The sequence below is a fragment of the Streptomyces xylophagus genome, from assembly GCF_000716435.1.
Taxonomy (GTDB): Bacteria; Actinomycetota; Actinomycetes; order Streptomycetales; family Streptomycetaceae; genus Streptomyces; species Streptomyces xylophagus.
In genome coordinates, this window is the sequence record NZ_JNWO01000023.1 from 56,124 (window position 1) to 112,623 (window position 56,500).

Annotated in this window: 49 protein-coding genes, 1 pseudogene and 1 riboswitch (2 of these 51 only partly in view); of the genes and pseudogenes, 28 read left to right on the forward strand and 22 right to left on the reverse strand. The window is 69.6% G+C overall.

Annotated features, from left to right (window positions below):
• The 3 genes in view from nuoL to nuoN are tightly spaced (at most 5 nt apart) and all read left to right on the forward strand, a layout consistent with a single transcriptional unit that may run on beyond the window.
• Positions 1–1,341: the 3' portion of an NADH-quinone oxidoreductase subunit L gene (gene nuoL / locus OO70_RS38925; protein WP_043682582.1), read on the forward strand. 555 nt of this gene lie to the left of the window's left edge; the window shows 1,341 of its 1,896 coding nt (coding positions 556–1,896); the start codon falls outside the window, past its left edge; its stop codon occupies positions 1,339–1,341.
• Positions 1,342–1,346: 5 nt separating this feature from the next.
• Positions 1,347–2,918, forward strand: coding sequence for an NADH-quinone oxidoreductase subunit M (locus OO70_RS38930; RefSeq protein ID WP_043682585.1), 1,572 nt, complete (start codon positions 1,347–1,349; stop codon positions 2,916–2,918).
• Entirely contained in the window at positions 2,915–4,573 is a 1,659-nt protein-coding gene (gene nuoN / locus OO70_RS38935; protein ID WP_043682588.1) for an NADH-quinone oxidoreductase subunit NuoN, read from the forward strand. Before OO70_RS38930 ends, nuoN begins: the two co-directional genes overlap by 4 nt.
• Before the next feature lie 58 nt (positions 4,574–4,631).
• Here the strand turns inward: nuoN and OO70_RS38940 are convergent, their stop codons facing one another.
• On the reverse strand, positions 4,632–5,204 hold the full coding sequence (locus tag OO70_RS38940; RefSeq protein WP_043682591.1) for a hypothetical protein: 573 nt from the start codon (positions 5,202–5,204) through the stop codon (positions 4,632–4,634).
• 255 nt (positions 5,205–5,459) lie between these two features.
• Here OO70_RS38940 and recQ point away from each other — a divergent pair, with 255 nt between their 5' ends.
• Positions 5,460–7,514, forward strand: coding sequence for a DNA helicase RecQ (gene recQ / locus OO70_RS38945; protein WP_043682594.1), 2,055 nt, complete (start codon positions 5,460–5,462; stop codon positions 7,512–7,514).
• Positions 7,515–7,595: 81 nt separating this feature from the next.
• Here recQ and OO70_RS38950 read toward each other — a convergent pair whose 3' ends face one another.
• Both OO70_RS38950 and fahA read right to left on the reverse strand, forming a co-directional pair.
• Positions 7,596–8,534 (reverse strand): M56 family metallopeptidase, encoded by a 939-nt coding sequence (locus tag OO70_RS38950; protein ID WP_043682596.1) that lies wholly within the window; start codon positions 8,532–8,534, stop codon positions 7,596–7,598.
• A gap of 198 nt (positions 8,535–8,732) precedes the next feature.
• Positions 8,733–9,995, reverse strand: a complete 1,263-nt coding sequence (gene fahA / locus OO70_RS38955) for a fumarylacetoacetase (RefSeq protein WP_043682599.1) — start codon at positions 9,993–9,995, stop codon at positions 8,733–8,735.
• Between the two features lie 220 nt (positions 9,996–10,215).
• Here fahA and OO70_RS38960 point away from each other — a divergent pair, with 220 nt between their 5' ends.
• Both OO70_RS38960 and OO70_RS38965 read left to right on the forward strand, forming a co-directional pair.
• The gene (locus OO70_RS38960) at positions 10,216–11,478 is read left to right on the forward strand and encodes a carboxylate--amine ligase (protein ID WP_234337038.1); all 1,263 of its coding nucleotides are present in this window, start codon (positions 10,216–10,218) and stop codon (positions 11,476–11,478) included.
• A gap of 106 nt (positions 11,479–11,584) precedes the next feature.
• Positions 11,585–12,787 carry an FAD-dependent oxidoreductase gene (locus OO70_RS38965; protein ID WP_043682601.1) on the forward strand — a complete coding sequence of 401 codons (1,203 nt, stop codon included), beginning with the start codon at positions 11,585–11,587 and terminating at the stop codon, positions 12,785–12,787.
• A 54-nt stretch (positions 12,788–12,841) separates the two neighbouring features.
• Here the strand turns inward: OO70_RS38965 and OO70_RS38970 are convergent, their stop codons facing one another.
• Positions 12,842–13,528 (reverse strand): formylglycine-generating enzyme family protein, encoded by a 687-nt coding sequence (locus OO70_RS38970; protein ID WP_043682604.1) that lies wholly within the window; start codon positions 13,526–13,528, stop codon positions 12,842–12,844.
• An 896-nt stretch (positions 13,529–14,424) separates the two neighbouring features.
• On the opposite strand from OO70_RS38970, the gene OO70_RS38975 reads away from it, so the two are divergent.
• The gene (locus OO70_RS38975) at positions 14,425–14,697 is read left to right on the forward strand and encodes a hypothetical protein (protein WP_043682607.1); all 273 of its coding nucleotides are present in this window, start codon (positions 14,425–14,427) and stop codon (positions 14,695–14,697) included.
• 27 nt (positions 14,698–14,724) lie between these two features.
• Here OO70_RS38975 and OO70_RS38980 read toward each other — a convergent pair whose 3' ends face one another.
• From OO70_RS38980 to OO70_RS38995, 4 genes are all read right to left on the reverse strand, one after another.
• Positions 14,725–14,922: a DUF397 domain-containing protein gene (locus tag OO70_RS38980; protein WP_043682608.1), complete on the reverse strand. Its 198-nt coding sequence runs from the start codon at positions 14,920–14,922 to the stop codon at positions 14,725–14,727.
• Positions 14,919–15,773 carry a helix-turn-helix domain-containing protein gene (locus tag OO70_RS38985; RefSeq protein WP_043682610.1) on the reverse strand — a complete coding sequence of 285 codons (855 nt, stop codon included), beginning with the start codon at positions 15,771–15,773 and terminating at the stop codon, positions 14,919–14,921. The genes OO70_RS38980 and OO70_RS38985 overlap by 4 nt, the downstream gene beginning before the upstream one ends.
• 129 nt (positions 15,774–15,902) lie before the next feature.
• Positions 15,903–17,054, reverse strand: a complete 1,152-nt coding sequence (locus OO70_RS38990) for a glycoside hydrolase family 53 protein (protein WP_043682613.1) — start codon at positions 17,052–17,054, stop codon at positions 15,903–15,905.
• 80 nt (positions 17,055–17,134) lie between these two features.
• Entirely contained in the window at positions 17,135–19,135 is a 2,001-nt protein-coding gene (locus OO70_RS38995; protein ID WP_043682615.1) for a beta-galactosidase, read from the reverse strand.
• A 222-nt stretch (positions 19,136–19,357) separates the two neighbouring features.
• On the opposite strand from OO70_RS38995, the gene OO70_RS39000 reads away from it, so the two are divergent.
• From OO70_RS39000 to OO70_RS39020, 5 genes are all read left to right on the forward strand, one after another.
• Complete coding sequence (locus tag OO70_RS39000) at positions 19,358–20,692, forward strand: ABC transporter substrate-binding protein (RefSeq protein WP_043682617.1); 1,335 nt, start codon at positions 19,358–19,360, stop codon at positions 20,690–20,692.
• Positions 20,689–21,675, forward strand: coding sequence for a carbohydrate ABC transporter permease (locus tag OO70_RS39005; RefSeq protein ID WP_043682619.1), 987 nt, complete (start codon positions 20,689–20,691; stop codon positions 21,673–21,675). The genes OO70_RS39000 and OO70_RS39005 overlap by 4 nt, the downstream gene beginning before the upstream one ends.
• Positions 21,672–22,538: a carbohydrate ABC transporter permease gene (locus OO70_RS39010; RefSeq protein WP_043682621.1), complete on the forward strand. Its 867-nt coding sequence runs from the start codon at positions 21,672–21,674 to the stop codon at positions 22,536–22,538. Before OO70_RS39005 ends, OO70_RS39010 begins: the two co-directional genes overlap by 4 nt.
• Before the next feature lie 66 nt (positions 22,539–22,604).
• Positions 22,605–23,633, forward strand: a complete 1,029-nt coding sequence (locus OO70_RS39015) for a LacI family DNA-binding transcriptional regulator (RefSeq protein WP_043682628.1) — start codon at positions 22,605–22,607, stop codon at positions 23,631–23,633.
• 106 nt (positions 23,634–23,739) lie between these two features.
• Positions 23,740–24,546 (forward strand): Cof-type HAD-IIB family hydrolase, encoded by an 807-nt coding sequence (locus tag OO70_RS39020; RefSeq protein WP_043682631.1) that lies wholly within the window; start codon positions 23,740–23,742, stop codon positions 24,544–24,546.
• A gap of 94 nt (positions 24,547–24,640) precedes the next feature.
• On the opposite strand, the gene OO70_RS39025 is transcribed toward OO70_RS39020, so the two are convergent.
• From OO70_RS39025 to OO70_RS39040, 3 genes are all read right to left on the reverse strand, one after another.
• Positions 24,641–25,114, reverse strand: coding sequence for a transglycosylase SLT domain-containing protein (locus OO70_RS39025; RefSeq protein ID WP_043682632.1), 474 nt, complete (start codon positions 25,112–25,114; stop codon positions 24,641–24,643).
• A 3-nt stretch (positions 25,115–25,117) separates the two neighbouring features.
• A riboswitch (cyclic di-AMP (ydaO/yuaA leader) is annotated at positions 25,118–25,278 on the reverse strand.
• A gap of 276 nt (positions 25,279–25,554) precedes the next feature.
• Positions 25,555–27,549: a CocE/NonD family hydrolase gene (locus OO70_RS39035; RefSeq protein ID WP_043682636.1), complete on the reverse strand. Its 1,995-nt coding sequence runs from the start codon at positions 27,547–27,549 to the stop codon at positions 25,555–25,557.
• Positions 27,550–27,567: 18 nt separating this feature from the next.
• Positions 27,568–29,070: a peptide MFS transporter gene (locus tag OO70_RS39040; protein ID WP_043682639.1), complete on the reverse strand. Its 1,503-nt coding sequence runs from the start codon at positions 29,068–29,070 to the stop codon at positions 27,568–27,570.
• A gap of 209 nt (positions 29,071–29,279) precedes the next feature.
• Between OO70_RS39040 and OO70_RS39045 the strand changes: the two genes are divergently transcribed.
• Positions 29,280–30,290, forward strand: coding sequence for a polyprenyl synthetase family protein (locus tag OO70_RS39045; RefSeq protein WP_043682645.1), 1,011 nt, complete (start codon positions 29,280–29,282; stop codon positions 30,288–30,290).
• 6 nt (positions 30,291–30,296) lie between these two features.
• On the opposite strand, the gene OO70_RS39050 is transcribed toward OO70_RS39045, so the two are convergent.
• Positions 30,297–30,821 (reverse strand): COG4315 family predicted lipoprotein, encoded by a 525-nt coding sequence (locus tag OO70_RS39050; protein WP_051742024.1) that lies wholly within the window; start codon positions 30,819–30,821, stop codon positions 30,297–30,299.
• Between the two features lie 313 nt (positions 30,822–31,134).
• On the opposite strand from OO70_RS39050, the gene OO70_RS39055 reads away from it, so the two are divergent.
• Genes OO70_RS39055 through OO70_RS39065 form a run of 3 tightly spaced genes read left to right on the forward strand, consistent with a single transcriptional unit; the run spans position 31,135 to position 34,241 of the window.
• Positions 31,135–32,361 carry a LolA family protein gene (locus OO70_RS39055; protein WP_043682648.1) on the forward strand — a complete coding sequence of 409 codons (1,227 nt, stop codon included), beginning with the start codon at positions 31,135–31,137 and terminating at the stop codon, positions 32,359–32,361.
• 37 nt (positions 32,362–32,398) lie between these two features.
• The gene (locus tag OO70_RS39060) at positions 32,399–33,382 is read left to right on the forward strand and encodes an ABC transporter ATP-binding protein (RefSeq protein ID WP_043682651.1); all 984 of its coding nucleotides are present in this window, start codon (positions 32,399–32,401) and stop codon (positions 33,380–33,382) included.
• Positions 33,369–34,241 (forward strand): ABC transporter permease, encoded by an 873-nt coding sequence (locus OO70_RS39065; RefSeq protein ID WP_043682654.1) that lies wholly within the window; start codon positions 33,369–33,371, stop codon positions 34,239–34,241. Before OO70_RS39060 ends, OO70_RS39065 begins: the two co-directional genes overlap by 14 nt.
• A gap of 22 nt (positions 34,242–34,263) precedes the next feature.
• Here the strand turns inward: OO70_RS39065 and OO70_RS39070 are convergent, their stop codons facing one another.
• Both OO70_RS39070 and OO70_RS39075 read right to left on the reverse strand, forming a co-directional pair.
• Complete coding sequence (locus OO70_RS39070) at positions 34,264–34,851, reverse strand: flavodoxin family protein (protein ID WP_043682656.1); 588 nt, start codon at positions 34,849–34,851, stop codon at positions 34,264–34,266.
• Positions 34,852–34,969: 118 nt separating this feature from the next.
• Positions 34,970–35,500, reverse strand: a complete 531-nt coding sequence (locus tag OO70_RS39075; protein ID WP_043682659.1) for a DUF6668 family protein — start codon at positions 35,498–35,500, stop codon at positions 34,970–34,972.
• Between the two features lie 207 nt (positions 35,501–35,707).
• Between OO70_RS39075 and OO70_RS39080 the strand changes: the two genes are divergently transcribed.
• Positions 35,708–37,237: a hypothetical protein gene (locus OO70_RS39080; RefSeq protein WP_043682661.1), complete on the forward strand. Its 1,530-nt coding sequence runs from the start codon at positions 35,708–35,710 to the stop codon at positions 37,235–37,237.
• A 10-nt stretch (positions 37,238–37,247) separates the two neighbouring features.
• On the opposite strand, the gene OO70_RS39085 is transcribed toward OO70_RS39080, so the two are convergent.
• The 3 genes from OO70_RS39085 to OO70_RS39095 all read right to left on the reverse strand — a co-directional run bounded on the left by OO70_RS39085 (position 37,248) and on the right by OO70_RS39095 (position 39,745).
• The gene (locus OO70_RS39085) at positions 37,248–37,733 is read right to left on the reverse strand and encodes a VOC family protein (protein WP_043682666.1); all 486 of its coding nucleotides are present in this window, start codon (positions 37,731–37,733) and stop codon (positions 37,248–37,250) included.
• A 38-nt stretch (positions 37,734–37,771) separates the two neighbouring features.
• Positions 37,772–38,746, reverse strand: a complete 975-nt coding sequence (gene rarD / locus OO70_RS39090) for an EamA family transporter RarD (protein WP_043682668.1) — start codon at positions 38,744–38,746, stop codon at positions 37,772–37,774.
• Between the two features lie 144 nt (positions 38,747–38,890).
• Positions 38,891–39,745 carry an SDR family oxidoreductase gene (locus OO70_RS39095; protein ID WP_043682670.1) on the reverse strand — a complete coding sequence of 285 codons (855 nt, stop codon included), beginning with the start codon at positions 39,743–39,745 and terminating at the stop codon, positions 38,891–38,893.
• 89 nt (positions 39,746–39,834) lie between these two features.
• On the opposite strand from OO70_RS39095, the gene OO70_RS39100 reads away from it, so the two are divergent.
• From OO70_RS39100 to OO70_RS39110, 3 genes are all read left to right on the forward strand, one after another.
• Positions 39,835–40,242, forward strand: coding sequence for a winged helix-turn-helix transcriptional regulator (locus OO70_RS39100; protein WP_043682672.1), 408 nt, complete (start codon positions 39,835–39,837; stop codon positions 40,240–40,242).
• A gap of 228 nt (positions 40,243–40,470) precedes the next feature.
• Positions 40,471–41,031, forward strand: coding sequence for a DUF6082 family protein (locus OO70_RS39105; RefSeq protein WP_043682677.1), 561 nt, complete (start codon positions 40,471–40,473; stop codon positions 41,029–41,031).
• A gap of 309 nt (positions 41,032–41,340) precedes the next feature.
• A complete protein-coding gene (locus tag OO70_RS39110) occupies positions 41,341–41,577 on the forward strand; it encodes a hypothetical protein (RefSeq protein WP_043682868.1) in 237 nt (78 codons plus the stop codon).
• Positions 41,578–41,645: 68 nt separating this feature from the next.
• On the opposite strand, the gene OO70_RS39115 is transcribed toward OO70_RS39110, so the two are convergent.
• From OO70_RS39115 to OO70_RS39135, 5 genes are all read right to left on the reverse strand, one after another.
• Complete coding sequence (locus OO70_RS39115) at positions 41,646–42,725, reverse strand: 2-oxoacid:ferredoxin oxidoreductase subunit beta (protein ID WP_043682680.1); 1,080 nt, start codon at positions 42,723–42,725, stop codon at positions 41,646–41,648.
• The gene (locus tag OO70_RS39120; RefSeq protein ID WP_043682683.1) at positions 42,718–44,646 is read right to left on the reverse strand and encodes a 2-oxoacid:acceptor oxidoreductase subunit alpha; all 1,929 of its coding nucleotides are present in this window, start codon (positions 44,644–44,646) and stop codon (positions 42,718–42,720) included. Before OO70_RS39120 ends, OO70_RS39115 begins: the two co-directional genes overlap by 8 nt.
• A gap of 296 nt (positions 44,647–44,942) precedes the next feature.
• Positions 44,943–45,632: a response regulator transcription factor gene (locus tag OO70_RS39125; protein ID WP_324604898.1), complete on the reverse strand. Its 690-nt coding sequence runs from the start codon at positions 45,630–45,632 to the stop codon at positions 44,943–44,945.
• A 462-nt stretch (positions 45,633–46,094) separates the two neighbouring features.
• Positions 46,095–47,438: a sensor histidine kinase gene (locus OO70_RS39130; protein WP_043682686.1), complete on the reverse strand. Its 1,344-nt coding sequence runs from the start codon at positions 47,436–47,438 to the stop codon at positions 46,095–46,097.
• Positions 47,439–47,624: 186 nt separating this feature from the next.
• Positions 47,625–48,845, reverse strand: a complete 1,221-nt coding sequence (locus OO70_RS39135; RefSeq protein ID WP_043682689.1) for a sensor histidine kinase — start codon at positions 48,843–48,845, stop codon at positions 47,625–47,627.
• Between the two features lie 312 nt (positions 48,846–49,157).
• Here OO70_RS39135 and OO70_RS39140 point away from each other — a divergent pair, with 312 nt between their 5' ends.
• The 8 genes and pseudogenes from OO70_RS39140 to OO70_RS39170 form a co-directional block, all read left to right on the forward strand.
• Positions 49,158–49,553, forward strand: coding sequence for an NADH-quinone oxidoreductase subunit A (locus tag OO70_RS39140; RefSeq protein ID WP_043682871.1), 396 nt, complete (start codon positions 49,158–49,160; stop codon positions 49,551–49,553).
• Entirely contained in the window at positions 49,544–50,242 is a 699-nt protein-coding gene (locus OO70_RS39145; RefSeq protein ID WP_043682692.1) for an NADH-quinone oxidoreductase subunit B, read from the forward strand. Before OO70_RS39140 ends, OO70_RS39145 begins: the two co-directional genes overlap by 10 nt.
• Positions 50,239–51,921 carry an NADH-quinone oxidoreductase subunit C gene (locus OO70_RS53040; protein ID WP_078651728.1) on the forward strand — a complete coding sequence of 561 codons (1,683 nt, stop codon included), beginning with the start codon at positions 50,239–50,241 and terminating at the stop codon, positions 51,919–51,921. Before OO70_RS39145 ends, OO70_RS53040 begins: the two co-directional genes overlap by 4 nt.
• Positions 51,918–52,886, forward strand: a complete 969-nt coding sequence (locus tag OO70_RS39150) for a complex I subunit 1/NuoH family protein (RefSeq protein WP_043682694.1) — start codon at positions 51,918–51,920, stop codon at positions 52,884–52,886. Before OO70_RS53040 ends, OO70_RS39150 begins: the two co-directional genes overlap by 4 nt.
• Positions 52,886–53,527, forward strand: a pseudogene (locus tag OO70_RS56935) (NuoI/complex I 23 kDa subunit family protein); the annotation flags it as partial. The gene OO70_RS39150 and the pseudogene OO70_RS56935, both read left to right, overlap by 1 nt.
• A 278-nt stretch (positions 53,528–53,805) precedes the next feature.
• Positions 53,806–54,636: an NADH-quinone oxidoreductase subunit J family protein gene (locus OO70_RS39160; RefSeq protein WP_043682697.1), complete on the forward strand. Its 831-nt coding sequence runs from the start codon at positions 53,806–53,808 to the stop codon at positions 54,634–54,636.
• Positions 54,636–55,040, forward strand: a complete 405-nt coding sequence (gene nuoK / locus OO70_RS39165) for an NADH-quinone oxidoreductase subunit NuoK (protein WP_043682700.1) — start codon at positions 54,636–54,638, stop codon at positions 55,038–55,040. Before OO70_RS39160 ends, nuoK begins: the two co-directional genes overlap by 1 nt.
• Positions 55,037–56,500, forward strand: the 5' portion of a protein-coding gene (locus OO70_RS39170; RefSeq protein ID WP_043682702.1) for an NADH-quinone oxidoreductase subunit 5 family protein. 531 nt of this gene lie beyond the right edge of the window; the window shows 1,464 of its 1,995 coding nt (coding positions 1–1,464); it begins with the start codon at positions 55,037–55,039; its stop codon lies beyond the right edge, outside the window. Before nuoK ends, OO70_RS39170 begins: the two co-directional genes overlap by 4 nt.

Sequence of the window (56,500 nt, forward strand, 5' to 3'; positions counted from 1 at the left end):
GCCATCATGCTGATGTTCACGACGTTCGGGACCTTCGCCTTCGGCCCGGTCCTCAGCCACGTCGGTGACGCCTCCGAGGGCAAGCTCACGGGCATCGCCCTGATGCTGCTGCTCGCCGCCTGCGGCAAGTCCGCCCAGGTGCCGCTGCAGTCCTGGCTCGGCGACGCGATGGAGGGCCCGACCCCGGTCTCGGCCCTCATCCACGCGGCGACCATGGTGACCGCGGGCGTGTACCTGATCGTCCGCTCCGGAGCGATCTTCAACGCGGCGCCGGACGCGCAACTCGTCGTCACCGTCGTCGGTGCCGTCACGCTCCTCTTCGGTGCGATCGTCGGTTGCGCGAAGGACGACATCAAGAAGGCCCTCGCGGGCTCGACCATGTCGCAGATCGGCTACATGGTGCTCGCCGCGGGCCTCGGCCCCATCGGCTACGTCTTCGCGATCATGCACCTGGTGACGCACGGCTTCTTCAAGGCCGGGCTCTTCCTCGGCGCCGGCTCCGTCATGCACGGCATGAACGACGAGGTCGACATGAGGAAGTACGGCGGCCTCAGGAAGTACATGCCGGTCACCTTCATCACCTTCGGCCTCGGCTACCTCGCCATCATCGGCTTCCCGGGCCTGTCCGGCTTCTTCTCCAAGGACAAGATCATCGAGGCGGCCTTCGCCAAGGGCGGCACCGAGGGCTGGATCCTCGGCGGCGCGGCCCTGCTGGGCGCGGCCATCACGGCGTTCTACATGACGCGCGTGATGCTGATGACCTTCTTCGGCGAGAAGCGCTGGCAGCCCGACGAGAACGGCCACGAGCCGCACCCGCACGAGTCCCCGAGGACGATGACGATCCCGATGATCGTGCTGGCCTTCGGATCGGTCTTCGCCGGCGGCATCTTCGGCATCGGCGACCGCTTCCTGCACTGGCTGGAGCCCATCACCGGCCACGAGGAGGGCAACTCCCCGGTCAGCGCCCTGACGGTCACCCTGGCCACCATGGTGGTGCTCGTCGTCGGCGTCGGGATCGCCTGGGCGCAGTACGGCCGCCGCCCGGTCCCGGCCGTCGCCCCGCGCGGCTCACTGCTCACCCGGGCCGCCCGCCGCGACCTCCTCCAGGACGACTTCAACCACGTCGTCCTGGTGCGCGGCGGCGAGCACCTCACCCGCTCCCTGGTCTACGTCGACCACACCCTGGTCGACGGCGTCGTCAACGGCACGGCGGCCTCCATGGGCGGCCTCTCCGGAAGGCTGCGCAAGCTGCAGAACGGCTACGCGCGGTCGTACGCGGTCTCGATGTTCGGCGGTGCGGCCATCCTCGTCGCCGCGACCCTGCTGATGAGGGCGGTCTGATACCGATGTCCTTTCCCCTCCTGACAGCGACGGCGGCGCTCCCGGCCCTCGGGGCGGTCGCCACGGCCGCCGTCCCGGCCGCCCGGCGCACCGCCGCGAAATGGCTGGCGCTGTTCGTCTCGCTGGCGACGCTCGCGCTGGGCATCGTCGTCCTGGTGCGGTTCGACCCGGGCGGCGACCGCTATCAACTCACCGAGTCCCACGCCTGGATCGCCGACTTCGGGGTCCGCTACGAGCTGGGTGTGGACGGCATCGCGGTCGCGCTCATCGCGCTCACCGCCCTGCTGATCCCGTTCATCATCCTCGCGGGCTGGCACGACGCCGACCCCCTGGAGACGGGCAACAAGCGCTGGCGGCCCACCCAGGGCTTCTTCGCCCTCATCCTTGCGGTGGAGGCGATGGTGATCATCTCCTTCGAGGCCACCGACGTCTTCCTCTTCTACATCTTCTTCGAAGCCATGCTGATCCCGATGTACTTCCTCATCGGCGGCTTCGGGGACAGCGCGCACGAGCACGGCGACGAGGCGGCGGCCACCCAACGGTCGTACGCAGCCGTCAAGTTCCTGCTCTACAACCTGGTCGGCGGGCTCATCATGCTGGCGGCCGTGATCGGCCTCTACGTAGTGGCCGGGAACTTCTCGCTCGCGGAGATCGCGCAGGCACGGGCCAACGGTTCGCTGCACATGGCGACCAACACCGAACGCTGGCTGTTCCTGGGCTTCTTCTTCGCCTTCGCGGTGAAGGCGCCCCTGTGGCCGCTGCACACCTGGCTGCCCAACGCGATGGGCGAGGCGACCGCACCGGTCGCCGTGCTGATCACGGCGGTCGTCGACAAGGTGGGCACGTTCGCGATGCTCCGTTTCTGCCTCCAGCTGTTCCCGGAGGCGAGCAAGTGGGCGACGCCCGTCATCCTGGTCCTCGCCCTGATCAGCATCATCTACGGGGCGTTGCTCGCGGTCGGGCAGCGGGACATCAAGCGGTTGGTGGCGTACGCGTCGATCTCGCACTTCGGGTTCATCGTGCTGGGCATCTTCGCGATGACCAGCCAGGGCCAGTCCGGCGCGACGCTCTACATGGTCAACCACGGTATTTCCACGGCCGCGTTGATGCTGGTCGCCGGCTTCCTGATCTCGCGGCGCGGCTCGCGTCTGATCGCCGACTACGGAGGGGTGCAGAAAGTGGCCCCGGTGCTTGCGGGCACCTTCCTGATCGGCAGCCTCGCGACCCTGTCGCTGCCGGGGCTCGCGCCCTTCGTGAGTGAATTCCTGGTCCTGGTCGGCACGTTCACGCGCTACCCGGCCATCGGGATCATCGCCACCTTCGGCATCGTCCTGGCCGCGCTCTACACCCTCGTCCTCTACCAGCGGACGATGACCGGCCCGGTGAAGCCCGAGGTCGCCGCGATGCCGGACCTGCGACCGCGTGAACTCCTGGTCGTCGCCCCGCTGATCGTGCTGTTGATCTTCCTGGGCGTCTACCCGAAGCCTGTCACGGACATCGTGAACCCGGCGGTCAAACAGACCATGTCCGACGTACACAAGAAGGATCCCAAGCCCTCGGTGGAGGCGGCCAAGTGAGCGCAACAGCCGTCCACAGCCTGTGGACAACGGCGGCCGGTGCGGCCGACCCGATCGCGAAGATCCCCGCACCGAAGATCGAGTACGCGCAATTGTCGCCCACCTTGATCATCCTCGGTGCGGCGCTCATCGGGGTGCTGGTCGAGGCGTTCGTCCCGCGCAAGTCCCGTTACTACGCCCAGGTGTTCGTGTCCGCCGTAGCGCTCTGTGCCGCCTTCGCGGCGGTCGTGGCGCTCGCGGCGGACGGGTACGGCACCACCAAGGCGCACATCGCGGCGATGGGCGCGATCGCGGTCGACGGACCTGCCCTGTTCCTCCAGGGCGTGATCCTGCTGTCCGGACTGGTCGGCCTGTTCACCTTCGCGGAGCGGCGGCTCGACCCCGAGGCGCACGGCAACCGGGTCGACTCCTTCGCCGCGCAGGGCGCGTCCGTGCCGGGCAGCGACAGCGAGAAGGCCGCGGTCAAGGCCGGGTTCACCACCACGGAGGTGTTCCCGCTCCTGCTCTTCGCGGTCGCCGGCATGCTCGTCTTCCCGTCCGCCAACGACCTGTTGACCCTGTTCGTGGCCCTGGAAGTCTTCTCGCTCCCGCTCTACCTGCTGTGCGCCCTGGCCCGCCGCAAGCGGCTCCTGTCGCAGGAGGCCGCGGTCAAGTACTTCCTCCTGGGCGCCTTCGCCTCCGCGTTCACCCTGTTCGGCATCGCACTGCTCTACGGCTACTCGGGCTCGATGTCGTACGCCACGATCGCGCAGGTCGTCGACGGCTCGATCACCAACATCAACCCGGCCCTCGCCGACACCATGGGCAACGACGCGCTGCTGCTCATCGGCGGCGCGATGATCGTCATGGGCCTGCTCTTCAAGGTGGGCGCGGTCCCGTTCCACATGTGGACGCCCGACGTCTACCAGGGCGCGCCCACCCCGGTCACCGGCTTCATGGCCGCCGCGACCAAGGTGGCCGCCTTCGGAGCACTGCTCCGGCTGCTCTACGTGGTGCTGCCGGGCCTGCGCTGGGACTGGCGGCCCGTCATGTGGGGCGTGGCGATCATCACCATGCTGGGCGGCGCGATCGTCGCGATCACCCAGACCGACATCAAGCGGCTCCTGGCGTACTCGTCGATCGCGCACGCGGGCTTCATCCTCGCGGGTGTCATCGCGACCACCCGGGACGGCGTCTCGTCCGTCCTCTTCTACCTGGGCGCCTACTCGTTCGTGACGATCGGCGCCTTCGCGGTCGTCACCCTCGTACGGGACGCGGGCGGCGAGGCGACGCACCTGTCGAAGTGGGCGGGGCTCGGGCGGAGGTCGCCGCTGGTCGCGGCCGTGTTCGCGGTGTTCCTGCTGTCCTTCGCGGGCATTCCGCTGACGGCCGGCTTCGCGGGGAAGTTCGCCGTGTTCAAGGCGGCGGCGGCCGGCGGCGCGGCCCCGCTGGTCGTGGTCGGTGTGCTCTCCTCCGCCATCGCGGCGTTCTTCTACATCCGCGTGATCGTGCTCATGTTCTTCAGCGAGCCGAGGCCCGACGGCCCCACCGTCGCGGTCCCCTCCCCGCTGACCATGGCGACGATCGGGGTGGCCGTCGCGGCCACGCTCGTCCTCGGTGTGGCCCCGCAGTACTTCCTGGACCTGGCGAACCAGGCGGGAGTCTTCGTCCGCTGAGCGCAGCGCGAAGGCCCCGGTTCCCTCGAAGGGAGCCGGGGCCTTCACGTATGCGCGGTCAGACCGTCGGGCAGACGACCTCGGGGTTCCACGCAGCGAACAGGCCCGCGGAGTTGGGCTTGTAGATCCAGGCGTGAAGGGTGAAGTAGCCGGGCAGCTGGCCACTCTGGAAGGTCTGCCCGAACAGCGTCGGCGCGGCCTGGCCCGTGTCCTTCACCACCCACTCCACCGCGACCAGCTTGCGCCCGTCGGTGAACTCGGAACCGTCCGCGTAGTCGCTCTTGAACCCGTCCGCGTACAGCAGGGCCGCCGGTTTCGCCGGATCGAGTGAGTCGATGTTCGCCGGGTTGACGTAGTGGTAGCCCATGCCGCCCTCGGTCGGGTCGGCGACACAGACGTCGGTGCGTGCGTAGCCGCCGCCCGCCGCGAAGCCCTCGTACCCGTACTTCGAGGTGGCCTGGTACGTCTTGCTGAGCGTGGTCCACACGGACGGGTCGGGGTCGGACGCGGCGTGGGCCGGGGCGGCGGTCAGCGCGAAGGCCGCGGCCGTCGCCACCGCGACGGCGGCCTTGACGGCGCCCGGCAGGTGTCGGGAGGACGGGGGCCGAGGGGACAGTGGCCGAGGGGACATGGTGGGGCTCCTTGGACTTCGTGAGGCGTCCGCACACACGGCGCGCCGTCCGTTCGGTGGCGTGACGGACCTCCCCCGTCCCGCCCGAGCAGCATGTCCCGGCCGTATCGGTCGCGCCATGTGACGACAGCCATTCGACTGACCACACCCCGTCACCGTCACCAGCCTGTGGATAACTCCGACGCTGTCAGCGCGGAGCCCTATCGTGGACGCAGTGGTCGAGGGACGACGTACGGGGGACGAGCGATGCACGGGATGGGCGGGACGGTTGTGACGACCGAAGTACGGACGCCGACGGCACACGGCGAGAGCGAGGCACTGGCCACGCTCCACCGCGTCTTCGGCTACGACAGCTTCCGCGGCGCGCAGGAAGAGGTCATCGAGCATGTGGTGGCCGGCGGTGACGCCGTGGTCCTCATGCCGACCGGTGGCGGCAAGTCGTTGTGCTACCAGATTCCGTCCCTGGTCAGAGCGGGCACGGGAGTCGTCGTCTCGCCGCTGATCGCGCTCATGCAGGACCAGGTGGACGCGCTGCGGGCGCTCGGTGTGCGCGCCGGGTTCATGAACTCCACGCAGGACTTCGACGAGCGGCGCGTGGTCGAGGCGGAGTTCCTGGCCGGCGAGCTGGACCTGATCTATCTCGCGCCGGAGCGGCTGCGGCTCGAGTCCACCCTGGACCTGCTGTCGCGCGGCAAGATCTCGGTGTTCGCGATCGACGAGGCGCACTGTGTGTCCTCGTGGGGCCACGACTTCCGCCCCGACTACCTGTCCCTGTCCCTGCTGGGCGAGCGCTGGCCCGACGTCCCGCGGATCGCCCTCACGGCGACGGCCACGGACGCGACGCACCAGGAGATCACCCAGCGGCTGAAGATGCCGGACGCCCGGCACTTCGTGGCGAGCTTCGACCGGCCCAACATCCAGTACCGGATCGTGCCGAAGGCCGACCCCAAGAAGCAGCTGCTGAACTTCCTCCGCGAGGAGCACGCGGGCGACGCGGGCATCGTGTACTGCCTGTCGCGCAAGTCCGTGGAGGCGACCGCCGAGTTCCTGTCCCGCAACGGCATCGAGGCGGTGCCGTACCACGCGGGCCTCGACTCGGGCACGCGCGCGGCGCACCAGTCCAGGTTCCTGCGCGAGGACGGGCTGATCGTCGTCGCGACCATCGCCTTCGGCATGGGCATCGACAAGCCGGACGTACGGTTCGTCGCCCACCTCGACCTGCCCAAGTCGGTGGAGGGCTACTACCAGGAGACGGGGCGTGCGGGGCGTGACGGATCACCCTCCACGGCCTGGATGGCGTACGGCCTGAACGACGTCATACAGCAGCGCAAGATGATCCAGTCCAGCGAGGGCGACGAGGCGTTCCGCCGCCGGGCCGCCGCCCACCTGGAGGCCATGCTCGCGCTCTGCGAGACCGCGCAGTGCCGGCGCGGTCAACTGCTCGCCTACTTCGGCCAGGACCCGGACGCGGCGGCCTGCGGCAACTGCGACACCTGCCTGACCCCGCCGGAGACCTGGGACGGCACGGTCGCCGCGCAGAAGGTGCTGTCGACGGTGGTGCGGCTGCAGCGGGAGCGGGGCCAGAAGTTCGGCGCCGTGCAGATCGTCGACATCCTCATGGGGCGGCGCACGGCCAAGGTGATCCAGTTCGACCACGACCAGCTGTCCGTGTTCGGCATCGGCGAGGACCTCGCCGAGGGTGAATGGCGGGGCGTCGTACGGCAGTTGCTGGCACAGGGGCTGCTCGCGGTCGAGGGGGAGTACGGCACGCTGGTGCTCACCGAGGCGAGCGGCACCGTGCTGCGGCGCGAGCGGGAGGTACCGCTGCGCAAGGAGCCGAAGAAGCCGGCGGGTGCGCGGTCGGGATCGTCGTCCTCGGGCCGGGGCGAACGCAAGGCCAAGGCCGCGGCGGTCGAACTGCCCGAGGCGCTGCAGCCCGCCTTCGAGGCCCTGCGCGCGTGGCGTGCGGAACAGGCCCGTGAGCAGGGGGTTCCGGCGTACGTCATCTTCCATGACGCCACGCTTCGGGAGATTACGACGGTGTGGCCCACGTCGGTGGGGCAGTTGGGGGAGATCAGCGGGGTCGGCGAGAAGAAGCTGGCGACGTACGGGGAGGGCGTGATCGGGGTGCTGGCGGGGCTGGGCGAGGCTCCGGCCGTGGCGCCGGTGCCGGTGCCGGTGCCCGTGCCCGTGCCCGTGCAGGCGCAGGCGTCGGCACCCGCTCCTGGCCGGGCGGCGAAGGACGTTGACCCCGGCGCGGACTACTGGCCGGAGATGGATGCGGAGCCGGAGCCCGAGGACTGGATATAGGGGTCGGGACCGGGACTGCGAGTGGGACGGGGGCGCAGGGAGCCGGTATTGCCCTCGCCCAGGGCCGTCAGCCCCGGACCCTCAGCTCAGGGCCGTGAGCCCTGGCGCGAACACGATCAGCAGGGGCAGCAAGGGGACCAGTGCCGCCACCGTCGTCGTCAGGGCGCGGCGTCGGCGGCCCAGCCTCGGGCGGGGGTCCAGGAGGCGGTCGACGCGTTCGCCGAGGAGGCGGTGGCTGGAGGCGCAGGAGAGGACGCCTCGGTGGTTGTTCAGCTCGATCAGTGCCAACGCCGTGGTCAGGTGGCCGCATTGGCGGGAGGCGGTGTCGTCGGCGGCCAACTCGACCAGGCGGTGGGTCTGGTCGCAGAAGTGGGCGAACAGGGGGACGTGCGGGAAGCCGGAGGCCAGCGCCGTCGACAGGTGCAGCAGCCAGTCGTGGTGGGCGCGGGCGTGACCGCGTTCGTGGGTGAGGACCGCGTCGAGCTGGTGGCCGGTGAGGCGGTGCAGGGCGCCGGTCGTCACGACCAGTTGGGGTGGGTGGCCGGGCATCCACCAGGCGTCCGGGTACTCGTCCTCCAGGACGAGCAGGGGACCCCGTGCGGCGGGCAGGCCGGCGGGCAGGTCGGGGGCGCGCTCGCGCAGATGTGCGCGGGCCTGGCCGCGACGGCGGCGGACCTCGGCGAGTTCGCGGGCGAGCATCGCGGTGGTCCAGGCGGCGCCGCAGGCGAGTGACAGCGTGAGGGCGACCGCCCAGACGGGGGCGGCGGAGAGGTCGTAGGCCGCGGTGACGGCCGGGGGAGCGGGGGCGAAGACATGGTCACGGACGGTGTGGAAGACGGCGGCGGCGCCCAGCACGAGGGCGGCCAGACAGCACAGCAGGACGGTCGCGACCAGGCACTGCCACGCCCACAGGCCGACCACGGGTTCCCGCTCCGGCCACACGGCCCGGGTCAGCGCGCGCGGAGCCGGAACGGCGGCCGAGAGGGCGACGACGCTCAGCAGGAGCAGGCAGACAGTCATGCCACGGGCTCCGGATCCTGGTCAGCGGAACGAACAGAAGGAACGGGAAGAACGGGAGCAACAGAACGTGCGGGTGCGGCTGTACCCGCGGGCGGGGCCACGACGTGTGTGTCGCCCGCCGTCAGTATGACTGCACGGGCGGTCGGAGTCAGGTGTACGGCGAGCACCGGACCTGCCCCGCCCGCCGCACCCCTCACGTCAGTCCCGCGCCACGATCCGCCCGGTGACCTCACCGAGCCCCACTCGCGTGCCATCCGCCCCCGGCGCCCACGCCGACAGGGTCACGACATCCCCGTCCTCCAGGAACGTCCGCTTTCCGTCCGGGAGTTCGAGGGCGTCCCGGCCGTTCCAGGTCAGTTCCAGCAGCGAACCGCGCTCATGTTCGGCAGGCCCGCTGACCGTGCCCGAGCCGTACAGGTCGCCGGTGCGCAGGGAGGCGCCGTTGACGGTCATCTGGGCGAGTTGCTGCGCGGCCGTCCAGTACATGGTGGAGAACGGCGGCTCGGAGACCGTGTGGCCGTTGATCGCGACGGAGATGCGGAGGTCGTAGCCGCCGGGTTCCTCGGCCGAGTCGTCGAGGTAGGGAAGGAGTTCGTGCGTGCGCTCGGGCGGCGCCACCCGCGACTCCTCCAGCGCGTCCAGCGGAGTGATCCACGCCGACACCGACGTGGCGAAGGACTTGCCGAGGAACGGGCCGAGGGGGACGTACTCCCAGGCCTGGATGTCGCGTGCCGACCAGTCGTTCAGGAGGCACAGGCCGAAGACGTGCTCGCGGAAGTCGGCGAGCGCCACCGGCTCGCCCATCGTCGACGGCGTCCCGACCACGAAGCCGACCTCCGCCTCGATGTCCAGGCGGATCGACGGGCCGAAGACGGGCGCGGGGTCGGCGGGGGCCTTGTGCTGGCCGGACGGGCGTACGACATCCGTGCCCGAGACCACGATCGTGCCGGAGCGGCCGTGGTAACCGATGGGCAGGTGCTTCCAGTTGGGGGTCAGCGAGTCGGGGGCGTCGGGGCGGAAGATGCGGCCGACGTTCCGGGCGTGGTTCTCGGAGGCGTAGAAGTCGACGTAGTCCGCGACCTCGAAGGGGAGGTGCAGGGTCACCGCGGAGAGTGGGTGGAAGTAGGGCGCGATCGTCTCCTGGTGGGACGGCACCGTCACCCACGCGGTCAGCGCGCGCCGGACGTCCGACCAGGCCGTGTGGCCGGCGGCGAGCAGCGGGTTGAGGGTGGGGTGCGCGAGGAGGGAGACGTACGGCGAGCCGAGCGCGGCGGCGGCGGCGCCCGCGTCGAGCACGTGGTCGCCGAGCCGGACGCCGACGGTCCGCCGGTCCGAACCGGCCGGGGAACCGGTCGAGGAACCGGTCGAGGAACCGGTCGAGGAACCGGTCGGGGAGAAGACGCCGTACGGAAGGTTGTGCGGGCCGAAGGGGTCGCCCTCGGGAAGGTCGAAGGGGGGCATGGGTACTGCCTCACTCTCGTGCGTACTCGTGCGATCCGTATGTCAGGTGATGGCGTATCGCCGCGCCAAACGTTACGGGTGAGTTGCACGTCTCGGCAGTGTCTAAAGAGTTCGCAATGTCCGAATAGGTCTTGTCGGAAGCGGCAATTCCGGCTTAGCGTCCTTTGGGGGACACGGACGGGGTGGGTCCGGTCCGTAGGGGGGACACGTGGGGGGACCCGTGGCCAAAAGCACCGGCAGCGTGCCTTTCGAGGCCGACCGCCAAGTGCCGGGCCTGATCGTGAAGTTCGGCGACTATCCGCTGCATCACGGAGGCGTGGGCGCGATCCGCAGTCTGGGGCGCCTCGGCGTGCCGATGTATGCGATTACGGAGGACCGTTACACGCCCGCGGCCGCGTCCCGTTACCTGGAGCGCGCGTTCGTGTGGCCGACGACCGGCACGGAGGAACCCGGGCGACTCGTGGAGGGTCTGCTGCGCATCGGGCGCCGAATCGGCCGTCCCACGGTCCTCATACCCACGGACGAAGAGGCCGCCGTCCTGATCGCGGAGCACCAGGACGCGCTCGGCGACCGCTTCCTCTTCCCGCGCGTGGAGCGGGAGTTGCCGCGCCGGCTCGCGAGCAAGCAGGGACTGCACGAACTCTGTGTGGAACACGGCATACCCAGCCCCACTGCCGCCTTCCCGCAGTCGTACGACGACATCGTCGACTTCGCGGAGAAGGCCCGCTTCCCGATCGTGGCCAAGAACAGGGAGGCGTTCGTACGGCGCTCTCAGCCGGCGGTGAACGGTACGACGAAGATCACCACCCGCGAGGGGCTGCTCACGCTCGCCCGTGACTGGGGCGAGCACCCCGGCGTGATCCTCCAGGAGTACCTGCCGAGGGAGGACGCCGAGGACTGGATCGTGCACGCCTACTTCGACCAGGACTCCACCCCGCTCGCCATGTTCACCGGCGTCAAGGTGCGCTCCTGGCCGCCGCACGCGGGCATGACGGCAAATGCGTATGTCGTGGACAATCCGGAACTCGCGGACCTTGCCGCGCGTTTCATCAAACAGATCGGCTTCACCGGAATCATCGACCTCGACCTGCGCTTCGACCGGCGCGACGGTCAGTACAAACTGCTCGACTTCAACCCCCGTATGGGCGCCCAGTTCCGGCTCTTCGAGAACGAGTCGGGGGTGGACGTCGTCCGCGCCATGCACCTCGACCTGACCGGCCGCACCGTCCCGGAGGGGGAACAGCGCGCCGGACACCGGTACATCGTGGAGAACATCGACCTGCCCGCCCTCCTCGCCTACCGCCGCAGCGGCTATACGACGCCGCACGCGCCGGCGAGGGCGACCGGGACGGAGCTGGCCTGGCTCGCGGGTGACGACCTGCGGCCGTTCTTCACGATGCTCGCCCGCTTCGTGCGGCCGGGCGCTAGGCATCTTTACCAGCTGTGGCGTACCAATCGGCGTGGCAGCAGCACCAGTAGCTAGCGGCTAGTAGCTAGTGGCAAGTAGCTGGCAGTGGTCAGTGACCTCTGGCCGCAGTACCAGCAGCTTCAGCACGAAGTGACGAATTGACGTCCTGGGGAGGGACTTCGTGATTCAACCGGTAGCAGTCATCGGTGCCGGGCCGTTCGGCCTTTCCACCGCCGCGCATCTGAGGGCGCGCGGCATCCCGGTCCGTGTCTTCGGCGAGCCCATGGTCAGTTGGCGTGACCACATGCCCGCCGGGATGCTTCTGAAGTCGACCCCCGCCGCCTCCAACTTCGACGCCCCGCAGCCCGGCCACAACCTCGTCGACTACTGCGACGCGGCCGGCATCCCCCGCCTGGTCACCGACGAGGACATCATCCCGGTGGAGACCTTCATCGGCTACGGCGAGTGGTTCCAGCAGAAGCTGGTGCCCGAGCTGGAGCGGGTGCGGGTCGTGTCCGTCGACCGGAACAAGGGCGGTGGCTTCGAAATCAAGCTGGACTCGGGGGAGTTGTTCACGGCGCGGGCGGTGGTCGTGGCGACCGGACTCTCCGGCCTCGCCAACCTTCCGCCCGAGCTGGCGGCAGCGGCGGCCGACGGCCCGGTACCCACCGGTCCCGTCTCGCACAGTTCCCAGCACCATGACCTGAGCGGGTTCAAGGGCAAGGAGCTGATCGTCGTCGGCGCCGGGCAGTCCGCGCTGGAGACGGCGGCGCTCGCGGCGGAGGCGGGGGCGAGTGTGCGGATCGTCTCGCGCGGGCGGGGGCGGGTCGCCTTCGGTGCGGCGCCATGGGAGCAGCCGAAGCTGCGTCCCGAGTCGCCGTTCGGGCGGGCGTGGTCGCTGTGGGCGTTGAGTTACTACCCGCAGCCGTACCGCTATTTGCCCGAGCAGACCCGGCACTACCTGGTTCGCCGGGTGCTCGGTCCGCTGGGTGCGTGGTGGCTGCGTGAGCGGTTCGAGGGGAAGGTTCAGGTCAGCGAGGTCGATCGGATCGTACGGGCGGAAGTGGCCAACGGCAGCCCCGAGTTGACCGTCGCCACGCTCGGCGGCGGGACCCAGCGACTCGCCGCCGATCACGTCATCTCGGCGACGGGGTACCGGGTGGACATCGCGGCGATGGACTTCCTGGGGCATGAGTTGCGGACCCAACTCGCGGTGAGCCGGGGTACGCCGAAGCTCGGGGCCGGGTATGTGTCGTCCGTGCCGGGGGTGTACTTCACGGGGCTGCCGGCCGCGTCGTCGTACGGGCCGGTGATGCGGTTCGTGTGCGGGACGGAGTTCGCTTCGCCGCGGTTGGCGAAGCATCTGGCGGCGGCGCACGGGTAGTTGGGCCGGGCGGACGGTTCGGGCGGACGGTCTGGGCTGACGGTTCGGGCGGGCTCAGGTGATCATGGAACGGGCGACGCGGAAGCCCACGTCGTCCACGCGGAACGTCGGGTGGCTTCGGCGCCGTACCGAAGCGCGGCAGCTCCAGTGCTCGTCGAACCATCCGCCGCCGCGCAGTACCCGGTAGGTGCCGTAGACCTCCGGGTCGTAGAGGTCCCAGCACCATTCCCACACGTTGCCCATCATGTCGTGCAGGCCCCACGGGTTGGGCAGTCGGCCGCCCGGTTCGTGGGGGCGTTCCTCGGAGTTGCCGCGGTGCCAGGCGATGTCGTCGAGCGGTCCGTAGCGGGGGCCGCTCGTGCCGGCCCGGCACGCGTACTCCCACTCGGCCTCGGTGGGGAGGCGGTAGCCGTCGGCGGAGGGGTTCTGTCGTACGACGGCCTCGCCGTGGGCGTCGACGTCGTACGCGGGTGTCAACTTCTCTTGTTGTGAGAGGGAGTTGCAGAAGTGCACGGCGTCCTGCCACGACACGGTCTCCACGGGGAGGCGGTCGCTGCCCTGTGCGGTGCTGGGCCGCTCGCCGGTGACCTTGGCGTACTGCTCCTGTGTGACGGGGAAGGTGCCGAGGTGGAAGGGGGCGAGGTCGACTGTCCAACTGCGTTCTGTGCGGCGGTCGGAGAGGGTAACCTGGCCGGGCGGGACGGGGATGAGGTCGAGGTCGATGTGCGGGGTCGTGCCCATGCGTTACGTCAGCTCCGTAGCTCCGTGAGCATCGGCCGTAGGTGGGCCGCGAGTTGGGGATCCGAGTAGGTCGGCTCCGTTGCCGTGGCGAGGTTGGCTTGTGGGTTGCGGTGGTCGGCGGTCGGCCGTGGGTGGGTCGCCTGCGGTTTGGTGGTGGGTCGGGGCCGCGTCGGGGGGTGTCCGTCCTCGGAACGGCGCGGAATCGGTCTTCTACCAACTCGGCCGTGTTGACGCGCCAACCGCTGCGGGCGGACACCCCCCGACACGGCCCCTTCTCGCCGTACGCGGCCGACTGGCCGCTGGGGTGCCGAAGAGTCGTTGCCGTCCAACGCGTCGGCCACCTCGCCGCGCACGGCCGACACGATGTCCGTGTCCGACCAGCGGTCATCGTCGCCGTGCGTGGTGTCGGCCTGGTCTGTGGGGCAGGGCACGGTCCGCTCTAGGCGAGCCAACGGGCGCTGTGCCGGTGGCGTCCAGTCTCGATCTCGATGTCCGTCGCCAGTCCCGTTCGCACCAGATGCAGCTGACGTCTTGTCGTTTGACGAGCGCGCCGCTCCTCAATGTAGGCGAGAGCCGCCACCGTCCCTCCGCGCGTATTGCTGTGGGCGAAGGAGTACACGGCAACAGATCGTCGTACCTCCTGTGGCAACGGGCGCCACCCCTCCAGCGTGGCGGAGCGCAGGCGCTCGGAGCTATAGCGAAGCTCCCGCACCTGGACGGCTCTCCACGGGCTCCCGGGACGGAAAGCCGCCTGCGGAGATTGGGCAGCGTTGTGGCGAATGTGGTGGGCACTTCTGGCCATGACTCCACTCCTACCGGAGGGATCCACCGTGCCGCCATCGGGTTTTCCTCGATCGATACGGCAGCGGTCTGATCGCCGTGCATAGGGTTCGCCCGTGGATGACGAGATCACGGCCACGGTCGGCCACCAGTTGTACTCGTTCGACGGTCGGATACTGGAGATCTTCGGCAACTACCCCAAACGCTTCCATATCCGGCACATGCGCCTGAGCGTCACCGGCCCCGACCGGAAGGGGAGGCGGATCGTGGAGATCGACGCTGTGGGGACGCGCGTCACCATGACTTACACGGCCGTGGAGTGGGAGGCGCCCGGCCTGGCCGCGCTGCTGGAAACGGTGCAGGCGGCCATCGCGCAACTCTCCGAGTAGAGAAGCGCGTTGAGGTGAGCGGGTGGGTCAGGCTTCGGACGCGTACGTCACGAAGTTCGTCCAAGTGGTTGGCGTGACGGCGAACCGGGGGCCCTGGGCGTTGTTGTGCTTGGAGTCGCGGATGTGGATCGTGGCGGGGGTGGTGGCCACTTCGACGCAGGAGTCACCCTCGGAGCCACTGCTGTAGCTGCTCTTGAACCAGGCCAGTTCGGGCTCGCGGATCATGTTTCCCCCAGCAGTTGCTCGATGAAGGCTGTTGACTCACGCGGGGTGAGAGCCTGAGCCCGGATGATGCCATACCGCAGTTCCAGGATACGTAGTTGCCTGGGCTCCGAGACCGGTCGGCCGTTCGCCACGACCGGCGAGCGTCCCACCGCCGAGCCGTCGGCGAACTTCAGCACATCGATTCCGCCGTCGACTCCCGCGTGCTCCTCGCGGTCCATCGGCATTACCTGAAGCTCGACGTTCCTCAACTGGCCTGTCTCCAGGAGATGTTCCAGCTGTCGGCGCAGCAATGCCTTCCCTCCGAGCGGACGCCGGAGTGTCCACTCCTCCAAGACGAAGCCGAGTTCGGGTCCGGGGTCCCGCTTGAAGATCGCCTTGCGTGCCAGACGCGCAGCGATGTACCGCTCCACCTCGTCCCCGGTGTACGCGGGGCGCCTCATCAGAAGAAGGGTGCGTGCGTACTCCGGCGTCTGGAGCAATCCGTGGATGCTCAGGGGATCGTAGAGCTGAAGTTCGACCGCCTGTGCTTCCATCTTCGCCAGCGCCCGCACCTTCTTGGGGTACCGAACCTTGGCGGTGTCCTCCTTCATCGCCGAGATCAGCCCGTCCGCCCGCAACACCTCCTCGGACTTGTCCAGATACTCGGGCCGCGGGATCCGCTTCCCGCCCTCGATCTTGTAGACCAGGTCCTCGCCGTACCCCACCGCCACCGCGAAGTCCGGGACCCGCATCCCCACCGCCTCGCGCCGCAGCCTCAACTGCCGCCCGACCGTCGCGAGGACCGCCAACCCCCACTCGTCGTCCGGGTCGACCTCCCAACCCGGCTCGTCCACCTCGTTGTCCACGCTCATCCCGTGCTCCTCCGACGTACGGCCATGCCGCACACGCCCCTACCCGTACAGCACTTGCCGGCAGTCCGGACAGCACCGGACAAGCACTGGACAAGTCACCGTACGGGTTGGACTCGTCACGCGGAGGCGTTACGACCGGTAGCGGCCCAGCGTCCTCAACGCCGGCAGCGCCTTGTCCTCGAAGTCGAACAGCGCCAGGTTCTCCCACGCGTTCCCGGACGTCGGGTCGGTCGGGTCCCAGCCGTCGCCTTTGCGGTACGTCCACACGCCTTCCCAGTAGCAGTAGCCCAGCCCCTTACCCCCGGGCACATCCACCATCAGGTCCGCCACCGTCCGCAGCCACGCCGCCTGCCCCGCCGGGGTCGCCGGGTACCCCTCCGTGAGCTGCGAGGGGTCGTACATGATGTCGTTCGTCGCGTCCTCGCTCTCCAGCGTGAACGGGTACGCCGTCTCCGCGATCAGCACCGGCTTGTCGTAACGCGCCGCCAGATCCGCCAAGTTGGCCGCCGCTGCCGCCGGCGCGCCGTGCCAGAACGGGTAGTACGACTGGGCGATGATGTCGAAGTCGACCCCGTCGGCCACCACGTTGTCGTACCACCAGCGCGACGTGCCGTTGTCGCCGCCCGAGGCGATGTGGAGCATCGTGCGGATGCGGGGGGTGGTGTCGCGCGCCGCCGTCAGACCCGCCTTCAGGAAGGCCGTGAGGTTGCCCCAACCTCCCGCGTCGTCACCCCAGTTCTTGCCGGTGGGCCAGAGCAGGCCGCCGTTGATCTCGTTGCCGATCTGGACCAGGTCGGCCGGGGTGCCCTGGCGGCGCAACGCGCCCAGTACGTCGGCCGTGTGGTCGTAGACCGCCCTCGTCAGGCCCGCCACGTCCAGGTCGGCCCAGGCCGCCGGCTTCGTCTGGTGGGACGGGTCGGCCCACGTGTCGGAGTAGTGGAAGTCGACCCAGATGCCGATACCCGCCCGGCGCAACCGCTTCGCCAGCGGCAGGATGTGCTGCTTGTTGTTGTAGCCGTCGGCCGGGTTCACCCAGACCTTGAGGCGGGCGTGGGTGACGCCCGCGTCCGCCAGGATGCGGATGGGGTCGTCCCGGCGGCCGTTCGCGTGGCGGTACACCGCGCCGTACGCCTCGTCCTTGGGGAGCGACGAGATGTCCATTCCCCGGATCTCCAGACAGCGCCGGTCCGCGGCCGTCGCGGGCGCCGCACCCAACACCGGCACTGCAAGCGCGGCTGCACCGACCGCACCGGCCGCCGTAAGAACACTGCGTCTGCGCATAACGAAGTTCCCTTTCCATGACAGCAATTCAGAGCAATTGGCAGCGGTGGCGGAACTAAGCTGCCGTGCAACGGAGTTGGTCAGCGCGGGTCCCGGAAGACCTCCACCCCGCCCGCCGGTACCGCCGCCCACCCCCCGTCCGGCAGTACCACCTTCACCTCGCCCCCGGTGTGGTTCACCGCGAAGCGGAACGTCCCCGACTCGCCTTCCCGTACGACGAGTTCGACATCGCGGGGAAGATCGACCGGCGTGATGCCCGCGTCCGCGAGGGCGAGGTCCACCACGGCAGCCAGGTCGGCGCCGGTAAGCCGCGTCGCCAAGTACCAGGCCGCCCCCGACCCCACCGCATGCCGGGTCAGCGCCGCCCCTCCCGCCGTACGGCCGTCCGCGAAGACCGCGACCGTCTCGCAGCCCGCACCCGGAAGCACGACCTCCGACCACAGATCCGCCGTGTACGACGAACCGTCCGCACCCCGCACCGACACCGTCTCGCCCGGCAGCAACGGGTCGAACTCCTCGACGGTCAGGCCGAGTACGTCCCGCAGCGCTCCGGGATACGCGCCCGCGTGCAACGTGTCGTTCTCGTCGACGATCCCGGAGAAGAAGGAGACCAGCAGCGTGCCGCCCCGCGACACGTACCGCTCCAGATCCGCGCCCACCCCGACCGGCGCCGAGTACAACTGCGGTACCACCAGCAGTGGATATCGGGACGGGTCCAGGTCACCGAGTCCCGTCGGCGGCAGGAAGTCCACCGTCAAGTGCCGGTCGTACAGGGCCTCGTAGAACGCGTCCAACCGTTCCCGCGCGTCCAAGTCCTGGCTCGGCCGCCACTCCAGGCTCTGCGCCCACCACGAGTCCCACGACCACACCATCGCCACGTCACCCCGGGTCCGTGTGCCCCGTAGATCAGCGAGGCCCGCGATGCGTCGGCCGAGGTCCGTGACCTCGCGCCAACCCCGGTTCTCCGTACCCGAGTTCGCCAGCATCGCCGTATGGAACTTCTCCGCCCCCGACTGCGACTGGCGCCACTGGAAGAACATCGCGCCCTCGGAGCCGCGCGCCACGTGCCCGAGTGAGTTGCGGGCCATCTCGCCGGGGCGCTTCGCCGGGTTGTACGGCTGCCAGTTGACCCCGGACGTGGCGTGTTCCAGCAGTAGCCACGGGCCGCCGCCCGCCACCGAGCGCGTCAAGTCGGCTGCCAGCGCCAGGTTTACGTGCGTGCGGCGGCCGTCGGTCATCAGGTAGTGGTCGTTGGTGACGAGGTCGACCTCCTTGGCCCAGGCCCAGTAGTCGACGGTCTGGCCCTGGCTCGGCGCGACCATGAAGTTGGTGGTGACGGGGACGCCGGGGGAGAGGCGGTGCAGGATGTCGCGCTCGGCCACGAAGTTGGCGCGGGCCTGCGCGTCGGCGAAGCGGTGGTAGTCGAGTTGCTGGGTGGGGTTGCACACGGACGGGGTCGCTCGGGGCGGAGTGATCTCCTCCCAGTCGCCGTACTGCTGGCCCCAAAAGGCCGTTCCCCAGGCCTGGTTGAGGGCGTCGAGGGTGTCGTGGCGCTCGCGCAGCCAGTCGCGGAAAGCCGCCGCGCACACATCGCAGTAGCAGGCGAGCACCGGGGCGCCGTACTCGTTGTGGACGTGCCACAACACCACCGCCGGGTGGTTGCCGTAGCGCTCGGCCAGCACCCGCGTGATCGTCGTCGCCGCCGCACGGTAGTCGGGGTTCGAGTGGCAGATCGCGCCGCGCGAGCCGAAGGCCAGGCGGACGCCCTCGCGCGTCACCGGGAGCGCGTCGGGGTGTGCGCGGTAGAACCATGCCGGCGGCACCACCGTGGGCGTGCCGAGGTTCACCGAGATCCCGGCCGTGTGCAGCAGGCCGATCACCTTGTCCAGCCACTCCCAGTCGTACTCGCCGGGGCGCGGCTCGAGACGGGCCCAGGAGAAGACGCCCAGGGAGACCGCCGTGACACCGGCCTCCCGCATCAGCCGTACGTCCTCCTCCCAGACCTCCTGCGGCCACTGCTCGGGGTTGTAGTCACCTCCGAAGGCGAGCGGCAGACGGTCGTGCGGGGCGGGGGACGGCATGGGTTCACTCCCGGGGATCGGCGACCAAAAAGTAAGTGATTCTGTGATCGTGCACATGGATGGTTGCGGCGTCCATCCGTCAGCAACAAGTAGGTAACCCCACGGTTCATCCATTGACAAGGGTCCGAAACAATTCTCTACTGTGCACGGTCACAGAGCCGTGCAGAGCATGCGGGACCTCCGATGGGACATCGGGGACCGGCTCGCACTCAGTCAGGGGAGATGAAGATGTCGATCCACCGCCACCAGTTCAGCAGGCGCAGCATTCTTGCCGGGGCAGCAGCCGTAGGCCTCACGGGCACCCTCGCCGCCTGTGGCGGTTCCGACGACGACTCCGGCAAGAGCAGCGGGCCCGTCAAGCTGACCTACTGGACCTGGGCGCCGAACATGGAGAAGGTCGCCGCGATCTGGAACAAGAAGAACCCGGACATCACGGTCACCGTCTCGAAGCAGGCGGCCGGCAAGGACATCGTCTCCAAGCTGATCACCGCGAAGAAGGCGGGCAACGCCCCCGACCTCATCCAGGTCGAGTACCAGTCGCTGCCGACGCTGGTCTCGAACGACGTGCTCGCGGACATCTCGAAGTACGCGAAGTCCGCCAAGTCCCAGTTCGCCGAGGGCCTTTGGGGCATGGTCACGCTCGGCACCGACGCGGTCTACGCGATACCGCAGGACTCCGGGCCGCTGATGTTCTTCTACCGCGAGGACCTGTTCAAGCAGCACAACCTGACCGTCCCCGCCACCTGGGACGACTTCGCCAAGACCGCCCGCGCCGCCAAGAAGGCACTTCCGAACGCCTACTTGACGACGTTCTCGTCCAACGACCCCGGTCTGTTCGCCGGGTTGGCGCAGCAGGCCGGCGCCAAGTGGTGGACCGTGGGCGACGGCGGCAAGTGGACCGTGGGCATCGACGACGCGGCCACCAAGAAGGTCGCGGACTTCTGGGGCGGTCTGGTCCAGGAAGGCGTGATCGAGAACCAGCCGATGTACACGCCGGCCTGGAACAACGCCCTGAACAAGGGCACCAACATCGCCTGGGTCTCCGCCGTGTGGGCGCCCGGTGTGCTGGTCAGCTCGGCCCCCGACACCAAGGGCAAGTGGCGGATGGCGCCGCTGCCGCAGTGGAGCGCGGGCGAGAGCGTCACCGGCAGCTGGGGCGGCTCCTCCACCGGTGTCTCCACCGACTCCAAGCACGCCGAGGCCGCGGCCAAGTTCGCGAACTGGCTGAACACCGACCCGGAGGCGCTCGCCGCCCTGGTCAAGGAGGTCGCCATCTATCCGGCGGCCACGAAGGGCCAGTCCGGCTCGGTGCTCACGCCGCCCGCGTTCTTCCCGAACCAGACCGACTTCTACGACACGGCCGCGAAGATCGCCGCCACCACGGCCGCCTCCGCCTGGGGCCCGAACGTCCAGGTCGCCTACGACACCTTCAGCAACGCCTTCGGCACGGCCACCAAGGCGAAGAAGGCGGCGCAGTTCGACACCGCGCTCGCCACCATGCAGTCGGCGACCTTCACCGACATGAAGAAGCAGGGCTTCAAGGTGACCGAGGCATGACCAGCACTCCGCTCAAGGGCTCCGACCTGACGGCCGGGCCCTTGGCGGACGGCACCGCCACCTCCGTCCGCCCCCGCCGCATCCGCCGCCGTGGCCGCAGCGCGCCGTACTGGTTCCTCGTACCGGCCGTGCTCCTGTTCGCCGCCTTCACCGTCGTGCCCATCGGGTACGCGGTGTGGCTCAGTCTCCACAAGGTCCAGGTCAAGGGCCTCGGCCTCGGCAAGGGCGCCCGCGAGCAGGTGTGGAACGGCATCGGCAACTACACCGACGTCCTGAACGACTCCGAGTTCGGCCACAGCGTCCTGCGCGCCTTCGGCTACGGCCTGATCGTCATCCCCACGATGCTCGGTCTCGCCCTGGTCTTCGCGCTGATGCTGGACACCCCGCAGGCGCGCAGCGCCAAGTTCGCCCGCCTCGCGATCTTCCTGCCGTACGCGGTCCCCGGCATCATCGCCGCCCTGATGTGGGGCTTCCTCTACCTGCCGACGGTCAGCCCCTTCTACTACCTCCTGCGCGAGTTCAACCTCCCGCAGCCCGACCTGTTCGACGGCGGCAACCTGTACCTGTCCTTCGCGAACATCGCGGTGTGGGGCGGCACCGGCTTCAACATGATCGTCATCTACACCGCCCTGCGCGCGATCCCGCAGGAGATCTACGAGGCCGCGAAGATCGACGGCGCCTCCGACCTGAAGATCGCCCTGCGGATCAAGATCCCGATCGTGCTGCCCTCGCTGGTGCTCACGTTCTTCTTCTCGGTCATCGCCACGCTCCAGGTCTTCACCGAGCCCATGGCGCTCAAGCCGCTGACCAACGGCATCTCCGGTTCCTGGAGTCCGCTGATGGCCATCTACGACGCCGCCTTCCTCAGGTCGGACATCTACGGCGCCTCCGCCACCGCCGTGGTGCTGGCCTTCGCGACCTTCGCGCTCTCCTTCACGCTGCTGCGCATCTCCGACCGCTACACCCGGGAGGACCGGGCATGACCCCCCTCACCCTCACCGCCACCGACAGCCGGCCCAAGCGCACCGCGTGGGTCCCCACCCTGGTGCTGATCCTCGGCTCGCTGTACTGCCTGATCCCCGTGGCCTGGGTGGTCATCGCGGCGAGCAAGGGCCGCGGCGAACTGTTCTCCACGTTCACCTTCGCCCCCGGCTCCGGCTTCCTCGACAACCTGAAGGACCTGAGCTCCTACCGCGACGGCATCTACTGGCAGTGGATGGTCAACTCCCTCTTCTACGCGGGCGGCGGCGCCCTTCTCTCCGCCGCGGTCTCGGCCGCCGGCGGCTACGCGCTGGGCCGATTCGCCTTCAAGGGCCGGGAGTTCGTCTTCAAACTGATGCTGGCCGGCGTCCTGGTCCCGAGCATCGTGCTGACGGTCCCGCAGTACCTGCTCCTCTCGAAGCTGGGCCTGGCCGACTCGTACTGGTCGATGCTCCTGCCGTCGATCCTCTCCCCCTACGGCGTCTACCTCGTCCGTATCTACGCGGCGGCCTCCGTACCCAACGAACTCCTCGAAGCCGCCCGCATGGACGGCGCGAGCGAGTGGCGGATCTTCTCGCGGATCGCGGTGCCGATGATGATGCCAGGGCTCATCACGGTGTTCCTGTTCCAGTTCGTCGGCATCTGGAACAACTTCCTGCTGCCGTACGTGATGCTCGCGGACGACAACAAGTTCCCGCTCACGCTGGGCCTTTACACCCTGCTCAACCAAGGCGCCTCCCAACCCGCGCTCTACACCCTGGTCATCATGGGCTGCTTCCTCGCGATCCTGCCGCTGATCGCGCTCTTCCTGGTGATCCAGCGGTTCTGGTCCCTGGACCTGCTGAGCGGCTCGGTCAAGGCGTGAGAGGTAAGTCCTGAGGTGTAAGTACTGAGCTCCAACTCCCCCCACTGAACCGGCAGAACGAGGACCATGGCCACCAGTCCGAACGGACGCCGCAAACCGCCCACCATCCACGACGTGGCCCGGGAGGCAGGGGTCTCCCGGGGGACCGTCTCCCGGTTCCTGAACGGCGGCCACTACGTCTCGCCGGCCGCGCGCACCGCGGTGGAGACGGCGATCAGGAAGACGGGCTACGTCGTCAACCGGCACGCCCGCTCCCTGAGCACCGGACGGTCGGACTCGGTGGCGTTCCTCCTCACCGAGCCGCAGGAGAAGTTCTTCGAGGACCCCAACTTCAATGTCCTGCTGCGGGGTTGCACCGAACACCTGGCCCGCCACGACATCCCCCTGCTCCTGATGCTGGCCTCCTCCAAGGACGACCGCCGCCGCCTCACCCGGTACATCACCTCGGGTCACGTGGACGGCGTACTCCTCGTCTCCAACCACAGCGGCGACCCGGTCGCGGCCGAACTCCGCGACGCCGGCATCCCGTTGGTGGCCTGCGGCAAACCGCTCGGCACCGCTTCCAAGTACAGCTACGTGGCCGCAGCCGACCGGGACGGCGCCCAGGAGATGGTCCGCCACCTCATCTCCCGGGGCAGACGCCGCATCGGCATGGTCACCGGCCCGCTCGACGCCCCCGGCGGCCCCGACCGCCTGGCCGGCTACCGGGACGTCCTCACGGAGGCGGGCCTCCCGCACGACCCGGCGTTGGTGGTGGAGGGCGACTACCGCCGCACGGGAGGCGAGGAGGCAGCCCGCAGACTCCTCACGCAGGCCCCCGACATAGACGCGGTGTTCGTAGCCTCCGACCTCATGGCCCTCGGAGTCGTCAACACCCTCCAGCAATCAGGCCGTTCGGTCCCCGATGACATCGCTGTCGGAGGCTTCGACGACTCGGCGGCGGCCACGGCGATCACCCCTGCCCTCACGACCATGCGCCAGCCCTACGACCGCATCAGCGCCGAAATGGTGCGGATGCTGCTGGCCCAGATCGCCGGAGAGGACACGGCGGGCGTGATCCTGCCGACGGAACTGGTCGTCCGGGAGTCGGCATAAGTGCCGTAACCGTCAAGTCAACCGGAACACGGGTCAACGGATGTGAAGGCAGCAGCCGTCCGGTTCGCGTCGAGTCCGTGGGGCGTTCCATCCGTATTCTCTGATCATGGCCGCACCTCTCGCATATGCACTGATCGCCACCGACCTGGACGGAACGCTGCTGCGCGGCGACGACACGCTCTCCGACCGGTCCCTCGCCGCACTGCGGCGGGTGGCGGCGGCCGGTGCCCGGCACCTCGTCGTCACCGGCCGGCCCGCCCCGAGAGTGCGCCCGCTCCTCGAGGACCTCGGCAGCAGGGGGCTCGCGGTGTGCGGACAGGGCGCGCAGTTGTACGACGCCGGCGCGGACCGTCTGCTCTGGTCGGTCACCCTGGACCGGGAGTTGGCGGAGACCGCGCTCGGCAAGATCGAGGCGGAAGTGGGCCAGGTGTACGCGGCGGTGGACCAGGACGGCGTGGACGGCCTCACGCTCATCGAGCCCGGCTACTTGATGCCGCACCCCACGCTCCCCGCGGTACGGGTCGATCGACGGGACGACCTCTGGGCGGAACCCATCAGCAAGGTGTTGCTCCGTCACCCCGCCCTGGAGGACGACGAGTTGGCGTCCACGGCGCGCTCGGTGGTCGGTTCGCTGGCCTCGGTCACCATGTCGGGCCCCGGCACCGTCGAACTCCAGCCACTCGGCATCACCAAGGCAACGGGCCTCGCCCTGGCCGCCCGCCACTTGGGCCTGACCCCGTCCGACACCATCGCCTTCGGCGACATGCCGAACGACATCCCGATGTTCGACTGGGCAGCACACGGAGTGGCGATGGCCAACGCCCACCCCGAACTAAAGGCGGTGGCGGACGAGGTGACGAAGTCGAACGAGGACGACGGCATCGCCCTGGTACTGGAAAGACTCTTCAGCTGAAACGCCGTCTTTTTTTAGGGGCGCGGGGAACTGCGCGACCAGCCACGACGGCGCTGCAGACAAACAACAACCCGTCGTGACTGGTCCAACGTTTCTAGTAAGCCCCGTACACGTTGTCGATGGAGCCATACACGGCCGCCGCGTAATTGCAGGCCGCGGTGATGTTCGCAACCGGGTCATACGGGTCGTACGCAGTCCCGGAAACGTGATACGCGTTGAACGTCGGGTCGATCACCTGGAGAAGCCCCTTGGACGGCGTACCCGCCGCCGCGTTGGAGTCCCAGTTGTTGATCGCGTACGGGTTACCGGACGACTCACGGATCACGTTCCGGTAGATCCCGTTGTACGTACCCGGAATCCCCTTCTGCGCCATGATCGCGAGCGACTCCCGAATCCACCCGTCAAGGGTGTTGGGGTACCCGGCAAGCGTGGTCGAGGTGGAAGACGTGGTGGCCGCGGACGCGGTGGTCGCACCCACGACGGGCAGGGCGAGGATCGCGACACCGGTACCGGCGACAACGACACGGCGGACAAGGCGGGCGCGGCGGGACTGAGCGGTTGCAGGCATGACGAGGTTCCTCTCCGTCGCCTGCGAGGTGAGCTGTCGGGTTCGGGCTGGGAGGTGCCCGGCCAAGCCCTTGCGGACGTGACTTAACCCCAAGCCGTCCCGGTCGAGATGACCGGTCCGGCGACTTACCTGGTTCCCCCGCTCCTGCCGTGCGAGATGTGTTCGTGGCTGGGATGCCGGGCGGCGGCAGGATTCGGCGTTCCGCTCGACAGGCCGGGAAACTATGCGAGAGCACATGTCCGGAACAAGTGGCGGAATCACACCTAACCCCTATTGACCTTGGTCTGAGGCGTATGGGGCACTTGATCCTTTGCGCGAGCCAAGCTTCAACTGTCAAATGCCGTAAGGGAAAACACGGGCAGACCGGGACACAGGTCATCCACAGAAACGCGTGACCCAACTCACGGGAGGATTAACAACGGCAAATCGGGCATTCATCCTCAACTGGCAGTTCTCGGAATCCTTTTCTCCCAAGTTCGGTGGAAGATCACCTCGCCGCCCTCGGTGCAAATCACCTCGTTAGAGGTAAGAAAGTCCGTTTCGTCGCAAGTAATCTCCGACCGCGTCCGCACGGTCGTGTCCCACCCCAGCTCCGGCCGATGCAGCCGGATCGACCAGTCGGACCGCGTACGGGCCGACAACGGGTCCGACTCGTCGATCGTGTACGTCTCCAGCGCGTCCTCGGTGAACTCGAGCCCGTCCGGATACACGCGCGTGCCGCCGTACCGGGGGTCCACCTCGAGTCGCCACTCGCCCTTCGCCACATCCCGCACGACCAGCCGCTCGGGGCGCGGCTCGTCCAAGGTCGCCGGGAAGTTGACCCCGAGCGGTTCGGCCTCCTCGGGTTCCTCGAAACGAATGCCGGAGGTCAACTCCCGCTCCCGCACGGGGAGTTCGAGCGCGCTGCCCTCCGGGTCCAGCGTGAACCCCGCCGCCGACTCCGGCTGGGGCCAGATCCACGGCCAGTACGCCGACGACACCGCGAGCCGGATGCGATGCCCGGGTGGGAACGCGTGCCCGATGCTGTTCAGCTCGAAGGTCACGTCCTCGGTGGTACCCGGCGTCCACGGCACCGCCCGGTCCCGCCCGTGCCGCGCCGACAGGTTCAGCACACCCCGGGTGACCAGGGTCGAGGCGCCGTCGGGGGCCACATCACAGAGCCGGGCGATGACCTGCCCGCGCTCCACCTCACTCGTCAGCCGCAGCCGTACCCTCGGCCGCCCCAGCACCCACGTCTCGGCCGGCACCTCGAACTCGAAGCACGCCGACCGCGCGTCCTCGTCCCGCTGGTCAGGCGGCAGGTCGGCGTCGTTCCCGAAGGGGAAGAAACGGCCCGCGTCCACACCGGTGTGCATGGGGGAGCGGACCAGCACGGGGGCACCCCGGAGGCCGTACGTCGTCGTCTTCACGTGGGGCGAGGGCCACGCGGGCTCGCCTACCCAGCGGCCGGGCAGCGTGTCGTAGACCGTGGCCGGGGGGTGCGAGTCGCTGACGTAGGCGCGCAGAAGGGGGTCGGCCATCACTCCCGTGTCGATGCCCTTGAGGTGCTGGTCCCACCAGCGGAGCGTCTCCTGGAGGAAGCCGATCGCGGGGCCCGGCGGCAGGCCCCGGTCCGGGTACTGGTGCGACCACGGGCCGATCAAGCCGCGCACGCGGTCCGGCGGGAGGTGTTCGACGAGCCGTAGGACCGTGTCGCGGTACGGGTCGTGCCAGCCGCCCACCGCCAGGACGGCCGCGCTGATCGCGCCGTAGTCCTCGCAGACGCTGCCGTGGCGCCAGTAGTCGTCCCGGATCTGGTGGGCGAGCCAGGTGTGGATGAACGGGTCGATCTGTTCGAGGCGCTTGAGCCACATGTCGCGCCAGACCAGGCCCGCGTACTCGGGGTCCGGCGGGCGGGCGACGAAGGCGAGCATGGTGGCCGCCCAGGCGTGCAGGTCGACCGCGAGGGCGGAACCTCCCATGTAGTGCACGTCGTTGTCGTAGCGGTCGTCCGTCGAGCAGACCGTGACGATCGCCTTGAGCGGCTCGGGTGCGAGGGCCGCGATCTGGAGGGAGTTGAAGCCGCCCCAGGAGATGCCGAACATGCCGACCTTGCCGGTGCACCAGGGCTGCGCGGCAAGCCAGTTGACGACTTCCACGCCGTCCGCGAGTTCCTGTGCGTCGTACTCGTCGCCGGGGGCACCCTCACTGTTGCCGTGCCCGCGCACGTCGACCCGGACGGAGGCGTAGCCGTGGCCCGCGTACCAGGGGTGGCGCTGGGCGTCCCGGGGCGCGGTCCAGTCGGTCAGGCGGTACGGGAGGTATTCGAGGAGCGCCGGTACGGGCTCCTCGGTCAACGGGCGCCACACGCGCGCGTAGAGGCGTGTTCCGTCCGGGAGAGGGATACGGAGGTCCTCGTGAGCCGTCTCGTAGGGGAAGGACGTACGGATGTGCATGAGCGGGACCCCCTTGGTTCAGTGGACCGGATGCATGGTGCGGCGCAGCCACGGCGCGGCGGCCATCACCGCGAGGCCCGCGGCCACCGCGATCGCGCCGTTGACGCCGAAGTAGGCCGGCTTGGAGACGTCGTCGTAGAGCTTCACGGTCTGGGCCTGGATGCCGTTCGCGAGGGCGAGGGACAGGAACCAGAGGGACATGGTCTGGCTGGAGAAGGCGGCCGGGGCGAGCTTCGTGGTGGCGGACATGCCGGAGGTCTCCAGGAGGATGTCGCCGAGGCCGAGCAGGAAGTACGAACCGACGATCCACCAGGCCGACATCCGGTAGGCGTCGCCGCTGTGTCCGCTGGTCGGCAGGACCATCAGCAGGAAGGAGAGGCCGCCGAGGACGACGCCGATCGCGATCTTGTTGGAGGCGTGCGGCTGGCCGCGGCCCATGCGGACCCAGACCGCGGCGACCACGGGCGCGAGCCCGACCTCGAAGGCGCCGAGCGCGCTCGCGTACCAGCTCGCGGGGAAGTCGAAGCCGAGAATGGTCGTCTCGGCGTTCGACGCGGCCAGCAGCATCATCGTCGAATAGGCCTGGAAGAGAATGAAGTTGAAGACCGTGGAGGCCAGGAACAGCACGATGTACGGGCGCAGTCGGCCGCGTTCCTCGGGGGTCACGCGCGGGCTCGTGAACATCACCGTGAAGAAGACGACGGGCGCGATGACCGAGATGACCGTGAGCAGGTCGACGAAGCGGCCCATCGTGAGCCACCCGGCGAGGGCCAGGCCGGTCGCGAGCACGGCGGCCACCAGGATGCCTGCGACGATCAGCCGGACCGCGCGGCGCAGCGCGTCCGGTGCGAGTGCGAACTCCGCGGTGTTCCTGCGACCGGCGAGGTGACGGCGGCCGGCGACGTACTGGACGAGGCCGAAGGTCATGCCGACCGCGGCGGCCGAGAAACCCCAGTGCCAGCCCTTGTGGTCGCCGAGCCAGCCGGTGATCAGCGGGCCCGCGAAGGCGCCGATGTTGATGGCCATGTAGTAGAGCGCGAAACCGGCGTCACGGCGGTCGTCGTCGGTGCGGTACAGCTTGCCGACCATGGTGGCCACGTTGGGCTTGAGCAGGCCGGTGCCGGCGCTGATCAGGCCGAGGCCGACCCAGGTCATCGTGGAGGTCGGGACCGCCATCGCGTAGTGCCCGCAGGCGATGAGGATGCCGCCCCACAGCACCGCGCGGAACGAGCCGAGGATGCGGTCGGCGAGCCAGCCGCCCGCGACCGAGACGAGATAGACCAGCGTTCCGTAGGCTGCGGACACGGACGCGGCCGTTCCGGACGACATGCCCATGCCGCCGTGCGCGACCGAATCCGCGAAGTAGAGGACGAGGATGGCCTGCATGCCGAGGAACGAGAAGCGCTCCCAGACCTCCAGACCGGAGAGCGTGAGCAGGCCCTTGGGCTGGCCGAAGAAGGCGTGGTCGTCCGCGGGAGGCGGCTCGTTGTCGGGCTCGGCTTCCAGTGCGGTTCGGGACACGATCCACTACTTCCGCGTAAGTCGACAAATGTCCGTTCTTATCAGTTGATCAAAAACATACCGGTCGTGATCCGATACCGCCTGGCCTGGACTGGGGTGGGTGGCACCGGTGATCGAAAGCCGACCGGATACGCTGACTTGAGTGATGGCAGCGACCTATCGACAATCCGTGTGACCGCCCAGGGACACCAGCAGACAGGAGACCCCTCGTGACCGTCGTCGGGCCGTTCGGGCTGAGCGTGCGGGACCAGGCTCTGGAAGCCGATGTCCAGGCCGGAATGGCGGCCGTCGAGGAGGGTCTGCTCGAAGCCACCAAGAGCGAGGTCCCCTTCATCACGGAAGCCGCCCAGCACCTCGTGCGCGCGGGCGGGAAGCGCTTCAGGCCGCTCCTCGTCATGCTCGCCGCCCAGTTCGGCGATCCGTACGCGCCGGGTGTCGTGCCCTCGGCCGTCGTCGTCGAGCTGACCCACCTCGCCACGCTGTACCACGACGACGTGATGGACGAGGCGGCCGTGCGCCGGGGCGTGGACAGCGCCAACACCCGCTGGGGCAACTCGGTCGCGGTCCTCACCGGCGACTTTCTCTTCGCGCGCGCGTCGCACACTCTGGCCGACCTCGGCCCCGAAGCGGTGCGCGTGCAGGCAGAGGCGTTCGAACGGCTGGTCACCGGCCAGATCCTGGAGACGGCCGGCCCGTCCGACGGGCGCGACCCGGTCGAGCACTACCTCGACGTGCTCGGCGGCAAGACCGGCTCCCTGGTCGCGGTGGCGTGCCGCTTCGGCTCGATGATGGCCGGCTGCGACGACACGGTCGTGGACGTCCTCACCCAGTACGGCGAGCGGCTCGGCGTCGCCTTCCAACTCGCCGACGACGTCCTGGACATCGCCTCCGACGGCCACGAGTCCGGCAAGACCCCGGGCACGGACCTGCGCGAGGGCATCCCCACGCTGCCGGTGCTGCGGCTGAGGGAGCGGGCGGAGCGTCTCGGCCTCGCCGAGGACATCGCCCTGTGCGAGCTCCTCGACTCCGACCTCACGGACGACGCCCGCCTCGCCGAGGCCCTCTCCCGCCTCCGCACCCACCCCGCCCTGGAACAGGCCCGCCGCGACACCGTCCGCTACGCGGAGGACGCCCGCGCGGCCCTGGCCCCCCTCCCCGAGTGCGACGCGAAGGTCGCCCTCCTGGAGATGTGCGACGCGGTGGTGCACCGCGCGGGCTGAGGCCGGTCAGTAGCCGCTGCCTCCGGTGCTGGAGGCAGCGGCGGTCGCGGCCTTCGCTCCGGTGGGCGTCACCGCCCACCAGGTGCCGTCCACGCCCTGGCCGTAGGCCTCCTTGGGCTCGTCGTCCTTGGCGTACCGGTAGAGGGGCCAGCCGGCCAGGGTGAGCTGGGAGGCCCCGTCGGAGCGCTTCACCGTCGAGACGAGGCTCTTGTCGATGCCCTTGACGGTGACGGAGCCCTTGGCGGTCGCGGCGGGCCAGACCACCGCACAGGTGCCGTAGCAGCTGACCTTCGTCGGATGCGCGGAGTCCGCGTCGAAGCGGTAGAGGACGTACCCCTTGCTGTCGGTGACGACGGTGCCCACCTTGTCGACCTTGGCGGTCATGAGGGTCGTCGACGTGGTGACGGCGGCCGGTGTGCCGGCCGAGCCGTCACTTCCACCGCTGCCGCTGCTTCCGCATCCGGCGAGGGTGAGTGTCAGGATCGCGGCGCCCGTTGCCGCGTATCCGGTGAGGTGCTGGGTGGCGTGCATGGCGACCCCTTCGGTCGATGCGGTGTGCTGCCACCCATATGTACGGATTCGAGACGGTTTCTACTCGATGCCGGTCAACTGCCTTGTGCGGGCGCCCCCTTCCCCTAGGGGTTCGGGGAGGCGCCGCCTCCGTGTGTCATACCCCAGGTGTACGCGGAGTTGGCTCCCGGGTCTGACGCTTATCCCTCGCCGATTTGGTCAGATGGAGAACACGGAAATCACCACTCCTCACCGATTCGGGTGAGAATGGCGGCACAGGGTGGGACGTGCAGAGGACGGACTGGCCGCCGCCGACGACGGAGGTAAGGCAGACATGGCACCGTACGAAACCGACGACAGCACGGACACCGGAGAGCGCGACGAGCTCCGGGCCGGGCGGCGCAGGGCGGCGCGGTACATCGTCCCGGTCACCGTGGTGGGGGTGGCGGCGGCGACCATCGGACTGGTCCCCGCGCTCGCCGACTCCGGCGACCCGAATCTCCCGAAGATCACCGCACAGCAGCTCATCGACAAGGTCGCCAAGTCGGACGTCCAGCAGCTGTCCGGCACCGTGAAGATCAGCACCGACCTGGGCCTGCCCGACCTCGGCGGCCTGGAGAGCAGCATGCTGTCCGGCGCCACGAAGTCCGGCGACGGCTCCTCGGCCGACCCCACCGCCAAGCTCACCGAGCTGGCCACCGGCACCCACACCCTGCGCGTCGCGGCCGACGGCCCCGACAAGCAGAAGGTCTCCCTCCTGGAGAACGCGGCGGAGTACAGCCTCATCCACAACGGCAAGGACGTGTGGGGCTACGACAGCCAGTCGAACGAGGTCTACCACGGCACCACCGCCGCCGACTCCTCGAAGAGCGACGAGACCAGGGCCACGCCCAAGGGCCTCACCGACGAGGCGCTGAAGTCGGTCGACGACACCACCTCGGTCACCGTCGACGGCACCGAGCACGTGGCCGGCCGCGACGCCTACAAGCTGCTGATCAAGCCCAAGCAGTCCGGTACGACGGTCGGCGCGATCAGCATCGCGGTGGACGCGAAGACCGGCCTGCCGCTCAAGTTCACGCTCACCCCGGCGAGCGGCGGCGCGGCCGTCGTCGACGTCGGCTTCACCCAGCTCAGCCTCGCCAAGCCGGCCGCCTCGACGTTCGACTTCAAGGTGCCCAAGGGCGCGAAGGTCACCACGGAGGACAGCGCGAAGAAGGCCACTCCGGACCACTCCGCCCCGTTCGGCAAGAACGACAAGACGGATAAGACGGACAAGGGTCTCGGCAAGGGCGCCGACGATCCCACGGTCCTCGGCAAGGGCTGGAACTCCATCGCCGTCCTCGAGACCGGCGGCCAGGGCATCCCGTCCGGCTCCTCGTCCGGCGGCGGAGACCTCGGCGGCTTCCTCAGCTCGCTCGGCGACCAGGTGAAGGGCTCGTTCGGCTCGGGCACGGTCTACTCGACCCGGCTGATCAACGCCCTGGTCACCGACGACGGCAAGGTGTACGTCGGCGCGGTCACCAAGAGCGCGCTGGTGAAGGCGGCCGACGCCGCGAAGTAGACAAGTACCGTACGGAGACCGGGAATTGAGGGAGCCGATGGACGAACTGTCCGCCACGGAGCCGGAACCACGGCAGGTGGTGGACGCGGGTGACGGCGTCATCGCCACCCGCGGACTCACCAAGCGCTTCCGCGGCGGACAGCTCGCCGTGGACGGTCTCGACCTGACCGTCCCGGCGGACAGCGTCTTCGGCTTCCTCGGCCCGAACGGCTCCGGCAAGACCACCACCATCCGCATGCTGATGGGCCTCATCGAACCCACCTCCGGCACGGCCCGCGTCCTGGGCCGCCCCATGCCGAGATCCGTCCGCACGGTCCTCCCGCACGTCGGCGCCCTGATCGAGGGCCCCGCCCTGTACGGCTTCCTCTCCGGCCGCGACAACCTCCTGCGCTACGACGCCGCCGACCCGACCGCCGACCCACGCACCCGGCGGACCCGCGTCGCCGCCGCCCTCGACCGGGTGGGTCTGACGGCGGCCGCCGGCAAGAAGGCCAAGGCGTACTCCCTGGGCATGAAGCAGCGGCTGGGCCTCGCCTCCGCACTGCTCCAGCCCCGCGACCTGCTCGTCCTGGACGAGCCGACGAACGGCCTCGACCCGCAGGGCATGCGCGAAATCCGTTCCCTGATCCGGGAGTTGGCGTCCGACGGCACGACGGTCTTCCTCTCCTCCCACCTCCTCGACGAGATCGAGCAGGTCTGCACCCACGCGGCGGTGATGGCCCAGGGCAAGCTGATCACCCAGGGTTCGGTCGCCGAGCTGGCGGCGGGCACGAGAGGCCGGCTGTTCGTGACGACGCCCGACACGGGGGACGCGGCACGGGTACTGAAGGAACAGGGGCTGGCCGACGTGGTCGTAGCCGAGGAACGGGTGACGGCCGAGCCGCCGGACCGTGAACTGGCCGAGCTGAACGCGGCGTTGGTGACCGCCGGAGTCCGCGTCCGCGGCTTCGGGGTCGAACGGGCCTCGCTGGAGGACGCGTTCGTGGCGCTCACGGGGGAGGGCTTCGATGTCGCAGGCTGAAGTACTCCGCAGAGTCAGCCCGTTGTGGACCTTCGGACTGCTGCGCAGCGAGCTGGTGACCACCTTCCGCCGCTGGCGCACGCTCGCGCTGCTCGGTGTGCTGGCCGCCGTGCCGATCCTGGTCGGTATCGCGGTCAAGCTGGAGACGCAGGACGGGGCGGGGCCCGGGCGCGGGGACGGCGGCGGAGGACCGGCGTTCATCGCGCAGATCACCAACAACGGCCTGTTCCTGGTGTTCACGGCACTCGCCGCGACCCTCCCCTTCTTCCTCCCCATGGCCATCGGCGTCGTCGCGGGCGACGCGATCGCGGGCGAGGCGAGCGGCGGCACCCTGCGCTACCTCCTGGTGGCCCCGGCCGGCCGCACCCGCCTGCTGCTCACCAAGTACGCGACGGTGATGACGTTCTGCGTGGTGGCGACCCTGGTCGTGGCGCTCTCGGCGCTGACGGTCGGGGCGTTGCTGTTCCCCCTGGGTGACCTGACGACGATCTCCGGCACCCAGATCAGCTTCACGGAAGGCCTGGGCCGGGCGCTGCTGATCGCGCTGGTGGTGGCCGCGTCACTGACCGGCATAGCGGCCCTGGGCCTGTTCATCTCGACGATGACGAGCAGCGGCATCGCGGCGATGGCGACGACCGTGGGCCTGCTGATCACCGTCCAGATCCTCGACCAGATCCCCCAACTGCACGCGCTCCAGCCGTACTTCTTCTCCCACTACTGGCTGTCCTTCGCCGACCTCATGCGCGAACCGGTCTACTGGGACGACCTGGTGAAGAACCTCGGTTTGCAGGCCCTGTACGTGGCGGTGTTCGGGTCGGCGGCATGGGCGAGGTTCACGGCGAAGGACATCACGGCGTAGGACAGCACGGCGTAGGGATCGCTCAGTTTCCGGGCTCGTGCGGGAAGCGGGCGAGAGCGGGTTCCTGCGCGAAGAACGTCTTCGCGCGGGACAGCGCCCGCGAGTCCTTCAGTACGTCGCCGCGTGCGCTGCCGTTGCCGAGCAGGACCCCGCCGAAGCGCATCTTCATGTACGCGGCCGAGTTGTTGAGCGAGCCGATCACCGGGTCGGCGACCGCCTCTTCCTCTTCGGCGAGGACGGAGACGCCCCAGAGGGTGCGGTCGGCCAGCGTCGCCTTGAAGTCGGCGCCGGGGACGCGCAGCCAGTCGGACCAGTAGTCCAGGTAGCGCTTGGTGAGGCCGGAGAGCGAGTACCAGTAGACCGGCGAGGCGATCACGATGTCCGTCGCGGCCAGGGTGGCGTCGAGGAGCTGCTGGACGTTCTCGTTCATGGGCGCCCGGACGGGACCGTCGTGCCGGATGTCCACGAAGTCGGGGAGCGGGTGGTCGGCGAGGCGTATCCACTGCTGCTCGACGTCCGAGGGGAGCTGTTCGGCGGCCCGGCGGGCGAGGAGCTCGGTGTTGCCCTCGGTGCGGGCGCTGCCCAGCACGAAGAGGAAACGGCGGGTCATGGGTCCCCCAGGTTCAGTCAGGTTTGATCGGCGCGCGGTGATTACAAGCATCTGCATTATATGCGCGCGCAATCATCTGTCCATGGGGTGCCTGGTCAGGGGATCTGTGCGTGGGGCGTCAGCGAGAGTGCCGGGCCGCGCCCGTGAGCCTGGCCAGCGTCTCCGTCTCGCGGGGCGGCTCGCCGGTCAGGTCGCCGATGCGCCAGGCCGGTACCCACGGCACCCGGTACACGTCGATCACCGACTCGACGGCCTTGACGTGCGCGGCGAGCTGCCGAGGCAGGCGCCCCGGCGCGTCCGCGACCAGCACGACCGCGTCGAGGTCGAGCCCCGCCGGTGCCGCACCGCGCCGGAAGATCTCCAGGGCGCGGGAGACGGAGGCCAGCCCGGCCGCGTGCGTGCGGGCGACGAGCAGCACCGACGGCGGGTCCTCGGGGCCGGGCCAGTCGCGTCCGCAGTCCTGGCCGCCGTAGACGGAGGTGAGGGTGGTGACGCCGGCGCCGCCGTGGGTGGCGACCCAGGAGAAACGGCGCGGGCCGGCGGGGATACTGGAGGGGCGCCCGGGCGCCTGCGGTGTCCCGGTGTGTGGACCGTCGTCCACCGGTCCACGGAGCCAGATCTCCGGCCCCTGCCGTCCACCTGTCTGCATGACCGAGCTCCTCCCTCGTGGCCCCGCCGCATCCTCACGGCATCCGAAAGGGCGCGCGACGGAACAGGGAACTCCTGGGACGAGGCTGTGACGTCGCGGTGACCTGAGAACCTGAAGGGAACGGCGAGACTCAACAGTACGCGTACGAACGGATCTTGACGCGGGGAGCGCCGGCCGACTCCCCGACGCATGCGAGTGAGGGAACCGATGACTCGACTCAGCCGCGAGCAGAAGCGGGAACAGAAGCGAGCCGCACGCTCGGCACCCGCGGCGTCACCCTTCGAGGTACGGGTACCCGTGGACGGCCCGGGCGCGGGCGGCGCGTCGATCGGCGGCGTGCCGGTCGCGGTGCCTCCCGGCGAGGAGATCCAGCACGTGGTCCTGAGCCACCTCCACCGCATCGCCACGGCCACCGGCCACCCCGTCCACGCCACGATCCACGACGACCGCATCGGGTACGTCGTGCCGCTGCAGATCGACCCGGACGGCTCCAGCCACTTCTCGGCGGAGCCGGTGGCGATGGGGGCGGTGACGACGGAGGCGGTGGCGATGGAGGCGGCGACCGGTTTTCCGCCGCCGCCCGCGCTGCCGCCCGCGGCGCCCGCAGCGGTCGTGGACGTCGCCGGCGTAGAGGTCGCAGGGGTCGCAGAGGTCGTAGAAGCGGAACGGCGTCCCGAGTCGCAGCCGGAACCCGAGGAGGACCGGCGTCCGAGTGGTGACCCCGTGACGCATCGGCTGCGGGCGGTCGCGGAGTCGGCGGGGGAGGTGGTTCCGACCTTCCCGTTGCGGGCGGTGCCCGAGGCGGCGGGGGAGTCGGTACCGACGTTCCCGCTGCACGCCGTGCCGGAATCGGCGCAGGGCGGTGTGCCGCTCGGCTCGGTGCAGCCGCCGACGGGGGCGTTCGGGCCGCCGCCGAGCATGGACGGGTCGCCGGTCGCGGACGCGAGGCCGGTCGCGGATGTACCGCCGGTCGTGGACACGAGGTCGGCGGCGACGGACGTAGCGGAGACCGCGTACGCGCCCGGGACGCCGTACGGCCCGGAGGCTACGCTCGCCCCGGACTCGGGGCGCTTCCAGCCCGCGCCCCCGGCTCCCCTCCGGGACGGGTACGGACCGGCGGCCCCGCCGCCCGCCGCCCCCCGCCCCGCACCTCTCCCCATCCCCGACCTCGCCCTCACCGCACCGGAGCCGGATCCCAAGCCGACGCCCGCCCGTGGGTTCGACGCCGTGGCCGAGGCCGTGCTCGGGGACGAACCGATGGCGACCGACGGGGAGGGCACCGCGTTTCTCGTGGAGCCGATGGGACGGATCAACGAGGCCGTGAAGGCGGGGCGGATCGAGGAGGCGGCGGGGCTCGCGGAGCGGACCGTGGACGAGGCGGCGGGCGGGCTCGGGCCCGAGCACCCCGAAGTGCTGCGGCTGCGTGAACTCACCGCCTACATCGCCTACTTGGCCGGTGACCCGCTGCGCTCCTTCCACCTCTCCCTCGACCTCGCCGGCATCCGCCACCGCGCCCGCGACGCGGAGGCCGCCTACGGCAACGTGCAGAGCGCGGCCACCGCCTGGCGTGCCGTACGCGACCCGGAACAGGGCCTGGCCCTCGGCCGTGCCCTGATCGACCTGTGGACCGAACTCGCCACCGAGGAAGGCCCCGCGGCCGAGGACATAGAGCAACTGGAGTCCGCCCGCGCCCGCATGGGCCGCCTGACCGAACGCGCCCGCAGGTCCACCGGCTGAGCCCTGTCGGCTACGCCACGCAGAACTCGTTGCCCTCGGGGTCCGCCATCACCACCCACGCGCCGGCGGGCTCCGACACCCGGCGCAGCACGCTCGCCCCCAGCGCGGTCAGCCGTTCCACCTCGGCGTCCCGCCGTCCCTCGCCCGGGTGCAGATCGAGGTGCAGCCGGTTCTTGACGGTCTTCGCCTCCGGCACCCGCTGGAACAGCACCCGCCGTCCCAGCCCGGTGCCGCGTTCCTTGTCGTAGGGGTCGTCGGGATGCCGTACGGCGATCAGGTCACGGAAGGCCGGGCGGCCGTGGAAGTCGACGGTCGCGGCGGCGGGCAACGCGCCCAGTTCCAGGAGCTGTTGGACGAGCGCGCTGTTGTCCTCGGCCTCGTAGTGGAGCGCGGCGGCCCAGAAGTCGGCCTGCGCGTGCGGGTCGGCGGCGTCGATGACGAGCTTCCAGTGGAGGGGGGTGGGAGTGCCGCCTTTCGGCGCGGGTGTCTGTGTCATGGCACTCACTCTGGCACCGGTGCGACGCGGTCGCGGGGCTATGCCTCGACCGGGTCGACAGGGTTCGTACGCGCAGTCGCGGTCTTGTCGAGCAGGACCGCCGCTGCCGCTGCCGCCCTGCCCCTGCGTGCCGTGCGCCACGCGTCCGTCGTCAGGAGGACGAGCGCGAGCCACACCAGGGCGAAGCCCGCCCATCGTGCGGGCGGCATCGACTCGTGGAAGTAGAAGATGCCGAGCAGGAACTGGAAGACCGGCGCCATGTACTGCAACAGCCCCAGCGTCGACAACGGCACCCGTATCGCGGCCGCGCCGAAGCAGACGAGGGGGAGGGCGGTGACGATGCCGGTGGAGGCGAGGAGCGTGGCGTGTCCGGCGCCCTCGGTCGCGAAGGTCAGGTCGCCGTGGGAGTTCAGCCACAGCAGGTAGCCGAGCGCGGGCAGGAACTGGACCGCGGTCTCGGCGGCCAGCGACTCGATACCGCCGAGGTTGACCTTCTTCTTCACCAGGCCGTAGGTCGCGAAGGAGAAGGCGAGGCAGAGGGAGATCCACGGCGGCTGTCCGTAGCCGACGGTCAGGACGAGCACGGCGGCGAGGCCGACGCCGACCGCGGCCCACTGCGCCGGGCGCAGCCGTTCCTTCAGGAGCAGGACGCCCATCGCGATGGTGACGAGGGGGTTGATGAAGTAGCCGAGGGAGGCCTCGACGACGTGGCCGCTGTTCACGGCCCAGATGTAGACGCCCCAGTTGACGGTGATGAAGGCCGCGGCGATCGTCACGAGCGCCAACTTGCGTGGCTGGCGCAGCAGTTCACCGGCCCAGGCCCAGCGCCGGACCACGAGGAGCGCGACGGCGACGAAGGCGAGCGACCACACCATCCGGTGGGCGAGGATCTCGGTGGCGCTCGCGGGCTTGAGCAGCGGCCAGAAGAGTGGGACCAGGCCCCACATGCCGTATGCCGCGAAGCCGTTCAGCAGACCTGTCCGGTGCTGTTCGCCCTTCGGCTTCCCGCTCACGGGCCCCTCCTTCACACGCGCGCCCGACTGCGTCCGCGCAGCCAGCACGAAGGTAGCGCCGGGTGCCCCCGCGTGTCATGCCCGTATCGCCATACGGTCATGACGCGCGGGGATGGGAGACGTCCCCGGGCTTTTTTTGGGGTATCAGCCCTTGAGTGCGAGGGCGATCGACTCGGAGATCGGCGTCGTGGGGCGGCCGGCCAGGCGGGAGAGGTCGCCGGTGGAGACGATCAGCTCGCCCTTCTCGATGGAGGCGTCGACGCCGACGAGGATCGCGGCGAACGGCTCGGGCAGTCCGGCGCCGGTGAGGATGCCGAGGAGAGCCTCGCCGGGAACGTTGTTGTAGGCGATCTCCTTGCCGGTCTGCCGGCTCAGCTCGGCCGCGTACTCGGCCAGGCTCCACGCCTCGTCGCCGCCCAGCTCGTACGTCTGGTTCTCGTGGCCCTCGCCGGTCAGTACGCCGACGGCGGCAGCGGCGTAGTCGGCGCGGGTGGCGGAGGAGATCCGGCCGTCACCGGCGGCGGCCACGACGGCGTTGTGCTCCAGGACCGGGGCCAGGTTCTCGGTGTAGTTCTCGTTGTACCAGCCGTTACGGAGCAGGGTGTACGGCAGTCCGGAGGCCAGCAGGGCCTCCTCGGTGCCGCGGTGGTCGTCGGCCAGGGCGGCGGTGAGGGTGCCGGGGGCGCTGGTGTAGGCGAGGAGCGCCACACCGGCGGCCTTGGCGGCCGCGAAGACGACCTTGTGCTGCTCGACCCGGCCCTTGTCGAACTCGTTGCCGGAGATCAGCAGCACCTTGTCGCCGGCGGCGAAGACGGTGTCGAAGGTCTCCGGGGTGTTGTAGTCCGCGACCACGATCTTCACCCCGCGGTCCGCGAAGTCGGCGGCCTTCTCCGGGGTGCGGACGACGGCGGTGATCTGGTCGGCCGGAACCTTCTCCAGCAACTGCTCCACTACGTGACGGCCGAGGTGTCCGGTGGCTCCGGTGACGACGATGCTCATGGTGACAACTCCTTGTGGGGTGCGATGGCACTAACCCTAGGGGGTGCGCTAACTCCAGGAAAGTACCCACTTTGAAGTAAGGTACTGTCATGGCAGTAAGCAGCGAGGTGGCGAGCAAGAGTGACGCGCGCGAGGTGATGTGCCCGTACCGCCAGGTCCTGGAACACGTCACATCCCGCTGGGGCGTCCTGGTCCTGATCGAACTCCTCGACCACCCGCACCGCTTCAGCGAACTCCGCCGGGCGGTCGGCCAGGTGCGGCAGGTGAGCGAGAAGATGCTGGCCCAGACACTCCAGACCCTGGAACGAGACGGCTTCGTCCACCGCGACGCCAAGCCGGTGATCCCGCCCCGGGTGGACTACTCCCTGACCGACCTGGGCCGCGAGGCGGCGGAACAGGTGCGGGGGCTGGCTCTGTGGTCGGAGGCGCGGATGGGGGAGGTGGAGAAGGCGCGGGAGGTTTATGACGCGGGGAAGAGGGGCTCTGAGCAGGAGTGATGCATTGCGTGGTGGGTGACTGAAGGCATGTACACGGCGCCAGGGGGCACACATATGTCAGGGCGTTGGTCGACATGCGAGACACGTCCATCCATGCGCCCCCTCTCCGCCTCCCGCGCCGACTTGAGTCGCCGGGCACGCTGGATGCGGAGTGCCACGCCCACCGTGCGCCGACCCGCGATGCCACCGTGTGGCGCATGGTCACCTGATCCAGGGGGACACCTTGACATGGCCACACAGAATCAGGCCGGCCGCGGTAGGAGTATCGGTTCTGCTGTCGCGACGGGACTCGGCCTGATGCGAGCCCGCTTGGCCCGGGGCTCCCGTCGTCGGCGTCAGGAGGACATCCTGCTGGAACTGCTCGGCCAGCTGACCCTGATGACCGAGGAGATACACAGGGCGAACCTGATCCAGCAGTACCGGTTGACCCTGGATCAGATGGACCGGGCCATCGACGATCCGGCGCTGGCCGACGCGGGGAGCACGCTGACGGGGATCCCGGTGGCCAAGCGTCGGCAGATGATCTTCGTAAACCGGGAGTACGGAAATCTGCTGATGGCTCATCGGGTCGGGGTGTGCGACTGGGACGAACTGCTCGGTCATCTGCGGGTGTTGTGCCGCAACAAGCTGTTCGCCGAGTACTGGGACCGCACGATCGAGCATCGCCGATCCCTGCCCGCGGACTCGACGGAGGCGAGGGTCGGTGCGGTCGTCGACGTGATGATCGAGGAGTTGGGCGATGATCCGGAGGAGTGGTGGATCGTGGGTCCCGGTGACACCCCTCGGTGACACCCTGTGTGATATCGACTTGCAGACAGGGCCAGAAGTGAGTGGATTTGCCGACATAGTTACGCGCCGTTACGAATTCTCGCGCTCTTGTGGCAATGTGTTACTGGTCTGCCAGGCCGGGGTGTGACGCCCGCGCCTGACGCGGAAGGACCCCTCATGTCTGCCGACACTTCGTCAGATTCAGTGGTCCTTCTCCGCTGCGTGCTGATCCTGCTCTGTCGCTCGGCGGCCACGTTCGTGTGCCGCCGCGTCGACACGTCCGGGACGCCCGGGTGAGAAGGGGGTGACAGAGGGAGCCCGCAGGTGTCATTGAGCATCGTCCGTCGTCTCGGAGATCCGCCCAAGCTGCGAGGCAGCCAAACGATGGAGACCTGTCCGGACATCTTCGAACTGAGTGACGGCACCTTCGCCGTCATGGGTACCGAAGCCACCGCGGACCTGGACTCCCTCCTCCCCCCGGACGCTGCCCGTGCCGACTACGAGCGCATCGTGATCATCAGCCGCGAGACCCTTCTCCGTGCCAAGCGGGACATCCCCGACGCCTGACGTGGACAGACAAGAAGGCCTGGGCATCGCGCCCAGGCCCTCCGTGTGAACGGAACCTTCCGGACCCGTCACCCCACAACAGTCCAGGTATCCCCACCCGCCAACAACGCAGCCAGGTCACCCTTCCCGTTCTGCACGATCGCCGTGTCCAGCTGGTCGGCCATCTGTGTGTCGTACACAGCCCGTTCCACGGACCGCAGCACCCCGATCGGGGTGTGGTGCAGGGTGTCCGGGTCGGCCAGCCGGGACAGGGCGAAGGCTGTCGTCGGAGACGTCGCGTGGGCGTCGTGCACCAAGACCTGCGCCTCGTTCTCCGGGGTCACGTCGACCACCTTCAGGTCGCCCGTCGTCGCATCCCGCACCACACCCCGCGCACCCTCCGCCCCGAAACGGATCGGCTGCCCGTGTTCGAGGCGGATCACCGCCTCCTCGGCCTGCTGGCGGTCCTTCAGCGCGTCGAAGGCGCCGTCGTTGAAGATGTTGCAGTTCTGGTAGATCTCGACGAGGGCGGTGCCGGGGTGGGCGGCCGCCTCGCGCAGGACCTGGGTGAGGTGTTTGCGGTCCGAGTCGATCGTGCGGGCCACGAAGGACGCCTCGGCGCCGATCGCGAGGGACACAGGGTTGAAGGGGGCGTCCAGCGAACCCATCGGCGTCGACTTCGTGATCTTCCCGATCTCGGAGGTCGGTGAGTACTGGCCCTTCGTCAGGCCGTAGATCCGGTTGTTGAAGAGGAGGATCTTGAGGTTGACGTTGCGGCGCAGGGCGTGGATCAGGTGGTTGCCGCCGATCGACAGGGCGTCGCCGTCTCCCGTGACCACCCAGACGCTCAAGTCCCGCCTGGACGAGGCGAGTCCGGTCGCGATCGCGGGGGCCCGGCCGTGGATCGAGTGCATGCCGTACGTGTTCATGTAGTACGGGAAGCGGGAGGAGCAGCCGATGCCGGAGACGAAGACGATGTTCTCCTTGGCGAGGCCCAGTTCCGGCATGAAACCCTGTACCGCCGCGAGGATCGCGTAGTCACCGCAGCCGGGGCACCAGCGCACTTCCTGATCGGACTTGAAGTCCTTCATGGACTGCACTGCCTCGGCCTTGGGGACGAGTGAAAGCGCCTCGATCGTGCCCGTGCCTTCCGTGGACGTCTCAGCCATCGATGGCCTCCTTGAGAGCCGTGGCGAGCTGCTCAGCCTTGAACGGCATGCCGTTCACCTGGTTGTACGAGTGCGCGTCCACCAGGTACTTCGCCCGGACCAGCGTGGCGAGCTGACCGAGGTTCATCTCGGGGATCACCACCCTGTCGTAGCGCTTCAGGACCGCGCCGAGATTCCGCGGGAAGGGGTTCAGGTGGCGGAGGTGGGCCTGGGCGATGGACTCGCCGGACCCGCGCAGGCGGCGGACCGCCGCCGTGATCGGGCCGAACGTCGAGCCCCAGCCCAGGACCAGCGTCCGCGCCTCGTGCGGGTCGTCGACCTCCAGATCCGGTACGTCGATGCCGTCGATCTTGGCCTGGCGGGTGCGGACCATGAAGTCGTGGTTGGCGGGGTCGTAGGAGATGTTGCCCGTGCCGTCCTGCTTCTCGATGCCGCCGATGCGGTGTTCGAGTCCGGGGGTGCCGGGGATCGCCCAGGGGCGGGCGAGGGTCTGCGGGTCGCGTTTGTAGGGCCAGAAGACTTCCGTGCCGTCGTCCAGCGTGTGGTTCGGGCCCTGTGCGAACTGGACGGTGAGGTCCGGGAGTTCGTCGATGTCGGGGATGCGCCAGGGCTCGGAACCGTTGGCCAGGTAGCCGTCCGAGAGGAGCATCACCGGCGTGCGGTACGTCAGCGCGATCCGCGCCGCCTCGAGCGCCGCGTCGAAGCAGTCCGCCGGTGTGCACGGGGCGACGATCGGGACCGGCGCCTCACCGTTGCGCCCGAACATCGCCTGGAGGAGGTCCGCCTGTTCGGTCTTGGTGGGGAGGCCGGTGGAGGGGCCGCCGCGCTGGATGTCCAGGATGAGGAGGGGGAGTTCCATCGACACCGCGAGGCCGATGGTCTCCGACTTCAGCGCCACACCGGGGCCGCTGGTCGTCGTCACCGCGAGCGAGCCGCCGAAGGCCGCCCCCAGCGCCGCGCCGATGCCCGCGATCTCGTCCTCGGCCTGGAAGGTCCGTACGCCGAAGTTCTTGTGCCTGCTCAGTTCGTGCAGGATGTCGGACGCCGGCGTGATCGGGTACGAGCCGAGGAAGAGGGGGAGGTCCGCCTGTTGGGACGCGGCGACCAAGCCGTAGGACAGGGCGAGGTTCCCGGAGATGTTGCGGTAGGTCCCGGTCGGGAACGCGGTGGCGGCCGGCGCGACCTCGTAGGAGACCGCGAAGTCCTCCGTCGTCTCGCCGAAGTTCCAACCCGCCCTGAACGCCGCGATGTTGGCCGCCGCGATCTCGGGTTTCTTCGCGAACTTCGACTTGAGGAACTTCTCCGTGCCCTCGGTCGGCCGGTGGTACATCCACGACAACAGGCCCAGCGCGAACATGTTCTTGCTGCGCTCGGCCTCCTTGCGGGTCAGGCCGAAGTCCTTCAACGCCTCGACGGTGAGGGTCGTGAGGGGGACGGGGTGCAGGCTGTAGCCGTCCAGCGAGCCGTCGTCGAGGGGCGAGGCGGGGTAACCCACCTTCTGCAGCGCGCGTTTGGTGAACTCGTCCGTGTTGACGATGATCTCCGCGCCGCGCGGCACATCGGCGATGTTCGCCTTCAGGGCGGCCGGGTTCATCGCGACCAGCACGTTGGGCGCGTCGCCCGGGGTCAGGATGTCGTGGTCGGCGAAATGCAGCTGGAACGACGAAACCCCCGGCAGGGTGCCTGCGGGGGCGCGGATCTCGGCCGGGAAGTTCGGCAGGGTGGAGAGGTCGTTCCCGAAGGACGCCGTCTCCGAGGTGAAGCGGTCACCGGTGAGCTGCATACCGTCACCCGAGTCACCGGCGAACCGGATGATCACCCGGTCCAGGCGTTGGACCTCCTTCACCCCCGCCGGTTTGCGTTGTTCCCCGACGACGGCTCCGTCGGCCTGCTCCGCTGGGCTACTGACCTGGCTGGTCACTGAACTGGACCTCCTCTTCGAGGACGCTGTCCGGGCATGGTCGTCACGCCGACCCTCCCAGGATCAACCCTACGTCTGTAAGGGTCGCCTTCCTTCGGCTGTTCGCATGATGGACGCTGTTTTGAGACGGTTCGACGCCCTGACTTGTCATGATTTCTCGCCCCCCGACGCTTCCCTTGAAGACGCTCCTGTGCATTGTCCGGTTCTCGAACTCGGCTGACGGCCGGCTGACAGTGAACTGACGGCGGTGAACAACCGCCGGTCGGCGACCGGGCAGCTGACACAGTGTCAGTTTGTCAGGAGTTGAGGTAGGTGAGCACGGCCAGAACACGCCGGTGATCCCCGTCACTCGGCGAAAGTCCCAGCTTCAGGAAGATGTTGCTGACGTGCTTCTCGACCGCGCCGTCGCTCACCACCAGCTGCCGGGCTATCGCGGAGTTCGTCCGCCCCTCGGCCATCAGCCCCAGCACCTCGCGCTCCCGCGGGGTGAGTCGCACCAGCACGTCCTGCTTACGGCTGCGCCCGAGCAGCTGCGCGACCACCTCCGGGTCGAGCGCCGTACCCCCCGAGGCCACGCGCACCACCGCGTCGACGAACTCGCGCACCTCGGCCACCCGGTCCTTCAGCAGATAGCCGACGCCGTGGGTGGAACCGGCCAGCAGTTCGGTGGCGTAGCGCTCCTCCACGTACTGCGACAGCACGAGCACGCCGAGACCGGGATGCGCCTTGCGCAGCTCCACCGCCGCGCGGACACCTTCGTCGGTGTGGGTCGGCGGCATGCGCACATCGGCCACGACCACGTCCGGCAGTGCGCCCTGGTCGGCCAGCTCGGTGATGGTCTTGACCAGCGCGTCCCCGTCGCCCACCCCGGCCACCACGTCGTGCCCGCGGTCGGTCAACAACCGGGTCAGGCCCTCCCTGAGCAGCACTGAATCCTCGGCGATGACCACCCGCACCCTGTCCTCCACGATGTTCGGCCCCCCCATAGCCTGCCCTGCCGTTCCGCGCCGGCCGCGCCCTGTTCGCGTCCGTCCGCACGACAAGCCCAGCATTCCAGTATTCGGACCGCGGTGCGTCCGGGCGACTGGAATAGGGGGGTGGTGGGGTGGGTTCAGGCCAGCGAAATCCGGCCTGTGCGGTGTTTGGTTCTCAGGGGGGTGGGGTGGGGTGGAGGTGCGGTGGGTCTGGGCTGTCGGGCGGTCGCTTTTCAGCGTTCGCTTTTGAGTGCGGGCCGGCATCAACCAGCCCGTCCGGCGGTCGTTCTTCAGCGCGGGCCGGCATCAACCAGCCTGTCGGGGCGTTCGCTTTTCAGCGCGGGCCGGATACATCCAGCCCGTCCGGCGTTTGAGGACGAGGCCCCTTCAGGGCCGAAGGGGGGTCTGGGGGCGCAGCCCCCAGGGGGCCGGGCAGGGGGCTCAACTCCTCAACCCCGCACCCCTTCACCCCCCTCACCCCCGCCACGGCAGCTCCGCCGTGATCCGGGTAGGCCCCCCCGCCGGCGAGTCGACCACCAGAATCCCATCCACCGCATCGAGCCGCCCGGCAAGACCGGCCAACCCCGAACCGCCGGAGGCATCCGCGCCGCCCACCCCGTTGTCCACGACCTGAAGCATCAGCCGGTTCTCCACCCGCCACACATCCACCGCGGCCCACGTCGCCTTGGCGTGCTTGCTGATGTTCTGCAGCAGCTCGGAGACGGTGAAGTACGCGATCCCCTCGATCGCGGCCGCCGGCCGCGCCGGCAGATCCACGTCCACCTGCACCGGCACCGTGCAGCGCGAGGCGACGGAGGACAGGGCGGCGTCGAGCCCCCGGTCCGTCAGCACCGCCGGATGGATCCCGCGCGCCAGATCCCGCAGCTCCTGCAACGCCGTCTTCACCTCGCCGTGCGCCTCGCCCACCATCCGCGCCGCGGCCTGCGGGTCCTCGGTCAGCTTTTCCTTGGCCAGCCCCAGATCCATTGCCAGAGCTACGAGGCGAGCCTGCGCCCCGTCGTGCAGATCGCGCTCGATCCGTCGTAGATCCGCCGCCGCCGTGTCGACCACGACACCCCGGTCCGACTCCAGCTCCACGACCCGTGTCGCCAGCGTCGACGGTCCGAGCAGCCCGTGTACCAGAAGCCGGTCCACCAGCGTCAGCGCTCGCACGATCCACGGCGTGGCCAGGGTGAACAACAGTCCGATCAGCGCGGTCACGGTGATCTCGAAGGGGTTGTCCAGATAGATCCGGTGGTGCTCGTCGCCGTAGAGCTGAAGGCCGCCCCCACCGCCGTACATCGGGAAGAGCCAGAACCACAGCGGGTACGTCAGGAGGGCCCAGCCGTACGCCCAGAAGTTGAGGGCGACGACGAAGGAGAAGACCGCCCAGGGGAAGTGCAGCACCGCGTACAGCAGGTGGCGCCAGGACGTGCCGCTCTTGAGGACGGCGCCCATCCAGGCCATCGGGCCGTTCTTCTTCATCCGCAGCGGCTCCGGGTCGGCGATGTCCAGGTCGAGCAGCCGGCGGGCCCGGGCCCGCTCCAGCGCGCCGAAGCCGCGGCAGCCGGCCAGGGCGCAGGCCAGGACCGGAACGCCGAGGAACGTGATGAGCAGGCCCGCTCCCAGCGACACCATCGTGACCGCGTAGGTGAAGAGCAGGATGCTGATCGGCAGGCTCAGCAGGACGTAGCCGAACTCGCGCCAGTGGCGCGCCTCCAGGGGGGCGCGCAGCGCGGTCGGCAGCCGACGCCGGCGCCGTTCGTCGAGGTCGAACGTGCCGTGCGGTCCGTACCCCTGCCCGTACTCCGTGGCCATTGACGTCGTCCTGTTCTAGTCGTTTCCGCAGCCGTGCTGTCGTATCTCCAGACTGCTCGGCCGCAGGTCCGCGGACCATGGAGTCCGTCGGCCTCTCGGGAGGGGGGTTTTCCCTACCCCCGGGTTTTCCCGTGTCCCCGGCGGGGAGTCGAGGACGAACAACAGCCCCTCGGGCAGGGGGTTTTGCTACCTCTGGCCGCCCGGCTCGGCGGTCCGCTCCCGCCACGGCAGCTCCGCCGTGACCGTCGTGGGTCCGCCGGGCGGGGAGTCGAGGACGAACAGGCCGTCGACCGCGCCGAGGCGGTCGGCGAGGCCGCGCATCCCCGTGCCGCCGTCGAGATTGGCGCCGCCGCGGCCGTCGTCCCACACCTGGATGAGCAGCCGGTCCTCCGCCCGCCACACGTCCACCGACGCCGAACGGGCGCCGCTGTGCTTGCTGATGTTCTGCAGCAGCTCGGAGACGGTGAAGTACGCGATGCCTTCGATCGCCGCCGCCGGGCGCGCCCCCAGATCGGCCGTCACCTTCACCGGCACCGTGCAGCGCGTGGCGACGGAGGAGAGCGCCGCGTCGAGGCCGCGGTCGGTGAGGACGGCGGGATGGATTCCGCGTGCCAGATCCCGCAGTTCCTGGAGTGCGAGCTTCACCTCGCCGTGCGCCTCGTCGACCATCGCGGCGACATGCTCGTCGGCCTGACCTTCGAGCAGTTTCTCCTTCGCCAACCCCAGCCCCATCGCCAGATTGACCAGCCGGGCCTGCGCCCCGTCGTGCAGATCGCGCTCGATCCGTCGCAGGTCGGCCGCCGCCGTGTCGACCACGACCCCGCGGTCGGACTCCAGTTCGGCGATACGGCGCTCCAGCTCGTCGGAGGGGGAGAGGAGGCCACGCACCATCGCCCGGTCCGCGTTCGCCAGCCCCCGCGCGATGAACGGCAGCACCGGCCACAGCACGAACAGCGAGGTCAGCGTGATCGTGAAGGTGACGATGCCCCACGGCAACCGCATCCCGTCGTACAGCACCGTCCGCCAGCCCACCGGGTCCTTCAGCGCCATCCACACCCGTTGCAGCAGCCCGCCCCCCTTGCGCAACGGCAACGGGCTCGGCTCGTCGATCCGCAGCCCGAGCAGCCGCCGGGCCCGGCCCCGCTCGAACTTCCCGATCAGCCGCGCGCCCATCAACCCCAGCGCGAGCAGCGGGAATCCGACCACGGTGATGGTGAGCAGCGAGCTGGTGAACAGCACCGTCGCCACGTACACGAAGCCGAACACCGACATCGGCAGATTCGCCAGGAGATGCGCGATCTCCTTCCAGGTGTGTCTGTCGTAGGCGAAACGGGCCGGTGGCAGGGGCTCGTCGAGCTTCTCGCCGCCGGATGCCGCCGGGTCGGCGTAGGGGATGCGTACGGTCATACGGGCCAGGGTGCCGCGCGGCGCGCCCCGGCGCCATGAGGTCCGCCGCCCCGGTCTCCTGGGGAAAACCCCACCACCGGCATCTCGGGCGGATCTCAAGCCGTGACGGGCTGCTTACGGTCCCTTTAACAGGGCCTAGACTCCCGTGCGTACAGATCGTCGAACACAGAGTTCACATGGGTCACCGGGGTACCAGGGGCACCGGGGTACCGGGCCGCACTGCCGGCCACCGGCGAAGAGGAGGGGTCGGACTTGCGGGAGACGTTGCCAGGGACCTTGCCGGAGACCTTGTCGGGGACCTATCGGGGGACCTTGCGGGAGCCGACCGTGGTCGTCGCGGCGGACTACTTCCGGTCCTACTCCGTCGTGGGCCTGCTCGCCGTCGTCGGCGTCCTCTTCGTCGCCGTGGCCTTCGGCGCGGGCCGCCTGCTGCGCCCGGTCGTCCCCACCCCCGAGAAACTCCTGACGTACGAGTGCGGCGTCGACCCCGTCGGCGAGGGCTGGGCCCACACCCAAGTCCGCTACTACGTCTACGCGTTCCTGTACGTCGTCTTCGCCGTCGACTCGATCTTCCTCTTCCCCTGGGCCACGGTCTTCGCCGCGCCGGGCTACGGCGCGGCCACCCTCGTGGAGATGTTCATCTTCCTCGGCTTCCTCGCCGTGGGCCTGCTGTACGCATACAAGAAGGGCGTCCTCGCATGGACGTGACCCCCGAGCCCGTGTCGTCGCCGGAGCCGGTGTACCTCCCCGAGCCGAAACGCCTGGGCGCCCTCGCCCGCCTCGCCCCCGAACCGATGAAGGTGGTCCTCAACTGGGGCCGCCGCTACTCCCTCTGGGTCTTCAACTTCGGCCTCGCCTGCTGCGCCATCGAGTTCATCGCCGCGTCCATGGCCCGCCACGACTTCATCCGCCTCGGCGTGATCCCCTTCGCACCGGGCCCGCGCCAGGCCGACCTGATGGTCGTCTCCGGCACGGTCACGGACAAGATGGCCCCCGCCGTGAAACGCCTCTACGAGCAGATGCCGGAACCGAAATACGTCATCTCGTTCGGCGCCTGCTCCAACTGCGGCGGCCCCTACTGGGACTCCTACTCCGTCACCAAGGGCGTCGACCAGATCATCCCGGTCGACGTCTACGTCCCCGGCTGCCCACCCCGCCCCGAAGCCCTCCTCCAGGGCATCCTCAAACTCCAGGAGAAGATCGCCCGGGAGTCGCTGGGGGAGCGGTACGGGTATGGGTCGGGGTCCGGGTCTGCGGGGGCGCGCCCTTCCACGGCGGCACTGCAGAGCGGGTTGGTGACGGCACCGGCACCGGCGGCGGCGGGTGAGTCAGCCGAGGGCTCATCGGCTACGGCTACGGGCTCGTCCTCCGACCCGGCCTCGGGGGATGCCCGATGACCGCCGTCGGCTGGCTGCCCGCCCCCACCGAGGAACTCTTCGGCACGGAGGCCACGGCCGAGCAGTCGTACGAACTCCTCACGGTCGACGTACCGCCCACCACCTGGCTCTCCGCCCTGCGCACCGCCCGCGACGACCTGGGCTGCACCTACTTCGACTGGCTGAGCGCGGTCGACGAACCGGGCACCGGCTTCCGCGTCTCGGCCCACGTCGTGGCACTGGCACCGGTACGCCGTCTCCTCGTCCGTACGACAGTCCCGCACGAGAACCCGGCGCTCCCCACCGCCGTGGACATCTACGCGGGCGCCGCCTGGCACGAACGCGAGACCCACGAAATGTTCGGCGTCGACTTCGAGGGCCACCCGGCACTGGACCACCTCCTCCTCCCGGAGACCTTCGAAGGCCACCCCCTCCGCAAGGATTTCGTCCTGGCGGCCCGCGTAGCCAAGGCCTGGCCCGGCGCCAAGGAACCGGGCGAGTCCGACCACGGCGGCCCCAAACGCCGCCAGATGCTCCCACCAGGCGTCCCCGACCCGAACGAATGGGGCCCCCTGAAGGGCCAACTCCCCCCGGCCCCGGCCCGCCCGGCCCGAGGCGCAGCCCGAGCAGCGGGTGAGCGTCCAGCACGCGTGGTGGGTGAGCGCCCGCCCCGAGCAGCGGGTGAGCGTCCTGCGCAGGCGGTAGGTGAGAGTGGAGCTCCAGCAGTAGGTGAGCGCCCGGTACGCGCGGCAGGCGAGCGCCCGGTACGGCGCGCTCGTTCGGCGTCGGAGGGCTCGGTGAGCCAGGCGACACCGGGCGGGGGTGCGGTGCCGTCGGGTGACAGGGCCGCGCCATCGGTGGGACGTGACGTGCCGACGGCCGCGGGGCAGGGCCAGCCGGCCAAGGGCGGGCCTGTGGCGTCGGCGGGCGAAGATGCAGCGTCGCCGGTGGAGGGTGCGGTGCCGGCGACCGAAGGGCAGGCTCAGTCGGCCGAGGGCGGCCCTGCGGTGCCCTCGGCGGGGCCGCGCCGGGCGCGCAGCGCGAGCGAGGGTTCGGTGAGTCAGGGCCGGGATACCGGTACCGGTACCGGTACCGGTACCGGTACCGGTACCGGTACCGGTACTGAAACCGGCACAGGGTCTGGAACCGGGGAGCAGGTTTCGGCGCCCCCGGCCTCACCGCGCCGCACACGCAGCGCCTCGGAAGGCTCGGCGAGTCAACAGACGCCGGGCACGGCAACCCCTCGACGGTCACGCAGCGCGAGCGACGGCTCAGCTTCGCAGCAGGCTCCGGCACCAGCGCCTGCGCCTGCGGAACCGGCACCGGCACCGGCACCGGCACCGGCAGCAGAGCCAGCACCGGCGCCCGCAACAGAACCGGTACCGGAAGCGGCACGGGAGGGCACCCCCACCAAGCCCCCCACCGCCCCCCGCAGCGCGGACGCACCATGGCACCACGCCCGCCCAGCCTTCGACGAGCCGGAGCCCGAGGCGGGGTCGGGGTCGGAGCCGGAGTCAGCGGAGTCGAAGCCGACGCCTGCCGCGAGGCCGGCCGACAGGCCGTCAGGCGAAGCCGACTCGGCCACAGCTGAACCCGCCCCGGCCGCACCCGCACCCGCCGAACCCACTCCGGAAGCAGCCGACCCCGCTCCCGGCGCAGCCAACCCCACCCCCGACACCCCCGCAGGAGGCCCGCAGTGAACGACGCGCTCGACGTCGCCCTGCGACTCCTGATCGTCTTCGTCGTCTTCCTCACCTTCCCCCTGATCGTCGGTCAGACCGAGCACAAGGTGATGGCCCACATGCAGGGCCGCCTCGGCCCGATGTACGCCGGCGGCTTCCACGGCTGGGCCCAACTCGTCGCGGACGGCGTGAAGTTCGCGCAGAAGGAAGACATCGTCCCGGCGGGCGCGGACCGCCGTATCTTCCAACTCGCCCCCGCTGTCGCCCTCCTCCCGTACCTGCTCGTCCTTCTCGCCATCCCGATCGGCCCCGGCGAGGGCGCCGTCGGCCAGGTCCTGGACGCGGGCATCTTCTTCGTCCTCGCGGTGATGGGCGTGAGCGTGCTCGGCTCCCTCATGGCTGGCTGGGCCTCCGCCAACAAGTTCTCCCTCCTCGGCGGCCTCCGCACCGCCGCACAACTCCTCGCCTACGAACTCCCCATGCTGCTCACCGCCGCCTCCGTGGCGATGGCAGCCGGCACGGTCTCACTCCCCGGCATCCTCGACGCCTTCCACTGGTGGTGGCTGCCCTGGCAGCTCGTCGGCGCGATCGTGTTCTTCGTGGCGGGCCTGGCCGAACTCCAGCGCCCTCCCTTCGACATGCCCGTCGCCGACTCCGAGATCATCTTCGGCGCCTACACCGAATACACCGGTCTCCGCTTCGCCCTCTTCCTCCTCGCCGAGTACGCCGGAATCGTCGTCCTGTGCGGCCTGACCACCGTCCTCTTCCTGGGCGGCTGGCACGGCCCGTGGGGCGCGGACGGCCTCGGCTGGGTGTGGACCCTGCTGAAGACCGCACTCCTCGCCTTCGTCGTCATCTGGCTCCGCGTCACCTATCCCCGCCTGCGCGAGGACCAGCTCCAGAAGCTCTCCTGGACCCTCCTCGTCCCCCTCTCCCTCGCTCAGATCGCCCTCACCGGCATCGTGAAGGTGGTGTTCCTCTGATGTCCCCGATCCCCGGCTCCGGCCTGGCCAAGGGTCTGGCCGTCACCCTCCGCACGATGACGAAGAAGACCGTCACCGAGCAGTACCCGGACACCCAGCCCGATCTCCCGCCCCGCACCCGCGGAGTCATCGGCCTCTTCGAGGAGAACTGCACGGTCTGCATGCTCTGCGCCCGCGAGTGCCCCGACTGGTGCATCTACATCGACTCCCACAAGGAGACGGTCCCGGCGGCGGCCCCCGGTGGCCGCGAGCGCAGCCGCAACGTCCTCGACCGCTTCGCCATCGACTTCTCCCTGTGCATGTACTGCGGTATCTGCATCGAGGTCTGTCCTTTCGACGCGCTGTTCTGGTCCCCGGAGTTCGAGTACGCCGAGACCGACATCCACGAACTCACCCACGAACGCGACAAGCTCCGCGAGTGGATGTGGACCGTCCCGGCCCCACCCGCCCTCGACCCCGGCGCCGAGGAACCCAAGGAGATCGCCGCCGCCCACAAGACAGCCGAGAAGCTGGCCGCGGCACAGGCCGCCGCGACTCAAGCCGCAGCACCGGCCGCAGCACCGGCCGCGACTCAGGCCGCACAGGTCCCGCAAGCCGGCGAGGCCGAAGAGGTCGCCCAGGCCCCGGAGGCCACCGAGGCCGCACCGACCAAGCCGGCAGAGGTCACGTCGACCAAGCCTGCGGAGACCATGCCTGCCAAGCCGGCAGAGGCCGCGTCAGCCAAGCCGGCAGGGACTGCGGCGGCCAAGCCGGTAGAGGCCGAGCCTGCAGAGGCCGCGTCAGCCAAGCCCGCAGGGACCGCGCCGACCAAGCCCGCAGAGGTCACACCGACCAAGCCCACAGAGGCCGCCCCGCCCCGCCCCGCCGAGGCCGCCCCGACCGAACCCGCCGACCCCACCGAGCCGCCGGAGGGACAGTCGTGACCCTCGCCGCCATCGCCTCGGCAACCGCGACCACTGCCCCGGCAACCGTCGCCGCCACCCACCCGCACGGCTTCCTCTCCCCGACCGGCGCCGAGATCGCCTTCCTCCTCGTCGGCCTGGTCACCTTCGGCGCCGCCCTGGTTACCGTCACCACCAAGCAGCTGGTGCACGCCGCTCTGTGGTTGGTGGTCGCCCTCGGGGGCCTCGCCGTCGAATACCTCCTGCTCACCGCCGAGTTCATCGCCTGGGTGCAGGTCCTCATCTATGTCGGTTCCGTCGTGGTCCTCCTTCTCTTCGGTCTGATGCTCACCAAGGCCCCCATCGGCCGCTCGCCGGACGCGGACTCCGGCAACCGGTGGGCCGCCCTCGCCGTGGCCGTCGCCGCCGCGGCGGCCCTGGTGTGGGTCGTCGTCGACGCCTTCCGCGCGACCTGGATGGACCTGGACGGTCCGGCCGCCGGCTCGACCGCGGTGACCGGCGCGAGCCTGTTCCAGAACTGGGTCCTCCCCTTCGAGGCCCTCTCCGTCCTTCTCCTCGCGGCCCTGGTCGGCGCGATCGTCCTGTCCCGCAAAGCGAAGGCGGAGTCGAGCTCTCCCCCTGTGAACTCCCGGGGTGCGACCGGTAGTTCCCCATCCGTCCCGGATTCCCGCAATCACACGTTCGGGCGAAATGGCCGGTCTCAAGGCAACGATCCGACCGAGCGGAACACCCCGTCACAGCTGAAGAACCCCACCGAGCTGAAGAACCCCACCGAGCTGAAGAACCCCACCAAGCTGAAGAACCCCACGGAGCACAACAACCCCACCGAGCAGAAGGGAGCCCGCTGATGCACCTCGTCTATCCCGCCGTGCTCTCCGCCCTCCTCTTCTGCACGGGTATCTACGGCGTCCTCGCCCGCCGCAACGCGATCCTCGTCCTGATGTCGGTCGAGCTGATGCTCAACGCCGTCAACCTGAACCTGGTCGCCTTCGACGTCTGGCTCAGCAGGACCGCCGACGAGAAGCTGCACTCCGGCCAGGCCCTGACCCTGTTCACCATCGCCATCGCCGCCGCCGAGATCGGCATCGGCCTGGCGATCGTCCTCGCGGTCTACCGGGGCCGCGGCACCTCGGACATCGACAAGCTCCGCGACACCGCCGAGGGTTACGAAACCGACGGCCCCGACAGCGACGCCGTTGACGGCGACGGCACCGAGCCCCCCGCGGCCGAGAAGGCTGAGGCCACCGCGTGACCACGACCACCCTCGCCGTCCTCGTCCCTCTCCTCCCGTTCCTGGGCGCCGCGGCCGGCCTGCTCCTGGGCCGCACCGCCCCCGGTTTCGTCCGCCCGCTCGCCGTGCTGCCGACGCTCGCCGCGCTCGCGCTTGCCGCGGTCGTCGCCGTACGCCAGGGCGGCGACGCGGCCATCGACTCCGCCACCGAACTCACGCCCACCGGCTCGGTCCCCGTCGAACTCGCCCTGCACATCGACGGCTTCGCCGCCCTCGTCGCCGTCCTGGTCGGCTTCGTCGCCACCTGTGTGCAGATCTACTCGACGGGCTACCTGCGCGACGACCCGCGCTACCCCTCGTACGCCGCCCTCGTCTCCCTCTTCACCTCCGCGATGCTCCTCGTCGTCTACTCCGGCGACCTGATCGTGCTGCTGGTCGGCTGGGAAGTCATGGGCATCTGCTCCTACTTCCTCGTCGGCCACTACTGGGAGACCCCGGAGGCCCGCGCCGCCTCCATCAAGGCCTTCCTCGTCACCAAACTCGGCGATGTCCCCTTCCTGATCGGCCTGTTCGCGCTCGCCACCGACGCCGGGTCCTTCCGCATCACCAAGGTGCTCGGCACCGTCGCGGGCGGCGGGCTGCACCACCCGACGCTGATCGCCCTGCTGCTCCTGGCCGGGGTGGCGGGCAAGTCCGCGCAGTTTCCGCTGCACACCTGGCTCCCCGACGCGATGGCGGGCCCGACCCCCGTCTCCGCGCTGATCCACGCCGCGACGATGGTCGCCGCCGGTGTCTACTTCATCGCCCGTCTCCTCCCGGTCTTCGAGGCCTCCTCGGCCGCGATGGTCGTCCTCGCCGTCATGGCCGCCGTGACGATGGCCGGCTCGGGTCTCGCCGCGCTCGCCCAGGACGACATCAAACGCGTCCTCGCCTACTCGACGATCGGCCAACTCGGCTACATGACCGGCGCCCTAGCCGTCGGCGACCGTGGTGCCGCCGTCTTCCACCTCCTGTCCCACGGCGCCTTCAAGGCACTGCTCTTCCTCGCGGCCGGCGTGATCATCCACGCCTCCGGCACCAACTCGCTGGCCGCCATGTCCCGCATGGGCAACCTGCGCGCCCGTGTCCCCGACGCCTTCTGGACGATGACCGTGGCGCTCCTCGCGCTCGCCGCGATCCCGCCGTTCAGCGGCTTCTTCTCCAAGGAGTCCGTCCTCGGCGCCGCCGAACACGCGGCCACCGAGCACACCTCACACATCCCCGGTGCCGCGGGCTGGATCGTCCTCGTCGCCGGCCTGCTCACGGCCCTGCTCACCGCCGCGTACGCGACACGCCTGTGGCTGCTCGCCTTCCACGGCCGGGGAGTTGAGGCTCCCGACCACGGTAGGCAGCCCGTGGCGATGAACGCCGTGCTGTGGGTGCTCGCCGTTCCGTCCCTCGCCCTCGGCGGACTCGCCTACCGCGTGCTCCCCGACTGGTTC

What these genes read in the sequence shown, in the direction of transcription:
- OO70_RS38980 (WP_043682608.1), bottom strand. Translation starts at nt 14,922, where the DNA reads ATGATCCGCGAGCCCGAACTGGCCTGGTTCAAGAGCAGCTACAGCAGT.
- OO70_RS38995 (WP_043682615.1), bottom strand. Translation starts at nt 19,135, where the DNA reads ATGCCGTCCCCCGCCCCGCACGACCGTCTGCCGCTCGCCTTCGGAGGT.
- OO70_RS38985 (WP_043682610.1), bottom strand. Translation starts at nt 15,773, where the DNA reads ATGAGCGTGGACAACGAGGTGGACGAGCCGGGTTGGGAGGTCGACCCG.
- OO70_RS38940 (WP_043682591.1), bottom strand. Translation starts at nt 5,204, where the DNA reads ATGTCCCCTCGGCCACTGTCCCCTCGGCCCCCGTCCTCCCGACACCTG.
- OO70_RS39075 (WP_043682659.1), bottom strand. Translation starts at nt 35,500, where the DNA reads ATGCAGACAGGTGGACGGCAGGGGCCGGAGATCTGGCTCCGTGGACCG.
- OO70_RS39020 (WP_043682631.1), top strand. Translation starts at nt 23,740, where the DNA reads ATGGCCGCACCTCTCGCATATGCACTGATCGCCACCGACCTGGACGGA.
- OO70_RS38930 (WP_043682585.1), top strand. Translation starts at nt 1,347, where the DNA reads ATGTCCTTTCCCCTCCTGACAGCGACGGCGGCGCTCCCGGCCCTCGGG.
- OO70_RS39035 (WP_043682636.1), bottom strand. Translation starts at nt 27,549, where the DNA reads ATGCACATCCGTACGTCCTTCCCCTACGAGACGGCTCACGAGGACCTC.
- OO70_RS39135 (WP_043682689.1), bottom strand. Translation starts at nt 48,845, where the DNA reads ATGACCGTACGCATCCCCTACGCCGACCCGGCGGCATCCGGCGGCGAG.
- OO70_RS39080 (WP_043682661.1), top strand. Translation starts at nt 35,708, where the DNA reads ATGACTCGACTCAGCCGCGAGCAGAAGCGGGAACAGAAGCGAGCCGCA.
- OO70_RS39050 (WP_051742024.1), bottom strand. Translation starts at nt 30,821, where the DNA reads ATGCACGCCACCCAGCACCTCACCGGATACGCGGCAACGGGCGCCGCG.
- OO70_RS39005 (WP_043682619.1), top strand. Translation starts at nt 20,689, where the DNA reads ATGACCAGCACTCCGCTCAAGGGCTCCGACCTGACGGCCGGGCCCTTG.
- OO70_RS39055 (WP_043682648.1), top strand. Translation starts at nt 31,135, where the DNA reads ATGGCACCGTACGAAACCGACGACAGCACGGACACCGGAGAGCGCGAC.
- nuoK (WP_043682700.1), top strand. Translation starts at nt 54,636, where the DNA reads ATGCACCTCGTCTATCCCGCCGTGCTCTCCGCCCTCCTCTTCTGCACG.
- OO70_RS53040 (WP_078651728.1), top strand. Translation starts at nt 50,239, where the DNA reads ATGACCGCCGTCGGCTGGCTGCCCGCCCCCACCGAGGAACTCTTCGGC.
- OO70_RS39070 (WP_043682656.1), bottom strand. Translation starts at nt 34,851, where the DNA reads ATGACCCGCCGTTTCCTCTTCGTGCTGGGCAGCGCCCGCACCGAGGGC.
- OO70_RS39145 (WP_043682692.1), top strand. Translation starts at nt 49,544, where the DNA reads ATGGACGTGACCCCCGAGCCCGTGTCGTCGCCGGAGCCGGTGTACCTC.
- OO70_RS39125 (WP_324604898.1), bottom strand. Translation starts at nt 45,632, where the DNA reads ATGGGGGGGCCGAACATCGTGGAGGACAGGGTGCGGGTGGTCATCGCC.
- OO70_RS39065 (WP_043682654.1), top strand. Translation starts at nt 33,369, where the DNA reads ATGTCGCAGGCTGAAGTACTCCGCAGAGTCAGCCCGTTGTGGACCTTC.
- OO70_RS39085 (WP_043682666.1), bottom strand. Translation starts at nt 37,733, where the DNA reads ATGACACAGACACCCGCGCCGAAAGGCGGCACTCCCACCCCCCTCCAC.
- OO70_RS39130 (WP_043682686.1), bottom strand. Translation starts at nt 47,438, where the DNA reads ATGGCCACGGAGTACGGGCAGGGGTACGGACCGCACGGCACGTTCGAC.
- OO70_RS39060 (WP_043682651.1), top strand. Translation starts at nt 32,399, where the DNA reads ATGGACGAACTGTCCGCCACGGAGCCGGAACCACGGCAGGTGGTGGAC.
- OO70_RS39000 (WP_043682617.1), top strand. Translation starts at nt 19,358, where the DNA reads ATGAAGATGTCGATCCACCGCCACCAGTTCAGCAGGCGCAGCATTCTT.
- OO70_RS39025 (WP_043682632.1), bottom strand. Translation starts at nt 25,114, where the DNA reads ATGCCTGCAACCGCTCAGTCCCGCCGCGCCCGCCTTGTCCGCCGTGTC.
- fahA (WP_043682599.1), bottom strand. Translation starts at nt 9,995, where the DNA reads ATGCCCCCCTTCGACCTTCCCGAGGGCGACCCCTTCGGCCCGCACAAC.
- OO70_RS39100 (WP_043682672.1), top strand. Translation starts at nt 39,835, where the DNA reads ATGGCAGTAAGCAGCGAGGTGGCGAGCAAGAGTGACGCGCGCGAGGTG.
- OO70_RS39015 (WP_043682628.1), top strand. Translation starts at nt 22,605, where the DNA reads ATGGCCACCAGTCCGAACGGACGCCGCAAACCGCCCACCATCCACGAC.
- OO70_RS39010 (WP_043682621.1), top strand. Translation starts at nt 21,672, where the DNA reads ATGACCCCCCTCACCCTCACCGCCACCGACAGCCGGCCCAAGCGCACC.
- OO70_RS38990 (WP_043682613.1), bottom strand. Translation starts at nt 17,054, where the DNA reads ATGCGCAGACGCAGTGTTCTTACGGCGGCCGGTGCGGTCGGTGCAGCC.
- OO70_RS39115 (WP_043682680.1), bottom strand. Translation starts at nt 42,725, where the DNA reads ATGGCTGAGACGTCCACGGAAGGCACGGGCACGATCGAGGCGCTTTCA.
- OO70_RS38970 (WP_043682604.1), bottom strand. Translation starts at nt 13,528, where the DNA reads ATGGGCACGACCCCGCACATCGACCTCGACCTCATCCCCGTCCCGCCC.
- OO70_RS39105 (WP_043682677.1), top strand. Translation starts at nt 40,471, where the DNA reads ATGGCCACACAGAATCAGGCCGGCCGCGGTAGGAGTATCGGTTCTGCT.
- OO70_RS38950 (WP_043682596.1), bottom strand. Translation starts at nt 8,534, where the DNA reads ATGACTGTCTGCCTGCTCCTGCTGAGCGTCGTCGCCCTCTCGGCCGCC.
- recQ (WP_043682594.1), top strand. Translation starts at nt 5,460, where the DNA reads ATGGGCGGGACGGTTGTGACGACCGAAGTACGGACGCCGACGGCACAC.
- OO70_RS39095 (WP_043682670.1), bottom strand. Translation starts at nt 39,745, where the DNA reads ATGAGCATCGTCGTCACCGGAGCCACCGGACACCTCGGCCGTCACGTA.